This is a genomic window from Streptococcus fryi, assembly GCF_053206505.1.
Genome location: NZ_JBRUGW010000008.1, coordinates 1 through 57,671 on the forward strand (window position 1 = coordinate 1; position 57,671 = coordinate 57,671).

Annotated in this window: 59 protein-coding genes and 1 pseudogene (1 of these 60 running past the window's edge); 54 read left to right on the forward strand and 6 right to left on the reverse strand. The window is 36.4% G+C overall.

The window, feature by feature from the left end:
• Positions 1-223: 223 nt before the first annotated feature.
• From cpsA to ACVRZH_RS03445, 23 genes are all read left to right on the forward strand, one after another.
• Positions 224-1,687 carry an LCP family glycopolymer transferase CpsA gene (gene cpsA, locus ACVRZH_RS03335; protein WP_447453907.1) on the forward strand — a complete coding sequence of 488 codons (1,464 nt, stop codon included), beginning with the start codon at positions 224-226 and terminating at the stop codon, positions 1,685-1,687.
• A gap of 2 nt (positions 1,688-1,689) precedes the next feature.
• Positions 1,690-2,421 (forward strand): capsular polysaccharide biosynthesis protein Cps4B, encoded by a 732-nt coding sequence (cps4B, locus tag ACVRZH_RS03340; RefSeq protein WP_447453908.1) that lies wholly within the window; start codon positions 1,690-1,692, stop codon positions 2,419-2,421.
• A gap of 22 nt (positions 2,422-2,443) precedes the next feature.
• Positions 2,444-3,151 (forward strand): Wzz/FepE/Etk N-terminal domain-containing protein, encoded by a 708-nt coding sequence (locus ACVRZH_RS03345; RefSeq protein WP_447453909.1) that lies wholly within the window; start codon positions 2,444-2,446, stop codon positions 3,149-3,151.
• Between the two features lie 9 nt (positions 3,152-3,160).
• Positions 3,161-3,892 carry a tyrosine-protein kinase gene (locus ACVRZH_RS03350; protein ID WP_447453910.1) on the forward strand — a complete coding sequence of 244 codons (732 nt, stop codon included), beginning with the start codon at positions 3,161-3,163 and terminating at the stop codon, positions 3,890-3,892.
• Between the two features lie 80 nt (positions 3,893-3,972).
• Positions 3,973-4,932 carry a sugar transferase gene (locus tag ACVRZH_RS03355; RefSeq protein ID WP_447453911.1) on the forward strand — a complete coding sequence of 320 codons (960 nt, stop codon included), beginning with the start codon at positions 3,973-3,975 and terminating at the stop codon, positions 4,930-4,932.
• Between the two features lie 21 nt (positions 4,933-4,953).
• Positions 4,954-6,420, forward strand: a complete 1,467-nt coding sequence (locus ACVRZH_RS03360) for a flippase (RefSeq protein WP_447453912.1) — start codon at positions 4,954-4,956, stop codon at positions 6,418-6,420.
• Entirely contained in the window at positions 6,410-7,519 is a 1,110-nt protein-coding gene (glf, locus tag ACVRZH_RS03365; protein ID WP_447453913.1) for a UDP-galactopyranose mutase, read from the forward strand. Before ACVRZH_RS03360 ends, glf begins: the two co-directional genes overlap by 11 nt.
• A gap of 3 nt (positions 7,520-7,522) precedes the next feature.
• Positions 7,523-8,311 carry a LicD family protein gene (locus ACVRZH_RS03370; protein WP_447453914.1) on the forward strand — a complete coding sequence of 263 codons (789 nt, stop codon included), beginning with the start codon at positions 7,523-7,525 and terminating at the stop codon, positions 8,309-8,311.
• Positions 8,308-9,051 (forward strand): WecB/TagA/CpsF family glycosyltransferase, encoded by a 744-nt coding sequence (locus ACVRZH_RS03375; protein WP_447453915.1) that lies wholly within the window; start codon positions 8,308-8,310, stop codon positions 9,049-9,051. The genes ACVRZH_RS03370 and ACVRZH_RS03375 overlap by 4 nt, the downstream gene beginning before the upstream one ends.
• Positions 9,041-10,111, forward strand: coding sequence for a glycosyltransferase family 4 protein (locus ACVRZH_RS03380; RefSeq protein ID WP_447453916.1), 1,071 nt, complete (start codon positions 9,041-9,043; stop codon positions 10,109-10,111). Before ACVRZH_RS03375 ends, ACVRZH_RS03380 begins: the two co-directional genes overlap by 11 nt.
• Positions 10,112-11,212 carry a non-hydrolyzing UDP-N-acetylglucosamine 2-epimerase gene (gene wecB, locus ACVRZH_RS03385; RefSeq protein WP_447453917.1) on the forward strand — a complete coding sequence of 367 codons (1,101 nt, stop codon included), beginning with the start codon at positions 10,112-10,114 and terminating at the stop codon, positions 11,210-11,212.
• A 36-nt stretch (positions 11,213-11,248) separates the two neighbouring features.
• Positions 11,249-12,247, forward strand: coding sequence for a glycosyltransferase (locus ACVRZH_RS03390; RefSeq protein ID WP_447453918.1), 999 nt, complete (start codon positions 11,249-11,251; stop codon positions 12,245-12,247).
• 36 nt (positions 12,248-12,283) lie between these two features.
• Positions 12,284-13,462 (forward strand): hypothetical protein, encoded by a 1,179-nt coding sequence (locus tag ACVRZH_RS03395; protein ID WP_447453919.1) that lies wholly within the window; start codon positions 12,284-12,286, stop codon positions 13,460-13,462.
• A 15-nt stretch (positions 13,463-13,477) separates the two neighbouring features.
• Positions 13,478-14,185: an IspD/TarI family cytidylyltransferase gene (locus tag ACVRZH_RS03400; RefSeq protein ID WP_447453920.1), complete on the forward strand. Its 708-nt coding sequence runs from the start codon at positions 13,478-13,480 to the stop codon at positions 14,183-14,185.
• Between the two features lies 1 nt (position 14,186).
• Positions 14,187-15,209: a zinc-binding dehydrogenase gene (locus ACVRZH_RS03405; protein ID WP_447453921.1), complete on the forward strand. Its 1,023-nt coding sequence runs from the start codon at positions 14,187-14,189 to the stop codon at positions 15,207-15,209.
• A gap of 221 nt (positions 15,210-15,430) precedes the next feature.
• The gene (pyrF, locus tag ACVRZH_RS03410; RefSeq protein WP_447453922.1) at positions 15,431-16,129 is read left to right on the forward strand and encodes an orotidine-5'-phosphate decarboxylase; all 699 of its coding nucleotides are present in this window, start codon (positions 15,431-15,433) and stop codon (positions 16,127-16,129) included.
• Between the two features lie 86 nt (positions 16,130-16,215).
• Positions 16,216-16,422, forward strand: a complete 207-nt coding sequence (locus tag ACVRZH_RS03415; RefSeq protein ID WP_447453923.1) for a hypothetical protein — start codon at positions 16,216-16,218, stop codon at positions 16,420-16,422.
• A gap of 157 nt (positions 16,423-16,579) precedes the next feature.
• Positions 16,580-17,209, forward strand: a complete 630-nt coding sequence (gene pyrE, locus ACVRZH_RS03420; RefSeq protein ID WP_447453924.1) for an orotate phosphoribosyltransferase — start codon at positions 16,580-16,582, stop codon at positions 17,207-17,209.
• A gap of 37 nt (positions 17,210-17,246) precedes the next feature.
• Positions 17,247-18,695, forward strand: coding sequence for an amidase (locus ACVRZH_RS03425; protein ID WP_447453925.1), 1,449 nt, complete (start codon positions 17,247-17,249; stop codon positions 18,693-18,695).
• A gap of 104 nt (positions 18,696-18,799) precedes the next feature.
• Entirely contained in the window at positions 18,800-19,675 is an 876-nt protein-coding gene (locus ACVRZH_RS03430) for a transporter substrate-binding domain-containing protein (protein ID WP_447453926.1), read from the forward strand.
• A 66-nt stretch (positions 19,676-19,741) separates the two neighbouring features.
• The gene (locus ACVRZH_RS03435) at positions 19,742-20,416 is read left to right on the forward strand and encodes an amino acid ABC transporter permease (protein ID WP_447453927.1); all 675 of its coding nucleotides are present in this window, start codon (positions 19,742-19,744) and stop codon (positions 20,414-20,416) included.
• Between the two features lie 160 nt (positions 20,417-20,576).
• The gene (locus ACVRZH_RS03440; protein WP_447453928.1) at positions 20,577-21,296 is read left to right on the forward strand and encodes a matrixin family metalloprotease; all 720 of its coding nucleotides are present in this window, start codon (positions 20,577-20,579) and stop codon (positions 21,294-21,296) included.
• Positions 21,297-21,452: 156 nt separating this feature from the next.
• Positions 21,453-22,181 (forward strand): pseudouridine synthase, encoded by a 729-nt coding sequence (locus ACVRZH_RS03445; protein ID WP_447453929.1) that lies wholly within the window; start codon positions 21,453-21,455, stop codon positions 22,179-22,181.
• Between the two features lie 204 nt (positions 22,182-22,385).
• Here the strand turns inward: ACVRZH_RS03445 and ACVRZH_RS03450 are convergent, their stop codons facing one another.
• The gene (locus ACVRZH_RS03450) at positions 22,386-23,627 is read right to left on the reverse strand and encodes an aminopeptidase (protein WP_447453930.1); all 1,242 of its coding nucleotides are present in this window, start codon (positions 23,625-23,627) and stop codon (positions 22,386-22,388) included.
• Positions 23,628-23,849: 222 nt separating this feature from the next.
• Here ACVRZH_RS03450 and ACVRZH_RS03455 point away from each other — a divergent pair, with 222 nt between their 5' ends.
• From ACVRZH_RS03455 to ACVRZH_RS03465, 3 genes are all read left to right on the forward strand, one after another.
• Positions 23,850-23,978, forward strand: a complete 129-nt coding sequence (locus tag ACVRZH_RS03455; protein WP_447453931.1) for a DUF4044 domain-containing protein — start codon at positions 23,850-23,852, stop codon at positions 23,976-23,978.
• Between the two features lie 206 nt (positions 23,979-24,184).
• Positions 24,185-25,498, forward strand: a complete 1,314-nt coding sequence (obgE, locus tag ACVRZH_RS03460) for a GTPase ObgE (RefSeq protein WP_447453932.1) — start codon at positions 24,185-24,187, stop codon at positions 25,496-25,498.
• A gap of 18 nt (positions 25,499-25,516) precedes the next feature.
• A complete protein-coding gene (locus tag ACVRZH_RS03465; protein ID WP_447453933.1) occupies positions 25,517-25,678 on the forward strand; it encodes a hypothetical protein in 162 nt (53 codons plus the stop codon).
• A gap of 183 nt (positions 25,679-25,861) precedes the next feature.
• Here ACVRZH_RS03465 and ACVRZH_RS03470 read toward each other — a convergent pair whose 3' ends face one another.
• Positions 25,862-27,385, reverse strand: a complete 1,524-nt coding sequence (locus ACVRZH_RS03470; RefSeq protein WP_447453934.1) for an ATP-binding cassette domain-containing protein — start codon at positions 27,383-27,385, stop codon at positions 25,862-25,864.
• A gap of 450 nt (positions 27,386-27,835) precedes the next feature.
• Between ACVRZH_RS03470 and cps2T the strand changes: the two genes are divergently transcribed.
• From cps2T to hbs, 21 genes are all read left to right on the forward strand, one after another.
• Entirely contained in the window at positions 27,836-28,990 is a 1,155-nt protein-coding gene (gene cps2T, locus ACVRZH_RS03475; protein ID WP_447453935.1) for a beta 1-4 rhamnosyltransferase Cps2T, read from the forward strand.
• Positions 28,980-29,918, forward strand: coding sequence for a glycosyltransferase family 2 protein (locus tag ACVRZH_RS03480; RefSeq protein WP_447453936.1), 939 nt, complete (start codon positions 28,980-28,982; stop codon positions 29,916-29,918). The genes cps2T and ACVRZH_RS03480 overlap by 11 nt, the downstream gene beginning before the upstream one ends.
• A complete protein-coding gene (locus ACVRZH_RS03485; RefSeq protein WP_447453937.1) occupies positions 29,915-30,721 on the forward strand; it encodes an ABC transporter permease in 807 nt (268 codons plus the stop codon). Before ACVRZH_RS03480 ends, ACVRZH_RS03485 begins: the two co-directional genes overlap by 4 nt.
• Positions 30,721-31,929 carry an ABC transporter ATP-binding protein gene (locus tag ACVRZH_RS03490; RefSeq protein WP_447453938.1) on the forward strand — a complete coding sequence of 403 codons (1,209 nt, stop codon included), beginning with the start codon at positions 30,721-30,723 and terminating at the stop codon, positions 31,927-31,929. The genes ACVRZH_RS03485 and ACVRZH_RS03490 overlap by 1 nt, the downstream gene beginning before the upstream one ends.
• A 12-nt stretch (positions 31,930-31,941) precedes the next feature.
• A complete protein-coding gene (locus ACVRZH_RS03495) occupies positions 31,942-32,943 on the forward strand; it encodes a glycosyltransferase (RefSeq protein ID WP_447453939.1) in 1,002 nt (333 codons plus the stop codon).
• On the forward strand, positions 32,940-34,694 hold the full coding sequence (locus ACVRZH_RS03500; protein WP_447453940.1) for a rhamnan synthesis F family protein: 1,755 nt from the start codon (positions 32,940-32,942) through the stop codon (positions 34,692-34,694). The genes ACVRZH_RS03495 and ACVRZH_RS03500 overlap by 4 nt, the downstream gene beginning before the upstream one ends.
• A complete protein-coding gene (locus ACVRZH_RS03505; protein WP_447453941.1) occupies positions 34,695-37,172 on the forward strand; it encodes an LTA synthase family protein in 2,478 nt (825 codons plus the stop codon).
• A 33-nt stretch (positions 37,173-37,205) separates the two neighbouring features.
• A complete protein-coding gene (locus tag ACVRZH_RS03510; RefSeq protein ID WP_447453942.1) occupies positions 37,206-38,153 on the forward strand; it encodes a glycosyltransferase family 2 protein in 948 nt (315 codons plus the stop codon).
• Positions 38,122-40,122, forward strand: a complete 2,001-nt coding sequence (locus ACVRZH_RS03515; RefSeq protein WP_447453943.1) for a DUF7657 domain-containing protein — start codon at positions 38,122-38,124, stop codon at positions 40,120-40,122. The genes ACVRZH_RS03510 and ACVRZH_RS03515 overlap by 32 nt, the downstream gene beginning before the upstream one ends.
• A 1-nt stretch (position 40,123) precedes the next feature.
• On the forward strand, positions 40,124-41,554 hold the full coding sequence (locus ACVRZH_RS03520; RefSeq protein ID WP_447453944.1) for a hypothetical protein: 1,431 nt from the start codon (positions 40,124-40,126) through the stop codon (positions 41,552-41,554).
• Between the two features lie 59 nt (positions 41,555-41,613).
• Positions 41,614-42,705 (forward strand): GBS Bsp-like repeat-containing protein, encoded by a 1,092-nt coding sequence (locus ACVRZH_RS03525; RefSeq protein WP_447453945.1) that lies wholly within the window; start codon positions 41,614-41,616, stop codon positions 42,703-42,705.
• Between the two features lie 172 nt (positions 42,706-42,877).
• Entirely contained in the window at positions 42,878-44,215 is a 1,338-nt protein-coding gene (gene xseA, locus ACVRZH_RS03530) for an exodeoxyribonuclease VII large subunit (RefSeq protein WP_447453946.1), read from the forward strand.
• Entirely contained in the window at positions 44,196-44,405 is a 210-nt protein-coding gene (locus ACVRZH_RS03535) for an exodeoxyribonuclease VII small subunit (protein ID WP_447453947.1), read from the forward strand. Before xseA ends, ACVRZH_RS03535 begins: the two co-directional genes overlap by 20 nt.
• Positions 44,406-44,408: 3 nt before the next feature.
• Complete coding sequence (locus ACVRZH_RS03540; protein WP_447453948.1) at positions 44,409-45,278, forward strand: polyprenyl synthetase family protein; 870 nt, start codon at positions 44,409-44,411, stop codon at positions 45,276-45,278.
• Positions 45,271-46,089: a TlyA family RNA methyltransferase gene (locus tag ACVRZH_RS03545; RefSeq protein WP_447453949.1), complete on the forward strand. Its 819-nt coding sequence runs from the start codon at positions 45,271-45,273 to the stop codon at positions 46,087-46,089. The genes ACVRZH_RS03540 and ACVRZH_RS03545 overlap by 8 nt, the downstream gene beginning before the upstream one ends.
• Positions 46,086-46,553 carry an arginine repressor gene (locus tag ACVRZH_RS03550; RefSeq protein ID WP_447453950.1) on the forward strand — a complete coding sequence of 156 codons (468 nt, stop codon included), beginning with the start codon at positions 46,086-46,088 and terminating at the stop codon, positions 46,551-46,553. Before ACVRZH_RS03545 ends, ACVRZH_RS03550 begins: the two co-directional genes overlap by 4 nt.
• Before the next feature lie 12 nt (positions 46,554-46,565).
• Positions 46,566-48,224 (forward strand): DNA repair protein RecN, encoded by a 1,659-nt coding sequence (recN, locus tag ACVRZH_RS03555; RefSeq protein ID WP_447453951.1) that lies wholly within the window; start codon positions 46,566-46,568, stop codon positions 48,222-48,224.
• A gap of 285 nt (positions 48,225-48,509) precedes the next feature.
• The gene (gene fakB, locus ACVRZH_RS03560; RefSeq protein WP_447453952.1) at positions 48,510-49,349 is read left to right on the forward strand and encodes a fatty acid kinase binding subunit FakB; all 840 of its coding nucleotides are present in this window, start codon (positions 48,510-48,512) and stop codon (positions 49,347-49,349) included.
• A complete protein-coding gene (locus tag ACVRZH_RS03565) occupies positions 49,342-50,175 on the forward strand; it encodes an SGNH/GDSL hydrolase family protein (protein ID WP_447453953.1) in 834 nt (277 codons plus the stop codon). The genes fakB and ACVRZH_RS03565 overlap by 8 nt, the downstream gene beginning before the upstream one ends.
• Positions 50,153-50,758, forward strand: a complete 606-nt coding sequence (locus tag ACVRZH_RS03570; RefSeq protein WP_447453954.1) for a YpmS family protein — start codon at positions 50,153-50,155, stop codon at positions 50,756-50,758. Before ACVRZH_RS03565 ends, ACVRZH_RS03570 begins: the two co-directional genes overlap by 23 nt.
• Positions 50,759-50,925: 167 nt before the next feature.
• Positions 50,926-51,201, forward strand: a complete 276-nt coding sequence (hbs, locus tag ACVRZH_RS03575) for a non-specific DNA-binding protein Hbs (RefSeq protein WP_447453955.1) — start codon at positions 50,926-50,928, stop codon at positions 51,199-51,201.
• A gap of 88 nt (positions 51,202-51,289) precedes the next feature.
• Here hbs and ACVRZH_RS03580 read toward each other — a convergent pair.
• Positions 51,290-51,530, reverse strand: a pseudogene (locus ACVRZH_RS03580) (tyrosine-type recombinase/integrase); the annotation flags it as partial.
• Positions 51,531-51,659: 129 nt separating this feature from the next.
• Between ACVRZH_RS03580 and ACVRZH_RS03585 the strand changes: the two are divergent.
• The 3 genes from ACVRZH_RS03585 (at position 51,660) to ACVRZH_RS03595 (ending at position 53,140) form a co-directional block, all read left to right on the forward strand.
• A complete protein-coding gene (locus tag ACVRZH_RS03585; RefSeq protein WP_447453956.1) occupies positions 51,660-52,034 on the forward strand; it encodes an RNHCP domain-containing protein in 375 nt (124 codons plus the stop codon).
• Positions 52,027-52,455, forward strand: a complete 429-nt coding sequence (locus ACVRZH_RS03590) for an RNHCP domain-containing protein (protein WP_447453957.1) — start codon at positions 52,027-52,029, stop codon at positions 52,453-52,455. Before ACVRZH_RS03585 ends, ACVRZH_RS03590 begins: the two co-directional genes overlap by 8 nt.
• A 145-nt stretch (positions 52,456-52,600) precedes the next feature.
• Complete coding sequence (locus ACVRZH_RS03595) at positions 52,601-53,140, forward strand: DUF2812 domain-containing protein (RefSeq protein WP_447453958.1); 540 nt, start codon at positions 52,601-52,603, stop codon at positions 53,138-53,140.
• On the opposite strand, the gene ACVRZH_RS03600 is transcribed toward ACVRZH_RS03595, so the two are convergent.
• Entirely contained in the window at positions 53,132-53,335 is a 204-nt protein-coding gene (locus ACVRZH_RS03600) for a hypothetical protein (protein WP_447453959.1), read from the reverse strand. The genes ACVRZH_RS03595 and ACVRZH_RS03600 overlap by 9 nt on opposite strands.
• A gap of 80 nt (positions 53,336-53,415) precedes the next feature.
• Here ACVRZH_RS03600 and ACVRZH_RS03605 point away from each other — a divergent pair, with 80 nt between their 5' ends.
• From ACVRZH_RS03605 to ACVRZH_RS03620, 4 genes are read left to right on the forward strand one after another with little or no spacing between them, the layout of a single operon-like run.
• A complete protein-coding gene (locus ACVRZH_RS03605; protein WP_447453960.1) occupies positions 53,416-53,721 on the forward strand; it encodes a hypothetical protein in 306 nt (101 codons plus the stop codon).
• A 29-nt stretch (positions 53,722-53,750) separates the two neighbouring features.
• Entirely contained in the window at positions 53,751-53,945 is a 195-nt protein-coding gene (locus ACVRZH_RS03610) for a hypothetical protein (protein ID WP_447453961.1), read from the forward strand.
• A gap of 36 nt (positions 53,946-53,981) precedes the next feature.
• Complete coding sequence (locus ACVRZH_RS03615; protein ID WP_447453962.1) at positions 53,982-54,200, forward strand: helix-turn-helix transcriptional regulator; 219 nt, start codon at positions 53,982-53,984, stop codon at positions 54,198-54,200.
• Positions 54,197-54,967, forward strand: coding sequence for a DUF3169 family protein (locus ACVRZH_RS03620; RefSeq protein WP_447453963.1), 771 nt, complete (start codon positions 54,197-54,199; stop codon positions 54,965-54,967). Before ACVRZH_RS03615 ends, ACVRZH_RS03620 begins: the two co-directional genes overlap by 4 nt.
• A 56-nt stretch (positions 54,968-55,023) precedes the next feature.
• On the opposite strand, the gene nrdF is transcribed toward ACVRZH_RS03620, so the two are convergent.
• Positions 55,024-55,986: a class 1b ribonucleoside-diphosphate reductase subunit beta gene (gene nrdF, locus ACVRZH_RS03625; protein WP_447453964.1), complete on the reverse strand. Its 963-nt coding sequence runs from the start codon at positions 55,984-55,986 to the stop codon at positions 55,024-55,026.
• Positions 55,987-56,103: 117 nt separating this feature from the next.
• Positions 56,104-57,671, reverse strand: the 3' portion of a protein-coding gene (nrdE, locus tag ACVRZH_RS03630) for a class 1b ribonucleoside-diphosphate reductase subunit alpha (protein WP_447453965.1). Its footprint extends 592 nt past the window's final position; only the last 1,568 of its 2,160 coding nucleotides appear in the window; the start codon falls outside the window, past its right edge; the stop codon is at positions 56,104-56,106.

Consider the following 57,671-nt stretch of genomic DNA (forward strand, 5'->3'; position numbering starts at 1 on the left):
ACTGACACGTTTCTTTTTTGGAATGACCAGTCTCTACATAAGCAATAACTCGTTTTCTAAAATCTATTCCGTAACTTTTCATAAGTATAGTATAACAAATACTATACAGAAACTAAAGGACTATAAAGACAGTTTTTGATTTTTGGTATCTATTGAATTGCTTAAACTCCTTTTTTTTGATACAATGTATGCTGATATATAATGGATTTTTAGGAGTTTTTTCATGCCTAGACGGTCAAATCACTATAAAAAACACGAGAAAAACAAGTTGGATTTTCTTAACATAGCGCTGATTACCCTGTCGTTTGTTGTGGGTTTGTTTTTAATCTTTGCGATTTATAGCTATAACTTGCTACAATTCAATCAGTTGGACAAAGTCGTTATGATTGGAATTGTTGTTGCCTTACTTATCGCCTTGCTATTGGTTATTTTTAGAAAACTGAAATGGCTCACAACGCTTTTTTTGGTACTGTTTTTGACAGTAGGCTTGTCTAGCCTTTATGTCATCAAAACCTTTATTGACGTTTCCCAAAAAATGAATACAACAGCTCAGTTTTCAGAATTAGAGATGAGTGTTGTTGTTCCAGTTGATAGTGATATTGCCAGTATTTCAGATATTGATGAGGTTTTAGCACCAGTAGGAGTTGATAATGACAATATTACTGCCTTAATCGATGATATCGCCTCTAAAAAAGGTAAGCAATTAACAGTCATAGAACAAGATAGTTATGCTAAAGCCTATGACGTTTTGTCAACTGATAAGAATAAGGCTATGGTACTAAATGGTGCCTATGCCAGTTTGCTTGGACCTGATAGCTCAGACTATGCCGAGAAGTTGAAAAAAATCTATACCTTCCGATTAAAGAAAGAAGTCAAAGTCTCAACTAGTAAGCCTAAAACCAATGCTAAGGCGATGACAGTATATATTAGTGGTATTGATACCTATGGTCCGATTTCAACGATTTCACGCTCGGATGTCAATATTTTAATGACTATCAATCGTGAAACCGGCAAGATTTTACTAACGACAACGCCTCGCGATAGTTATGTTTCAATTGCTGGTGGCGGTCAAGGCCAGAAGGATAAATTGACCCATGCCGGTATCTATGGTGTTGAGTCGTCTATTCAAACGTTGGAAAACTTATACGACATTCCGATTGATTATTATGCTAAGATAAATTTCACTTCCTTCCTCAATCTGATTGACCTTCTTGGTGGTATAGAGGTTGAGAATGATCAAGAATTTACTAGTCTTCACGGTAATTACCATTTCCCTGTTGGTATGATTCATCTAGATTCCAAAAAAGCACTTGGCTTTGTTCGTGAGCGTTATTCTCTAGAACATGGTGATAACGATCGAGGACAAAATCAGATGAAAGTTATAGCTGCTATTATCAAAAAGCTAACCTCAGTCAATGCGATTGCTAATTACCAACAGTTGATAGATGGTTTGGGAGATTCTGTGCAAACCAGTATGCCATTGGTGACAATAATGGCGTTGGCAAATGAACAGTTAGCAAGCCATCAGGAATATACTATTACTTCTCAGTCTTTAGAGGGAACTGGAAGTACGGGAGAGTTACCGTCTTATGCTATGCCAGGAGCAGCCCTTTATATGCTCTCTATAGATGAGAATAGCTTGAATCAAGTGTCAGCAAATATCAAAGCAACTTTGGAGGGCAGATAAGCATGATAGATATTCACTCTCACATCATCTTTGATGTTGACGATGGGCCTTCTACTTTGGAAGAAAGTATCTCGTTAATTAAAGAAGCTTACCGTCAAGGTGTCCGTCATATCATAGCGACTTCACATCGTCGTAAAGGTATGTTTGAAACACCTGAAGATATTATTGCCAATCATTTTAATAAAGTCAAAGAGCGTTTGGTCAAAGAATTGCCAGACATGACACTTCATTATGGTGGTGAACTTTATTACTCTAGTGATGTTTTACACAACTTAGAGACGAAGACTTATCCGAGATTGGCAGGTTCTCGATATGTTTTAGTGGAATTTAGCAGTGGTACGTCATGGAAAGAGATCCATTCAGCGCTGACCAACTTATTACTGCTTGGTTTAACACCTGTCGTGGCACATATTGAGCGATATAATGTTTTGGAAAAAGACAAAAAGAAGGTTTCAGAAATGATTGCCATGGGGTGTTACATGCAAATTAACAGCAGTTCAGTGTTGAAACCAAAACTCTTTGGTGACAAATATAAGGTCCATAAAAAAAGAGCCAAGTATTTTTTGGATAATGATTTGGTACACTTTGTCGCCAGTGATATGCATAATACCCATCAGAGAAAACCGTATATGAAAACAGCATATGAGCTGATTCGTCAACAATACGGTTCTCAAAGAGCAAAAGATCTTTTTAACAATAATCCCGAAGCGATATTATTAGATGAATTACTATAGGACTTAGGAAATAGGAGAACAAATGGAAAAAACAGCACATTCAGAATTAGAAATTGACCTACTCACCCTAGTTAAAAAGTTGTGGTCAAGAAAATTCTTCATTATTTTTATAGCAGGTTTATTTGGAACCGCGGCTTTAGCATATAGCTTGTTCTTGGTAACACCACTTTATCAATCGACGACACGTATCTACGTTGTCAACCAAAATTCAAACAACAATACCTTAACCACTCAAGATTTACAAGTTGGTGATTACCTTGTCAAAGACTATCGTGAAATTATTCTGTCAAAAGATGTGATGTTAGCGGTTATGGAAAAAGCAGTTTCAGAAGGTATTCCAGAAGATGATGTTATTACTTTATCTGATCGTGTCTCAGTTAATAGCCCAGTCAATACTCGCGTGATTTCCATCAGTGTCACGGATGCTAATCCAGACATTGCCAGTCATTTGGCTAATGCTATTCGTGAAGAGTCTGCACTTAAGATAAAAGATGTTACTAAAGTCGAAGAGGTAACAACATTAGAAATAGCGGAGCCAGCTGAGGCACCTGCTTCACCAAATTTGAAGCGTAACGCCTTATTAGGCATTTTACTTGGTGGTTTCTTGTCAACAGTAGGTGTTGTGGTCAAGGAGTTATTAGACGATCGTGTGAAACGTCCAGAAGATATTGAAGAAGTTTTGGGAATGACCTTATTAGGACTGGTTCCAGATGAATCACAATTGAAATAGGAGTAGGATATGGCACAATTAGAATTAGTAAGAGCAAAAGCTGTTTTAGCTAAAAAATCAGAAGAATATTATAATTCGATTAGGACAAACATTCAATTTAGTGGTTCAGGAATTAAGACGATTGTCTTGTCATCAGTACAACCTAATGAAGGGAAATCAACCACCTCCACTAACTTAGCAATTTCCTTTGCACGAGCAGGTTATCGCACACTCTTGATTGATGCGGATACACGTAACTCGGTTATGATGGGGACATTTAAGGCAACTGAAAGAATCTCAGGACTGACGAGTTATCTATCAGGTAATAGTGAACTTTATCAAGTGATTAGCACTACCAATGTTGAAAATTTAGACATGATTGCTTCAGGCAAGGTTCCACCAAATCCAACAACGCTATTACAAAATGCTAACTTTAATTTCTTGATTGATCGAGCAAGAGAAAGCTATGATTATGTCATCATTGATTCACCACCGATTGGTTTAGTCATTGATGCAGCTATCATTGCACAAAAATGTGACGCGAGCATTTTGGTGACGGAGTCTGGAGCAATTAAACGTAAGTTTGTCAAAAAGGCAAAAGAGCAATTGGAGCAAAGTGGAGCTCAGTTCTTAGGTGTTATTCTCAATAAGGTTGATTTAACGTCAGAAAGCTATGGTTCTTACGGTGGTTATGGCGGTTATGGTAATTACGGAGAATACGGGAAAAAAACTAAGAAGAAAGCAAAGTCTAAAAAAGTTTAGGCATAATCAAAAAGAAAGGTTTAGAAAATCGATCTTTGTTTGAGTTCAAAAGTCGAGTTCTATAGTAGTGGTATTTTATATTGAAACTGAAAGAGATAAAAATACCTAGTCATGTTATTGTTGTTTCTGATTCTAGAGAATTAACTGTCTTAAAAAATTATTTGTCTTCAAATCGCATACATGTAGTGGAAATATTGCAAATTGAAGATATACTTTCAAACGTTGATTTAGTTGAGTTTCGAGAGAGTTTAACAAATCTTTTAAGATATAATCATGTTAGTGGGCTTCTTCTTATCACCAAAACAGGTTTGATCAAAGATGAATTGTTTAAGGAACTCAAAAAGATAGGGTTACCAATCATACTTTTCAATGAAATTGAAGAAGAAGTGCTTTATTCAGAGGTTAATATTGATCAAGCGTACATATTTTCTCCAATATATTTAGCTATAAAAAGGATTATGGATGTTATAGGTAGTATTATTGGAATTATCGTGATGCTGATAACAGCAATCCTTATTTACCCAGTTGTACAAAGTCAATCAAAAGGTCCGTTATTTTTTAAGCAACAACGTGTAGGTAAAAATGGAAAGATTTTTAACATTTATAAATTTAGAAGCATGTATTTGGATGCAGAAGAGCGTAAGGAAGAATTGTTATCTCAAAATTCCTTATCAACGGATTTGATGTTTAAAATGGATAATGATCCAAGGATATTTCCATTTGGTCAGAAATTAAGAAATTGGTCTTTGGATGAACTACCACAGTTTATCAATGTGTTAAAAGGTGAAATGTCCTTAGTGGGAACCAGACCTCCTACAGTTGATGAATATCAAAAGTATGAATTGCATCATTTTAAACGCTTAATTATGAAACCAGGTATTACAGGAATGTGGCAAGTATCTGGAAGAAGTAATATATCAAATTTTGAAGATGTTGTAAGATTAGATGAGTCCTATATAAAGAACTGTTCAATAATACAGGATTTTCAGTTATTATTAAAAACAATTATTGTGGTGTTAAAAAAAGTGGGGAGCAAGTGAGTTATACAACTAAAAAAATATATGGCTATTAAACAACAATCAGTTAAAGTAAATTTTATAATGAATTTTATTTTAACTATTTCTAATTTTATTTTTCCTTTGCTGACTTTTCCTTATATTTCCAGAGTGCTGACAGCCTCTGGGGTTGGCATCATAACATTTGCTAGTTCAATTGTTGCATATTTTAGTATGCTTGGAATGTTAGGTATTCCTACTTATGGGATTAGAGCCTGTGCGAGAGTAAGAAATAATAAATTAGAACTTTCTAAAACTGTAATTGAAATATTGATTTTGAACGCTATGGTTATGTTTTTTTCATTAATCATTCTTATTGTAGTTGTTTTTAATACTGACCAGCTCTATCAAGAAAAAAACTTATATTTTATACTATCTTCTGCACTAGTTTTTAACGTATTAGGAGTGGAGTGGTTATATAAGGCTTTAGAGAAGTATACGTATATTGCAGTGAGATCTATATTATTTAAATTTATATCAATTATTTTGATGATAGCATTAGTTCATTCTACTAGTGATTATATTATTTATGCTGCTATTACAGTATTTGCTAGTGTCGGTTCTAATGTTTTAAATTTTTTTTATCTAAGAAAAATAATAACCATACATGATTTGAGAGATATATCTTTACGTAGACATCTAATGCCGGCAATTACTTTCTTTTTATTAACCATATCTGTTACGATATATTTAAATGTAGATATAACATTATTAGGTTTTTTAAAGGGTAGTAAGGAAGTTGGTTACTATTCTGCAGCTGTTAAAATAAAGCAAATTTTGGTTAGTTTGGTAACTTCTTTGGGAGCAGTATTAATGCCGAGACTAACTTATTATTATGAAAATGATGAGAAAGAACAATTTAATATCCTTATTCAAAAAGCTTTATCAGTCGTTTTTTTGTTAGCTTTACCACTGGTGACTTATTTTATAGCACAGTCTAGAAATAGTATTTTATTTTTGTCAGGTTCTAGTTTTCTTCCAGCAGTTATACCTATGAAATTGATTATGCCTTCAGTGTTATTTATAGGCTTATCTAATTTAATGGGGATGCAAATTTTGGTACCAACTAACCGAGAGAAGTTAGTTGTAACATCTACAATTATTGGTGCATTTGTTAGCTTTTTGATTAATAGTTTAATGGTTCCTTTCATGGGTGCAAAAGGTACAGCGTTTGCTAGTACTCTATCAGAATTAACAGTGGCTTTAGTTCAGTTCTATTTCCTAAAGGAATTGCTTTATCCTATGTTAAAATTAGCGAAAGTTTATAAAATTATAGTTAGTTCATTAGTTGCGCTACTGGTTATTTTACCATTAGAAAAAGTTTTGGTATGGGGTGTTTTCTGGAAATTATTTTTTAGTTCAGTTGTTTATTTTGCAGTTTATATTGCCTTACTATTATTATTTAAAGAAACTTTTACTTTGGAAGTATTAAAATCAGTTTTAAAAAAATTGGAGAAAAAAAATGAATTATGATTATCTTATTGTAGGTGCTGGGTTATTTGGTGCAGTTTTTGCTCATGAAGCGGCAAAAAAAGGGAAAAAAATAAAGGTAATTGAAAAGAGAGATCATATAGCGGGAAATATCTATACAAAGGATGTTGATGGAATTCAAGTTCATGTATATGGTGCACATATATTTCATACTTCGAATAAAGAAATTTGGGATTATGTAAATCAATTTGCAGAATTTAATCGCTATACCAATTCTCCTGTTGCAAATTATAAAGGAGAGATTTATAATTTGCCTTTTAATATGAATACTTTTAATAAACTCTGGGGTGTCGTAACACCTAAGGAAGCATTAGAAAAAATTTCTGAACAACGATCAATTCTTAATAATAAGACTCCAGAAAATTTAGAAGAACAAGCAATATCTCTTGTAGGTACTGATATTTATCAAAAATTAATAAAATCTTATACAGAAAAACAGTGGGGAAAACCTTGTAGAGAACTTCCTGCATTTATTATACGACGATTACCAGTTAGATTTACATATGATAATAACTATTTTAATGATACGTATCAAGGTATTCCAATTGGTGGTTATACGCAGATTGTTGAAAAAATGTTACAACATGAGAATATTGACGTCGAATTAGGTGTTGATTTTTTCAAAGATAAAGAATTATATATGCAAAAGTTTCCTAAAATTGTATTTACAGGCATGATTGACCAATTTTTTAATTATGAGTTAGGCGAATTGGAGTATCGTAGCCTTAGATTTGAAACTAAAATGATAGATATTGATAATTATCAAGGTAATGCAGTTGTCAATTATACAGACAGTGAAACTCCTTTTACAAGAATTATTGAGCATAAACATTTTGAATTTGGAAAACAAAAGAAAACAATTATTACTAGGGAATATTCTAAACAATGGGTGTCTGGTGACGAGCCATACTATCCGGTTAATAATGAACAGAATAATCATTTATATCTTTCTTATAAAAAGTTGTCAGAAAAATATAGCAATATAATTTTTGGTGGTCGCTTAGGTCAATATCGTTATTATGATATGCATCAAGTCATTGCAGCAGCTTTGCATTGTGTTAATAAAGAATTTGGAGAATAGCTAATGTCAAAGAAAGTTAGGCAGGTTCAATTAAAAGAACTTGATTTACTGAAAGTTTTTATAGAATTATGTCAAAAAAATAATCTAACTTACTATGCTTTAGGTGGAACACTTTTGGGTGCTGTTAGACATAAAGGATTTATTCCTTGGGATGATGATATGGATTTAGGTATGCCTCGCCGAGATTATGATAAATTTATAGAGATAGTTTCAAAAGATTTACCAAATACTGTTGAATTAAAAATTCAGGCTGACAATTTAAATAACACTTGTATCATTGATAAATCACATGAATTTATTTTTGGCGAGACTATTACTAATCCTTTTATTGATATTTTTCCTTTGGATGGTTACCCTAAAAAAGGAATACTTCGTAAAATTCATACAGGTCGTATCATGTTTTACCGTGCCTTATCAAAAATATCTGTTGTTGAAAACCTTTTTGAAAGGGATAGGGGACATTTTGAGAATGCAATTGTTATTATTTCTAAACAATTGAGATTGAATAGGTTTTTAAAGACATCTACAATTAACTTAAAATTACAAAAAATTATAAAATCATATAAATTTGAAGATTCTGAATTTGTTGGTAATGTTTTAGGAACATATAGGTTGAAAGAAATTGTAGAAAAGAAAATTATTGGTGAACCTAAAATATTACCATTTGAAGAAATTTATATATCTGTTCCATCAGATTCAGATGCCTACTTAAAAAATATTTACGGTGACTATATGATTCTACCAGAAGAAGAAAATAGAGTAGGACATTTTGAAGGAACTTGGGGGAAGTGATGAAATCAGTTGAAATGCTAGGAATTGTGATACATCCATTGACGATGGCTGAAACTGTTGAAGCAGTTGATGGATATATAAAACAAAAGAAACCACTTCATTTAATGGGAGTTAATGCGGATAAAATAAATCTATGCTATGATGATGAGAGAGTTAAAGATATTGTTAATTCTTCTGGAATAGTGAACGCAGATGGTGCTTCTGTTGTATTAGCTGGTAAATTTCTCGGAGTGGATATACCTGAAAGAGTTGCAGGAATAGATTTGATGCAGGAGTTACTCGTACTTGCTGAAAATCAAAAATATAGCGTGTACTTTTTGGGAGCTAAGCAAGAAATACTTGATAATATGTTAGTTAATTTTAAAGAACGTTTTCCAAAGCTGAGAGTCATTGGAAGTAGAAATGGATATTTTTCTGATGAATTATTAAATGAAATTGAAAATGAGATCAGGTTATTATCACCAGATATCGTTTTTATTGGTATTACTTCTCCTAAAAAAGAATATATTGTAGATCAATTTTTAAGTAATGGATTATCTTCTGTGTTTATGGGGGTAGGAGGTAGTTTTGATGTTTTATCTGGTCATATAAAAAGAGCTCCAATATGGATGCAGAAATATAACTTGGAATGGCTATATAGAGTTGCAAACGAACCCAAAAGGTTATTTAAGCGTTATTTTGTTGGGAATATGATTTTTATTAGTCGTGTAATTAAGGAGAAAATAAAGAATGTCAACTAATATCTTACATATTTCACGTACGATGGGTATTGGTGGGGCAGAAAAAATTGTATATCAACTATGCCATGCAATGTCAAGAACTTTTAAACGAACTTTTGTTGCGTCTAGTGGCGGAGAATTTGTTTCTGATCTTGAAACCAGTGGTTTTGTTCATGTTAATTTATATGATATAGAGACTAAAAACCCATATAGAATAATTAAAAATTATAAACTTTTAAAAGAGGTAGTGAACATGAATAATATAGATATTATTCATGTTCATCATAGAATGGGCCTTTTGTATGCACAACTTATAAAATTATTTGTCCCCAGTGTTAGAATTATATACACTGCTCATAATATATTTAAAGATAAACTGTTGTTTTATAAATTGCTTCTAACTAATGTAGAGACTATAGCAATAGGTGAATCAGTTGAGAACTCATTACAGCAAGATGTGAAATTAACTAATGATATTAGGGTTATTTATAATTGTGTAAGTCCAAATAAAACTACGGAAAAACTATACGATGAGCGTATTGTTGATTACACGGGTCATAAATTATTGTTTGTTGGACGGTTAACAAAACAAAAGGGTGTTGGTTATCTTATAAAGGCTATTGCAAAATTAAAAAATGTACAATGTAAATTGTTCATAGTTGGTGATGGTGAGGATAGAGAAATTTTAGAAGATTTAACAAAGTCTTTAGGTATTGAAAGTAAAGTGGTTTTTCTTGGATTTCAAAAAAATCCTAGTTCATATATAGCAATTTCAGAATTTATGATTATGCCTTCTTTATGGGAGGGATTACCACTAACCCCTATAGAAGCATTCATGCTTCGAAAAACTTTGGTTGCTACTAAAATACCTGGAATTACTGATATTATCAATAATAATAATGGATTATTGGTTGAAGCAAAAAATGTAGAGGAATTAGCTTCATCCATAAACTATTTAATTGAAAATCCATTAATCAGAGAACAGAAAGAAAAATGTGCTTATGAGACCTATTTGGAAAAGTTTTCATATGAAACATTTGTTTCAAATTATCATGACCTCTATTTCAAGGAGAAAAAATAGATGAAGAAAATTATGTTGATTTTTGGAACACGTCCAGAGGCAATAAAAATGAGTCCTCTAGTGAATCAATTAAAAGAGTATGAAAAAGATTTTGAAACTCGAGTTTGTGTCACTGGACAACATAGAGAAATGTTATCTCAAGTTTTAAGTGTATTTAATATTTTACCTGATTATGATTTAGAAATTATGAAAGATAATCAGACATTATTTACGATTACAGTATCTATTCTTGAAAAATTACGCCCTATATTAGAATATGAGCGTCCTGATATTGTTTTAGTTCATGGAGATACCACAACCACCTTTGCAGCTTCTTTAGCAGCATTTTATCTAGGAATTAAGGTTGGACATATTGAAGCAGGCCTAAGAACATATAATAAACTAAGTCCATTTCCAGAAGAATTCAATAGACAGGCCACATCTATCATTGCAGATTACCATTTTGCTCCTACACAAGTTTCATTTGATAACTTATTAAAAGAAGGAAAACCCAAAGAAACAATTTATATAACTGGTAATACTGTTATTGATGCTTTAAAAACAACTATAAAACAAGACTATAGTAATGAACATATTGAATGGGCTAAGGACTCACGTTTAATTTTGATTACGGCACATAGACGTGAGAATATTGGTTTACCTATGGAAAATATGTTTAGTGCAATCAAAAGAGTTTTAATAGAGTTTCCAGATGTGAAAGTCATTTACCCAATTCACAAAAATCCTAAAGTTAGAGAAATTGCGAATCGTATATTTAGAGATGAAGATAGAGTTCGTCTCATAGAACCTCTGGAAGTTATTGATTTCCATAATTTTATGAATCAAAGTTATATGATTTTAACAGATTCAGGAGGTGTACAAGAAGAAGCACCTTCTCTGGGAAAACCAGTACTTGTTATGAGAGATACTACTGAAAGACCAGAGGGAATAGAAGCTGGTACTTTAAAATTGGTAGGTGTACAGGAAGAAAATATTTATACTGCCTTTAAGTTGTTGCTAAGTAGCAAGGAAGAGTATTTAAAAATGAGTATCGCTTCTAATCCCTATGGTGATGGTACTGCAAGTAAGAAAATAGCAGATATTTTGTTAAAAACTTTATAGTGTTACTATTTAGTATGGTTGATAAAAGGAGAATAGATGAGTAAATTATTAACGATTTCAATTGCAGCCTATAATGTATCAGAGTATATTGAAACAACTTTGCAATCGTTAGTTACATCTAAGTATATAGATTTACTAGAGATTATTGTTGTGAATGATGGAAGTAAAGATAACACACTAGAAATTATAGAAAAATATGAGATGGATTATCCTGGAAGTGTTATTGTGATTGATAAAGAAAATGGGGGTTATGGTACAACTGTCAATGCAAGTATTGAAAAAGCAACAGGAAAATTCTTTAGATTATTGGATGGCGATGATTGGGTAGATACTAATGAGCTTGATAAGTTGTTGCTGAGGCTATTAGAGACAGATGTTGATGTTGTTTTTACCAATTTCTCTAAGGTTTATGAGGATTCTAAGGCTAAAAAGACAGTTTTCATTGATAACTTACCTTACGATACCCGTATAACTCTTTCATCTTGCCATGATGTTTACGGTGTAGGTATGTGGGCTATTAGTTATAACTTAGAGCTTTTAAAGCAAATCAATTTACAATTGCCTAGTGGTATCCCATATACTGATATGCTTTTTTCAACTCTTCCTATGTTTCAAGTAACAGAGGCTATTTATTATGATTTGAACGTTTATCAGTATAGGATAGGTAGAGAAGGTCAATCTATCAGCAGGGAATCACGTATAAAAAATGCAGATACCTTTATTAATTTAACGAAAGATTTAGTTGTGGCTTACTCACAACATGAATTAAAAAATGATTATGTCAAGAACAGGATTTTAGGTTATACTTTTGGTTCTTACAAAACATTATTGTTAAATCTTCAATCCGATGAGGTAAAGAGCTCATTACAATCTTTTGATATGTTTATATATCGGTATGCTAAAGAAATATATGATGAAATGGAACATAAGAGACATTCGAAAGTAGCTCTTTTGGTTAAACTAGTTCGCCTTAGTCGATATAGGTTAATTGATGTATTGGCTTTCTTTAATTATCAGATAAAGAACTGGGAGTAGTGTTGAAAATGAAGATGAAATACAAGGATAAATAATATGGACTATAAACGATTTAAAGGAGAAATTAGATTAGAGAGTATTTTATACTTTTTAGCACTGACTATTTATCTAGTATCTAATTTTATTGTGCAAACGACACTGGTACATAGAATTTCTAATATTTTCACATATAAGGCTTTTGCTTTATCTGTAGCAATATTGTTATTGCTTACTAAAATTGTATTACATAGAAGATATTTAGTAAAAGACTTTATTATTGTGTTACTAATAGCTATTTTATTAGTTATTGTTGGATATAATTTAAAAAATTCAAATCGATCCTTTAACTTAATAACCGTATTCTTGTTAATTGTTGGGCAAAATGGCATTTCATTGAGGAGGATTTTTATATATTCTACCTTAATTTTAGGAACCTGTATTGCTATAACACATGGTGCTTATTTATTGGGATTTTTACCAGTTACAAAAACTTGGCAACGTTACGGAGTTAATAGAGAGAGTTTAGGTTATTTATACACTAGTTTTTCGTCTAATTTTATGTTCCATTTTTCATTAGCATATATTTTTATTAGAAAAGAAAAAATGAGATTAATAGAAACAATTGTGATTTCTAGTATAGCCATGTATTTTTATCAGCAAACTAATACAAAGTCTGCGCTTGCATTTAATGCACTACTAATAATAGGTTATTACATAATAAAATATATATTTTCTGTAAAGATAATTGATTTAGTAAATAGATATATTTTGATTATTGGAACAGTTGTTCCAATTTCTTTAACTTATATTTATGATGCAAATAAATTGTGGATGTATTCTTTAAATACGTTACTTACTGGTAGATTAGCATTAGGAAAAAGAGCACTAGATTTATTTGGTGTCAGTATACTTGGTCAAAAAGTTGAATGGACATATGAATTTGGTAATATAGGCACAGGAATCGTATATTTATTTGTTGATTCATCTTTTCTAAATATATCAATTGTTTATGGTGTTATTGTTTTAATTGTTCTACTAATTGGATACTACTCTTTATCTAAATACCAGTTTACAAGAAATAGATACTATATGCTTACCTTTTCAATGTTAGTCTTACATTCAAGTTTTGATCCCCAGTTCATAGAGTTGTACTACAATTTATTTTTATTATTACTTGGAGCCTTATTCAGAACTGATAAGAATAGGTATTTACACGATGATTTTGAAATTTTGTAATTGGAGGTAGTTTCAATGATTTACGCAGGTATTTTAGCAGGTGGTAAAGGTACACGAATGGGCATACAAGATATGCCTAAGCAATTTTTGGAGTTGGGAGATAAACCTATTTTGATTCATACAATAGGTAAATTCATTTTAGTTCCTGAAATAGATAAGATTATTGTTGGTGTTCATCCGGATTGGGTTACTTATACGGAAGATTTGATTGATAAATATTTAGATAGTTATAAATCGCGTATCATTATTACTGAGGGGGGGATTGATCGCAACTCAACTATTGAGAATATCATTCAGACAATAAATAACATATATTCAGTTTCTTCAGATGATATTATTGTGACACATGATTCTGTAAGGCCTTTTGTAAGTTTGAAAGCAATTCAACAGAATATTGAGTTGTCTCGGGTTTATGATGCAGTAGATACTGTCGTCGAAGCCACAGATACAATTGTTCAAAGTATAGACAGTAAAGTTATTTCAGATATTCCTGAGCGTCGTTATCTGTACCAAGGACAAACTCCTCAAACATTCAAAGTAAAAGGGTTTATAGAATTATACCAGTCATTATCTGAACAAGATAAGAGTGTTTTAACGGATGCATGTAAAATATTTGTCATAAATAATAAATCTGTGGCTTTAGCTCAAGGTGATTATTCAAATATTAAGATTACAACCGTCACAGATTTAAAAATTGCAAGAAGCATGATTGAGGATAATTAGTATGTTAAATCAAGTCTATCAGTTGATTAATCCAAAAACAATTTCAATAAAATATGAAGAAATTGGTATAAATCATTCGAAACAAGTTATAGTTAAACCCTCTTTCATGGCAATATGCCATGCAGATCAACGTTATTATCAGGGGAAACGCGATCCTAAAGTTCTTGCTAAAAAGCTACCAATGGCACCAATTCATGAAGCATGTGGAGTTATTGTAGCAGATCCAACTGGAACGTATTCCCCTGGTCAAAAAGTTGCTCTTATCCCAAATCAACCTCCTCATGAAAGTGATGATATCTTTTTTGAAAATTATTTATCTGGTAATTATTTTCGCTCCAGTGGATATGACGGTTTTATGCAAGAAGTTCTTGCAATGCCATTAGATAGGGTCGTACCTTATGATAATATTAAGGATGAAATAGCAGCTCTTTCAGAATTTTCTAGTGTTTGTATGCATGCTATTAATCGTTTTGATAAATTGGCTCATCCAATTCGTGAAAAGATTGCTGTAATTGGTGATGGAAGTTTAGCTTTTGTGTTAGCAACTGCTTTACACCATACATTTCCATTATCTAAAATTACTGTAATAGGTCGTAATATCGAAAAATTACGTTTATTTAATTTTGTTGATTCTACTTATCTAACAACAGAAGTACCTGAAAAATTAACTTTTGATCATGCTTTTGAATGTGCAGGTGGTCAAGGTAGTGAACCAGCTATTAACGATATTATTTCTTATATTAAACCCCAAGGTACTATTTTATTAATGGGTGTTAGTGAGAATAGAGTGGCTATTAATACCAGAGACATATTAGAAAAAGGTTTGACACTTATTGGTTCTTCGCGGTCTGGTAGGGAAGATTTTATAAAAGCTATTGAGATGCTAAAAGATAAGAGGATACAAAGCAGATTATCAAATATTATATATATTGAAAATCCGGTTAGCTCAATTGAGGATATTCATAAAGTATTTGCAACTGATTTAATGACTTCGTTTAAGACGGTTTTTAAATGGAATATGTAATACTAATTTTGAATTTTTAAATGCATAAATTCAAACCCCCCAATGGTTTCTTAGATTAGTTGACAATTTTTCGAGTTCAGTTTATAATGTTTAAAAATATCCTTTTAACATGGTCCAGAGAGGCTATAAAGGAGAGTCGACTGAAGGACAGTTTGGCTGTCACCTATCGTTTAACCTTGCCTTTCTGGTGAGGTTATTTTGTTTTTGATGAAGGAGACATGATGAGAGAAGAACGGCCGATAATTGCACTTGATTTTCCTGATTTACCTACGGTGAAGGCTTTTTTAGCTAAGTTTCCTAGTGCTGAGGCATTATATGTCAAGATTGGGATGGAATTGTATTATGCTGCTGGAGCAGAGGTTGTAAGTTATGTCAAATCATTGGGCCATTCAGTTTTTTTAGATTTAAAACTGCATGATATTCCGCATACGGTCAAATCTGCAATGACGGTTATACGTCATTTAGATGTGGATATGACCAATGTTCATGCAGCAGGTGGTGTTGAGATGATGCGAGCTGCCCGTGAGGGATTGGGTGATGAGCCTATTTTAATAGCTGTTACCCAGCTAACGTCTACTAGTCAGGAACAGATGCAACAAGATCAGAATATAAACACCAGTCTGATGTCTTCTGTGTTGCATTATTCGCAAAAAGCTAAGGAAGCAGGGCTTGATGGTGTGGTTTGCTCTGCTCAGGAAGTAACAGCGCTGAAATTGACAACAGGAAGTCAGTTTCTGTGTTTAACACCAGGGATTAGACCGGCTGGTGTCGACTCATCTGATCAGAAGCGTGTTGTAACACCTATACAGGCTAGAAAGAAGGGGTCGGATTATATTGTTGTGGGGCGTCCTATAACGCAAGCGTCAAATCCTTATGAAGCTTATCTAGCCATAAAGGCAGAATGGAATGGGCAGGTGTGAGTAGCCTTACTTATATGAGCTAATCCATTTTATGCTTGGAAAAGACTGATGAACATTGATTCAGACAAGAGAGAAAGGAACTGTTTATGGGAAGAGTTATTGCACGAGATATCTTCATGGGAGGATTTAAATATAGATACAATGATGCTGTTGTGGAACACTTTATGCCTTTCATTTTAGGTGAGGGTTTCAAAGGTGATTATGGTTCAAGGATTGTCCCCGCTTTTTTAGGGGGTTATGTCGCCATTCGTTTTGATGGTCGTCGTGAAAAAGCCTATATCGCTGGCAATTAAATCATTAATTATAGGGAGCGGTATGGATGATTAGTCACCGTACCACTTTACATAGCTATCCCTAAATCCCCTAAGACATTAACGTTTTGTCCTAGCTTACAGGGATTAGATGACAGATATGAAGTGAAAAGTATTTACCAAAAGAAAGAGGTGTCACATGACATTAGCCAATGAGATTGCATCTGCATTATTAGCGATAAAAGCTGTTTATCTTAAACCAGAAGAGCCTTTCACATGGGCGAGTGGTATTCAGTCACCGATTTACACAGATAATCGTGTGACATTATCCTATCCTGAAGTAAGGACAATGATTGAGAATGGTTTTGTAGCTCGTATACGTGAGCATTTCCCAGATGTTGAAGTGATTGCTGGTACAGCGACAGCTGGTATTCCACATGGTGCGATCATTGCAGATAAAATGAACCTTCCTTTTGCTTATATTCGAAGTAAACCAAAGGATCACGGTGCTGGAAATCAAATAGAGGGTCGTGTACTGCCAGGGCAAAAGATGCTAGTGATTGAGGATTTGATTTCAACTGGTAGGTCTGTTCTTGATGCTGTTAGGGCTGCTAATCGTGAAGGTGCTGACGTGTTAGGAGTTGTCGCTATTTTTACATATGAATTACCCCAAGCAGATAAACATTTCTCTGAGGCTGGTGTTCCGTTAGTCACTCTGTCTCATTATTCTGAATTGATTGAAGTGGCAAAAGAACAAGACTATGTATCAGCTGATGGTTTAGTCCTATTAAAAAAATTTAAGGAAAATCAGTACACTTGGCAAGACTAGTATTGCTGTCCTGATAAAAACTGAGTGAGGTGAGAAGATGAATAGACAGTGGGATGCGACTGCTCAAGCAGAACTCATCAAAACTGGTCAAGTATCAGCTAAAGAATTGGTTGAGCAAACGATTGAACGCATCGAGCGTTTAAATCCTACGATCAATGCGGTAACTTGTAAGCGATATGAAAAAGCATTAATAGAAGCAGAAACAAGAGACGTCACAAATCAGCCTTTTGGTGGTGTTCCTATTTTGTTAAAAGATTTAGGACAAGAACAAGCAGGTGAGCCATCGACTTCAGGTTCTAGATTATTCAAGGATTATATCGCTAGTCAGTCTGATAACTATGTCAAAGCTTTAGAGCAACTGGGCTTTATCGTGTTGGGGCGTACGAACACACCAGAGTTTGGATTTAAGAATATTTCAGATAGTCAGTTGAATGGTGTGGTAAATCTACCTGATGATGTGACACGTAACGCAGGTGGTTCTAGTGGTGGTGCAGCTGCTGCTATAGCATCTGACATGGTGACTGTGGCCTCAGCAAGTGATGGAGGAGGATCTATCCGTATTCCAGCTTCTTTTAATGGGTTAATTGGTTTAAAGACGAGTCGTGGTCGCACGCCTGTTGGCCCGTCGTCTTTTAGGGGCTGGCAAGGAGCCTCTGTACAGTTTCCATTGACAAAATCGGTTCGAGATACGAGGGCAATCCTCTATCATTTACAAACTTGTCAGATGGAAAGTCCCTTTATCATGCCGACCTTGTCTTATGATAGTCTTTATAAGCCTGATAAGCGTCGTTATCGGATTGCTGTGTCAAGCGAATCTCCTTTAAATACGCCTGTGACGGATCAAGCTAAACAGGCCTTGTCTAAGGCTGTAGCGTTTTTAGAGGCAGAAGGGCACGAGGTTATTTATATTGATCAGTTGCCACTTGATGGTATTGAGGCATTGGATGTTTATTATCTCATGAATAGTGTGGAGACCGGTGCGATGTTTGATGGGATTGAACAGGCACTTGGGCGAAAAATGACCGTAGATGATATGGAGTTGATGACTTGGGCGATTTACCAGAGTGGGCAAACTATTCCTGCAAAAGTGTTTTCTAATGCTCTAGCGGTTTGGGATAGAATGGCACATACCATGCATCAATTTCATCAGACTTATGATCTGTTGTTAACGCCAACGGTGGCAGATGTTGCCCCAAAACATGGTGCTTTTGTTCCAAATGAGGCATTACAGGAGCAGTTACGTCATAGTGGTGAGTTGAGCATGGTAGAGCAACAAGATCTCATTCGCGAGATGTTTATGCCTGCAGCAACTTGTACTCCCTACACCCAACAGCCTAATCTAACTGGTCAGCCTGCAATATCATTACCAATTTATCGGACAGATGAGGGTTTGTCATTAGGTGTACAGTTGATTGCGGCAAAAGGGCGTGAGGATATGCTCTTACAACTTGCTCAAGCGTTTGAAGATGGTGCTATGTTTGTTTAAAGTTTTTATTTAATGAGCGAAATACTTGAGAAAACGAATACATTATGTTAACTTAAGTATGTTGGATTTTTCCATAATCATTTTAATCGTTAGGAGATTTTTTCATGAAGAAAAAGTGGTTGGTCATTGTGATGGCAGCAGTTGTTTTCCTTTTAGCGGCGTGCTCTGGTAAAGGGAGTTCTACATCAGGTGAGAAGTCCCAGTCGACTTGGGATAAGGTGAAAGAAGCTGGCGTGCTTAAAGTTGCAACGCCGGGAACGCTCTATCCGACAAGCTTCTATAACGACAATAAAGAACTAACTGGTTTTGAAATTGAGATGATGAACGAGATTGGTAAACGTTTGGAGCTTGAGATTGAGTATGTCGAAATTGGTGTGGCTGAGGCCTTTACATCAGTGGACAGTGGTAAGGTTGATGTCTCTATGAATAACTTCGACAAGACACCAGAACGTTTAGCAAAATATAACATTTCTGAAACTTATAAATATGCTGTTGGTGGGATGATTGTCCGTGAAGATGACACTTCAGGTATTACAGCTACTGATTTAAGTGACTGGACTGGCAAAAAAGCTGGTGGTGGTGCCGGTACTCAGTATATGAAGATTGCTGAAAAATTAGGTGCTGAGCCTGTTATTTATGACAATGTTACAAACGATGTTTATGTGCGCGATGTAGCAACTGGACGTACAGACTTTATTCCAAATGATTACTTCACACAACGTATTGCCTTGAAATTTATCGCAGAGCAATACCCAGAGTTGAAAGTTAAAATGGGTAATGTCATGTACAATCCGACTGAGCAAGGGATTATCATGAGTAAAGATGATGATAGCTTGAAAACAAAAATTGATGAGGTTATCAAGGCTATGAAAGCAGACGGCACTCTGGCTAAGATTTCTGAAAAATATTACGACGGTCAAGATTTATCAAAACCAGTTGAAGGCTTTGAGGACCTTCCTGTTGTTGATGTCAGCAAGTAATGTGTACATGAGGCTGGGACGACTGTCCTGACCTCTTTTATGTTTGATAGAAATGGAGCGTTTGATATGATAAAATGGGAAGCCATTTTTAATTTGGAGCTTGCTAAGAAGGCCTTACCAGCCATCTTAGAAGGTCTCCCATATACTTTGGCTTTATCCTTGATTGGTTTTGCTTTAGGAACTTTTTTTGGTTTTTTTGTAGCCTTGGCTAAAATGTCAGAGATAAAGGTGATTAGGTATCTCGCCCATGCCCATATTTCAGTGATGCGTGGCACACCAATGATGGTTTTACTCTTTTTGATCTATTTTGGTTTACCATTTGTTGGCTTACAATTTGATGCGATTACAGCGTCGATTCTTGGTTTTACCATGATGTCGAGTGCTTATATTTCAGAAGTCATTCGTTCTTCTCTACTAGCGATTGACAAGGGGCAGTGGGAAGCGGCACGCTCTTTAGGTTTAAAAACATCAACCATATATCGTGCTATCATCATTCCCCAAGCGGTTCGGATAGCTTTACCTCCCCTGAGTAATGTTCTCTTAGATATGGTTAAGTCAACCTCATTATTAGCTGCTATAACTGTTCCTGAAATGTTTAAAAAAGCGCAAATTGTTGGCGGCTCATATTCTGATTACATGACAGCTTATATTGTGGTCGCTTTTGTTTACTGGGTAATCTGTACCCTGTATGCATTTGGTCAAAATCTTCTGGAAGAACATTTGAGAATCCCCGCTTCTTAGTTGCTTGCCTTGTCGTTTTGTTTGCTATATGACTGTATTTTATTTTGGCAAATGATGAAACTTGCTTTTTCACTTAAGCCTTGCTATACTATATGGACTTGTGCTAATGACTTGTAGAAGTAGTCGAGACGAAGTGATAAAAAGACGAGGAGAATGTTTTATGTTTCGAGTCATCCGTTTTCTGTTTACAATCCCTCGTTTGATTGTTCGGATCTTATTAGGAGTGTTTTGGGAATGTGTCAAAACCCTGTTAGTGTTAAGTGTTTTAGGGCTTGGTTTCCTTTATATGCAGAGCCAGAGTCAGGAAGATTTCAAGCAACGCTTGACTTATTTGGCTCAAGAGGTAAAACGGTGGGTAAACTCTAGTGATGAGGAACTCCTTCGTCCTTCGACAGAACAGTCACGTCATCTTAAGATAGATGATCATGTGGAAACAGGTGCCCATTGGCCTAAGCCAACAGCAAGAGTATATGTAGCCACTTCACAGCCCACCTTTGTGCGAGCTTATGAAGAAGCCATTGATAATTGGAACCAGACAGAAGCCTTTCGATTTGTTAGAGTCTCATCTGAAAAGGATGCCGATATTATTTTGACAGAGTATTCTGATGCATCCACCTTAGCGGTAGGTCAAGCAGAAACAGAGGTGAATGTTTTGACGAAAGATTTGATGAAGGCAAGGGTATATCTCAATGCCCATTATCTTTTAGATGATTCGTATGCCTACAGTTATAAGAGAATACTCCATACTGCCGAGCATGAGTTAGGGCATGCGATTGGCTTATCACATAATGATGATGAGATTTCTTTGATGCAGTCATCAGGTTCTTTTCATGGTATTCAAGCTGTTGATATCAAGGCAGTCAAAGATTTATACAACTAATCAGTATAGAGAAAGGGGATAACGTCACCTTTCTTTTTTCTTGCAGTGTTAAAGGTAACTGTCTTTGTCATTCTGGTTAAGAAGGAGTATGGCGTAAGATTTAAGCGATATTAAGACTCCTATTTTTGTGTTATAATGAAGTGATTGAGGTGTTTTATGCGAATAGATAAATTTTTAGTTGATTATGGGATTGGTTCACGCAAAGATGTTAAGCTTATTTTGAAAAAGAAGTTAGTCACTGTTAACGGAGAGATTGTAACCTCTCCCAAATCCCATATTAATGAAGTTGAGGATGTGGTGACTTATCAAGGTGAGCAGCTGGTTTACGAAGAATACCTTTATTATGTGTTGAACAAACCAACAGGTGTTATTTCAGCTACTGAGGATAATCATCATCGGACGGTCCTTGATTTATTGGATGACAAGGCCAGACAAAAGGAGGTCTTTCCAGTCGGACGCCTTGATATTGATACAACCGGTTTACTCTTGTTAACTAATAATGGTCAACTGAGCCATGCCATGTTATCTCCTAAAAAGCATGTCGACAAGGTTTATGAAGCTTGTGTTGATGGGATAATGACAGATGATGATATCAAGGCATTTGAAAATGGTATCCAGCTGTCAGATTATCTTTGCCAACCAGCCCTGCTAGATATCAACAAGGTGGATGTTGAAAGAGGTCAATCAGTTGTCCGTATCACCATCCATGAGGGGAAATTTCATCAAGTCAAACGTATGGTAGCGGCCTGTGGTAAGACAGTGTTGACTCTGAAACGGTTAAGTATGGGCCCCTTGAGTTTGGATAGTGAGCTTAAAGAGGGTGAGTGGAGACGTTTATCAGCTGAAGAATTAGAAGCGTTATCACATTTTGGGGTGAGCTTGTAGCTGATAAGTTAGTGATTCTTAATAGGTTATTTTAAATCTGTCTTAACTAGCATGTGCAGAATGGTGTATTAAATAGCGGATCTTATTTAGTTATGTTGGAGGATGATAAAAAGCACTACTAGTATCTCATGAAGAGATATCTAGCAGTGCTTTTTCGTATGAATGGTTTATTATCCTATACCTGATTAGGTGATCATAAGTGTGTTAGATTGCCCATTCGCCTCCGCGGAAGATTGGAACACGTTCACCGTCAGCAGTGATACCGTCAATATCCATGTGTTCAGAGCCAATCATGAAGTCAACGTGAGCAGTTGAACGGTTTAGACCCGCAGCTTTAAGTTCTTCTTGAGTCATTTCTGTACCACCTTCAACACTAAAGGCGTAAGCAGAACCGATAGCCAAGTGGTTTGAAGCATTTTCGTCGAAAAGGGTATTGAAGAATGTTAGTCCTGATAATGAGATAGGCGTTTTGTGAGGAACAAGTGCTACTTCACCAAGAGCGCGTGCGCCATCGTTTTCTTCGATCAAGCGTTTAAGGGTCTCTTCCCCTTTTTCAGCAGTTGCTTCGACAATTTGCCCATCTTTAAAGGTAAACTTCATGTTCTCAATGACAACACCAGCGTAGCTAAGGGGTTTTGTTGATGATACATAACCTTCGGCACGGCGGAAGTCGGGTGCTGAGAAAACTTCTTCCGTTGGCATGTTAGCAATGAATTTTTCACCACGACTGTTATAGCTACCTGCTGCTTGCCAGCTATGATTTTTAGGCATACCAAGTGTCAAGTCAGTACCTGGTGCACGGTAGTGAAGGGCATCGAATTGTGCTTTGTTAAGGATATCTGCTTTTTCAGTCAGACGTGCTTCGTGTTCGTCCCATGATTTGATAGGATCTTCGTCGTAAACACGGTTCATCTTGAAGATAGCATCCCATAGGGCATCCACTTGCTCTTCGCTTGTCTTAAGGTCTGGGAATACCATTGCTGCCCATTCTGGACTTGAAGCAGCCACAAGGTTCCAGCTGACTTGGTTTGATTGTGTTGCGATACGTTGGTTAGCTAAGGCAATTGATGTTGCCTTAGTAGCTTCTTGGAGACGTGTTGGGTCAACGCCTGCAAAGGCATTTGGATCTGCTGAGCGAACAACCAAACGGCTTGCCTTTTTATCAAGGAAATGGTTTGATTTCTCAACGATGTAATTTGGCACAGTTGTTAAACGGTCAAGATCTGCATGGAGGAATTTAGCACGTGTGATTTTGTCATCTACGTAATCAACAACAACTTCAGCAGCACCGTATTCATAAGCTTTGTTAGTCAATAAACGAGCGAATTCTGCGTGATTAACATCAATAGTGATAATGATTGTATGTCCTTCTTGAACATTGAGGCCTTTAGCAATAAGCAATTCAGCATATTTTTCAAGGTTCTCTTTAAAGTTAGGTAAAACCATAATTAACTCCTTTTCAAATTAAATTGTACCTACCTACTTTATCATAAAAGCCTTGATTTCTCAAATCAGAGTCGTGTATTTTTGTTTTGAGATTTGTCGTGAAAGACCGTGTGATGATTTGCGTAATTCAGTGTTTTATGGTAATATTGAGGAAATGACTGGTTTGGGGAGTGTACCTTGTTGTTAGCCAGTTAGCTATTTTAAAATTAAGAGGTAATGATTGTGGCATTTGGAGATACTGGACCACGTAAGAAAACGTTATTTGAAAAGTTAACATTAGTTGTTGTGATTTTGATGGTGTTAATTACCATTGGGTCACTGGTGTTTAGTGCGATTGCAGCAATGAGTTAAAAGAGCGCCTTTGGCGTTTTTTTATAATGGTAATGATTAAAGCATAGCAGTCTATAAGTGTTTAAAACGTTATTAACGATTTAGTGTGCTGCTATTTTTACTTTTGGGAAATGACTATTACAGGATTAAGTGTGATGTTCTGAAAGTGTGTTATAAGTGAAAAGGGCTTGAAGTGATGGAGCTGATTGCCTGATAAGGAGAAGTGTATGAGTATGTTTTTAGATACTGCCAAGATTTCAGTTAAAGCTGGTCGAGGTGGTGATGGTATGGTGGCTTTCCGCCGTGAAAAATATGTGCCAGATGGTGGTCCTTGGGGCGGCGATGGAGGACGGGGAGGCAATGTTATCTTTGTTGTTGATGAAGGTCTCAGAACCTTGATGGATTTCCGTTACAATCGTAAATTTAAAGCCCAATCAGGTGAAAAAGGGATGACTAAAGGGATGCACGGTAAAGGTGCCAAGGACCTTTATGTTCGTGTGCCTCAAGGGACAACTATTCGCGATGCAGAGACAGGTAAGGTCATTACAGACCTCGTTGAACATGGTCAAGAATTTGTTATAGCTCATGGTGGTCGAGGTGGACGTGGTAATATTAGGTTTGCAACACCCCGTAACCCAGCACCCGAAATTGCTGAAAATGGTGAGCCGGGTGAAGAACGTGAGTTACAGCTAGAGTTGAAAATTTTAGCTGATGTTGGCTTGGTTGGGTTTCCATCTGTTGGTAAATCAACCTTGTTAAGTGTGGTTTCAGCAGCTAAACCTAAGATTGGTGCTTATCACTTTACAACCATCGTACCAAATTTGGGTATGGTTCGTACGAAGTCCGGTGAGAGTTTTGCTATGGCTGATCTTCCAGGACTGATTGAAGGAGCCAGTCAAGGTGTTGGTCTTGGTACCCAGTTCCTTCGTCATATTGAGCGCACACGTGTTATCTTACATGTGATTGATATGAGTGCTAGCGAAGGGCGTGATCCCTATGAGGATTATGTGGCTATTAACAACGAATTAGAGACCTACAATTTACGACTAATGGAACGCCCTCAAATCATTGTTGCCAATAAGATGGATATGCCTGATGCAGAAGATAATCTAGCTCTATTTAAAGAAAAATTAGCTGCTAATTATGATGAATTTGACGAACAGCCTATGATTTTCCCGATTTCAGGAATTGCTCAAAAAGGCTTAGATGCACTACTTGATGCAACGGCAGACTTGTTATCTAAGACAGATGAGTTCTTGCTTTATACTGAAGAAGACATACAAGATGACGAAGCTTATTATGGCTTTAATCCTGATGAAAAACCATTTGAGATTACACGTGACGATGATGCCGCTTGGGTACTTTCTGGAGAAAAACTAGAAAAACTCTTCGTCATGACCAATATGGAACGTGATGAGTCTATCATGAAATTTGCTCGTCAGCTTCGTGGTATGGGTGTTGATGAGGCCCTTCGTGAACGTGGTGCTAAAGATGGTGACATTGTTCGCTTGGGCAATTTTGAATTTGAATTTGTAGATTAGGCAAGAAAGGCAAATGTTATGGGTGATAAGCCGATATCCTTTAAGGATAAGGATGGCAACTTTGTGTCAGCTGCTGATGTATGGACGGCAGAAAAACTAGAGGAGCTGTTTAACACCTTAAATCCGAATCGAAAGCTCCGTTTAGAGCGTGAGCGTCTGGCTAAGGTTGGTGAACAGTAAGATTTAGAATGTTAGATTAGTATTGCTTTACTTTTTAGTACGGTTTCTTTAAACCTTAGAGTAGATATCATTAGTAGGTAAGAGCAAGCTCCTGATAAGCTTGTAAGACTGGTGACTTTAGATGAAATAGGAGGCTAGGATTTTTGTCCTAGTCTCTTATTTGATGTACTTATGGTCAAACTGTTACAAACTGTTTCGATTATCCAGATGATGTTGTTTCAGTTGCATTTGGTTGAGTTCATAGACGGTATTGCAAACCTCGTGGATAAAGGCCCTATCATGAGAAACGGTGATGAGGGTGCCAGTGAAGTCTTTTAACAAGCGTCTGATTTCGGGTTGACTAGTTGGTGACAGATAGCGAGTTGGTTCGTCTAGGAGCAAGACGGTTTTACGGTCTAAAACCATTTTGGCAAAGAGTAGTTTAGCCATTTGTCCACCAGAGAGTTGGTTGATACCATGTTCGACTTCTTGTCGGTGAAATTTGAGACTGGCAAGTAGTTGGCGTCCTTCTTCCTGTTTATCTCTTGTGAGGTAGTCGATGACTGATTGGTTGCTAGTGAGGATATCCTGATAGGTCTGGGGCATATAGGCGACTTCATCAGGGTATTTTTTGGTTAGGTCTTGATAGAGTTTATGGAGGAGTCGGCTTTTGCCGATACCATTTTGTCCTACAATGGCTATTTTGTCTTGTTTGTAAATGGTCATGTCACAAATTTGACCTGTCTCTAATAGTTCTTGCTCATAGATAAGGAGAGCTTGATGACCTTTGATTTCCTTTGCGTTTGTAAAGGTAAGGTTAATCGTGTCAGGATTATCTGGTAAAGGGGTAAAGTTTTGGCTTTCTTTGTCAAAGCGTTTTTCTCGTGATAGGAGATTTTTCATCTTTTTCTTGAGGAGTCGCCCCTCACTATCGCTTCGAGTATTGTTTAAGGCATGGTGGACGGCTGACTTGGCACGATTGAGTTTATCCAACCGTTTTTGATGGTCTTCGCGCTCTTTATGAGCACGTTGTGTTTGCTTGAAAATGCTGTCAGAGCGTTCTTGCTGATAAGTTAGATAATCAAGGTTAGCTGTTGTTGTCCGACATTCGTGATGTTTTTTGACCTGTTCCAAATGAATCAATTTGTTGGCAGTGGCTTTTAGGAGGTACTCATCATGTGAGATAAAGATGATAGTGATGGGAGCTGTTTTGATATAGTGTTCCAACCAAAGTAGGCTGTCGAGGTCCAAATCGCTTGATGGTTCATCTAGTAATAAGAGGTCGGGTTCTTGAGCTAATGCCTTGATGACTTGTAGTTTAAGACGTTCGCCACCAGATAACTCGCCTATGGTTTGGCTATTATCGTCAAAACGTTGGCTATCAAATTGCAGTTGGCTAGCCAGCTGGTAGAGGATATTGTAATCATAATGTGCAATGTCTACATCGTGATACAAAAACTCATGAATGGTCTGTTTGAGCGTATGTTCATCTAAGATTTGTGGTAGATAGGTGGTTTTACTGAAATGATTGCTGATTTCTCCTGTCACCAAGACATAATCATTGACAGTTTTTTCCTTAGCCAGAAGTGCCATCAAGGTTGATTTTCCGGTTCCTTCTTCGCCGATGATGGCAACTTTATCTTGAGGATTGATGGTTACATTTAAATTTTTGATGAGTGGTTGAAGGTCTTTTTGGTGTGTTAGGGATACATTGGTGAGTTTTAGCATGCTTGTTCCTCTCTTTTTGTTTCGACATAAATGGTATGATAGACATCAGAAAAACCCTGCTTTATTCAAGCAGGGTGAAGAAAAGGGCACATCAAAAGACACCTCATAACGTTTGGTGCACAACGAACCTAGCAAGACAAGATAACTTCAAACCATACTGAATAAAGAAGAGTATTTTGTTTGGTTATGCGTTGTTCACTGCTAGCTCCTCCGAATCATTTTTTTCTATTTTATCATTTTTTGAAAACGTCGTCAAATAGTTATCGTTAAAATATGGAGCTTACTTGCTTCTTTTGATAGCATCATTAGTAATCAAATGGTGTTTCATCTATAGCTATAAATTCTACTTTTACAGGTAATTCGATTGATTGAAAAGGCAGGAAAAAAGTGGCATAAGGCATGTTTTTTTGGTATAATTAAATGATATGTAGACTTTTTTAGGAGGATGACATGACCCATGTTTTTATCATAGGTAGCCGTGGTTTGCCTGCCATGTATGGTGGTTTTGAGACCTTTGTCGAGGAACTGGTTAAAAATAGACAGTCAGATGCGCTCACTTATCATGTGGCATGTCTTTCTGATACAGAACACCATACTCATTTTGATGTTATGGGTGCTGATTGCTTTACCATCAATCCTCCTCAGTTGGGACCTGCTAGAGTAATTGCTTATGATATGATGGCAATTAGTTATGCGCTGACATTGGTCAAAAAACAAGGGATTAAGCGACCTATTTTTTATGTCTTAGGCAATACGATTGGCCCTATGATGGCACCTTTTGTGAGACGTATTCATGCCGTTGGTGGGGTGTTCTATATTAATCCTGATGGCTTGGAGTGGAAGCGTGCCAAGTGGTCAAAGCCTGTTAGAGCTTATCTCAAATTGGCTGAAAAAGCTATGACTAAGGTTGCTGATTTGGTGATTGCGGATAATAGCGGTATTGAAAAGTACATCCAATCGGCCTATCCTTGGTCAAAGACGATGTGCATTGCTTATGGAACAGACACAAAACCTTCACAACTAACAGCAGGGTCGGAAACGGTTAAACGTTTTTTCAATGACTGGTCTATCAAGGAAAAAGCTTATTATTTGATTGTGGGGCGCTTTGTTCCAGAAAATAACTATGAAACCATGATTAGTGAATTCATGCGATCTGAAACGGAACGTGATTTGGTGATTATTTGTAATCATGACGGCAATCCTTATTTTAATGAACTGCTACAAAAGACACATTTTGATCAGGATAAGCGGGTGAAATTTGTCGGAACAGTCTATGATAGGGAACTTCTTACTTACATCAGACAGTCGGCATTTGCTTATATTCATGGGCACGAAGTTGGAGGAACTAATCCAGGTTTGCTGGAGGCTTTAGCTTACACAGATATGAATTTGATTTTTGAGGTTACCTTTAATCAAGAGGTGGCGCGTGATAACGTTTTATACTGGCGTAAAGACATGACTGATTTGGCAAAGCTCATTGATGGTGTAGATGGTCAGTCTGATTTTTCAGCCTTTGGTCAAAAGGCTAAGGCTCATATTGATGAGCAGTATAGTTGGCAGAAAATTGTCAGAGAGTATGAGGATTTATTTTTAAATGAAAGTTAATATCTTGTTAGCTACATACAATGGCGAAAGATATCTTGCCCAACAGATTGAAAGTATCAGACAACAAACCTTCAAAGAATGGCACTTGCTTATTCGTGACGATGGCTCTAGGGATAAGACGGTTTCTATCATTGAAGAATTTGTTAAAAAAGATCCCCGTATCAGTTTTATAAACCCTGATCAGCGTGATAATATTGGTGTTATCAATAATTTTTTTACCTTGCTCAAACATGATAAAGCCGATGTGTATTTTTTTAGCGATCAAGATGATGTTTGGCTGCCTAATAAGCTTGAGGTGACTTTGACGACGGCTCAAACTTACGACATGGCCGAGCCTCTGATGGTTTACACCGATTTAAGTGTGGTCAATGATAGGCTTGAGATGATGCATGAGAGCATGATTCGTACCCAATCACATCATGCCAACACCAAATTACACCAAGAACTAACTGAAAATACGGTGACTGGTGGGACGGCTATGATTAACCATGCTTTAGCTGAGTCTTGGACAAGTGCGAATGGTCTTTTGATGCATGATTGGTATTTAGCTTTGGTGGCGTCGGCTATCGGGAATTTGGTCTATATTGACCAACCGACTGAGCTATATCGGCAGCATGAAAGCAATGTGTTAGGCGCCAGAACCTTATCTAAACGGATGAAAAATTGGTTGAATCCTCAACAACTCGTGAGCAAATACTGGTGGCTTATCAGGTCAAGCCAGAAACAAGCGAAACAGTTGCTTGCTTTAGACTTATCAGAGGATAAGAGAGAGATGATTGAACATTATGTGTCCTTACTGGATAAACCATTGCTAGAAAGGGCCAGAACCTTAAAGACTTATGGTTTTGCCAAAAACAGGGCCTTTCATACCTTTGTTTTTACAACCTTAATATTAACCAAATTTGGTTATAGGAGAGAATTGAGATGAGTTTTTTGACAGATAAAAATCGTATATTACTCAAAGAAATGGTCAAAACTGACTTTAAGCTGCGGTATCAAGGAAGTGTGATCGGGCATTTATGGTCCATTTTAAAACCCATGTTGTTATTTAGTATTATGTATTTGGTCTTTGTCCGTTTTTTGAGATTTGATGATAAGGCTCCTCATTATGCTGTTCGACTATTATTAGGAATGGTGACCTGGAACTTTTTTGCTGAAGCGACTAACATGGGTATGTTGTCAATTGTTTCTAGGGGTGATTTGTTGCGGAAACTCAACTTTCCAAAAGAAATCATTGTTTTTTCGTCGGTAACTGGAGCAGCGATTAACTACGCCATTAACCTTGCGGTTGTTATGGTCTTTGCCCTAATCAGTGGCGTAACGTTTAGCTGGACAATTATTTTCTTGTTTCCCTTGTTTATGGAGTTAGTCTTATTGGCGACGGGTGTAGCCTTTATTTTAGCGACAGTATTTGTTAAGTACCGTGATATTGGTCCGATTTGGGAAGTTGTCTTGCAAGCAGGCATGTACGCGACACCGATCATCTACTCAATCGCGTTTTTAGTGCAACGAGGACAATTAACAATTGCTAAAGTGATGTTGCTAAGTCCTTTGGCTCAAACCATTCAAGATTTACGTCATTTTTTGATTTATCCAGGGAGTATGACGGTTCGTGAAGTGATTGATCATCCTTTGCTTGTCATGATTCCTTATAGCCTTCCTATTATCGTGTTTGGTTTAGGTTATACGGTTTTTCATAAAAATGCTAAGTATTTTGCGGAGATTTTATAATGACAACTAAGCAGATAGCAGTAAATGTAGCACATGTGAGTAAGTCTTTTAAACTGCCCACAGAAAGTACACAGAGTTTAAGAACTGCTCTTGTGAATCGATTTAAAGGCATTAAGGGCTACAAAAAACAAGAGGTTTTGAAAGACATTAGTTTTGAGGTTTATAAGGGCGATTTTTTTGGTATTGTTGGGCGTAATGGTTCAGGAAAGTCAACACTTTTGAAAATTATATCGCAAATTTATATTCCTGAAAAAGGCCAAGTCGCCATTGATGGCAAATTAGTGTCCTTTATCGAGTTGGGGGTTGGTTTTAACCCTGAACTAACTGGTAGAGAGAATGTTTACATGAACGGCGCTATGTTGGGTTTTACCACGTCTGAAATTGATGCCATGTATCATGATATCGTTGATTTTGCCGAGTTGGGTGACTTCATGAACCAAAAACTCAAGAATTATTCCAGTGGAATGCAAGTTCGTTTGGCTTTTTCAGTTGCTATCAAGGCACAGGGAGATATTTTGATCCTTGATGAAGTACTAGCTGTGGGTGATGAAGCCTTTCAACGTAAGTGTAATGACTACTTTCAAGAACGTAAGAAGTCTGGCAAGACTACCATTTTAGTGACTCATGATATGTCTGCTGTTAAAAAATATTGTAACAGGGCTGTCTTGGTTGAAGACGGCTTAGTCAAGGCTTATGGCGATCCTTTTGATGTCGCTAATCAATATAGTGTGGATAATGTTGATTTAGGAATATCTGTTGAAGATCATGCTTCAGCAACGAAGACTAGCTTCGTGACAAACCTAACTGTTACACGTCTTTCTCCTGAGATGGTGTCACCAAATGATGACATTGCATTTGAGGTATCTTACGATGTATTACAAGATATAGAGACACATCTTGTTTTCTCTCTGACAGATATTGACCGAAAAATTTGGATTTACAACGATAATACTAAAGACCAGATTACTCTAACGCAAGGGCATAAAAAATACCGTTACATCTGCCAATTAGCTCATATGAATGATATGAATTTGAGGTTAGAAGTAACTGTTCTAGGAAAAGATGGGCAAATGTTGGCTTTTGCAGATAAGGATAATAGCCCAATGGTATTGGTAAGACGTCAAGATATATTGCCAGATGATATTTCAGCATTGGATTCCGCTACAGGACTTGTTCAGAGAAATGGTGTTTGGCAGATAGAGGAGTAGGAGACAGTTGTTATGGAAAAGGTCATGGTTTCAATTGTATGCACTAGTTACAATTATGGTCAGTATATTTCACAAGCTATAGATAGTTTTTTAGCACAGAAGACAACATTTTTATATGAGATTTTGCTGATAGATGATTGTTCTACAGATGATTCTTTAGCCATTTTACAGGATTATCAAGCAAGATTTCCAGAGAAAATTAGGGTTTTTACTAATGAAATAAACTTAGGACCGACCAAAACGTGGATTAAGATCTGCCAAGAGGCAAAAGGGCAATACATTGCTCGATGTGATGCAGATGACTATTGGATAGATGATTTAAAATTACAGAAGCAATATGACTTGTTGAGGGCTAATCCTCAAGCTAAATGGTGTAATACAGACTGTCATATTGTTGATGAAAGTGGAAGTTTAATCCATGAGCATGTTTTTAAAAATCAAATCATACCCTTGGCTGATACCTATGAAAAGTTACTAGCTACCAAAGGAATGACCTTACCTTCCTCATGGCTTGTTGAGACTAAATTGATGCAAGAGGTTAATCAGATGATTGACCCGACATCCGTAGATGATACCTTTCCTATGCAACTAGAGTTTTATCAGACGACCCCATTGGTTCATCTCTCAGAACCTGCCGTGGCTTATCGTATGACCATAAATTCTGATTCGAGACCTCAATCTGACGAGAAAATTTCCTATCGATTAGATGGTTTGTTGGCGACACAACTGGACTATTTAGAAAAGTATCCAGAAAGAGATATGCAAGCTATTGCCAAGATACAGGCTAGGCATGATGTATGGCAGGAAAAGCGAATTTTTGACTTCAATCAAGAATTGGTACGCTTAAAAGATACTCTCAAAGAGCTTAATCAAGAACGAGAGTCCTTAAAAGTAGAGTTAGAGCAGAAGACTCATGATTTGGAACTGCTTAATAATCAATACCATGCTGTCATTGGTTCGAGACGTTGGATTATCCCAACAAAGATTTTGAATATTTTTAGGAGAAATAAATGAATCGTTTGTTACTTTATGTCCATTTTAATAAGTATGGGCAAATAAGTGAACATGTTAAATATCAATTAGAGAAACTACGCCCTTTATTTTCTAAGGTTGTGCTGATTTCAAATAGTCCCGTATCCATTGATAATCAAACGTTGCTTACTGAACATGGTTTGATGAATGATTTTATACAGCGTAAAAATGAGGGATTTGATTTTGCGGCCTGGAGTGATGGTATGTCTGCCATTGGTTTTGATCAGTTAACCCAATATGATTCCGTTACCTTAATGAATGATACATGTTTTGGCCCTTTGTGGGATTTAGAACCTATTTATCAAAATTTTGAGAGAAGATCTTCTGTTGATTTTTGGGGGATGACCAATCATAGAGCGACCTCTGATTTTAAAGAGCATTTGCAGAGTTACTTTTTATCTTTTAAGCAATCAGTAGTTCAGAGTGACGTTTTTCTTGAATTTTGGCAAGGTATTGAAAGTCATACTGAAGTTCAGACTGTGATTGATTTATTTGAGACACGATTAACGACATTATTGGTTGATGCAGGATTTAATTACGATGCTGTTTTTGATACGAGAGAGGCTAAGATGGAGTTTATGGCCTTTCCAGATTTTTCTTTCTATAATCCGACAGAAATTATTAATCGTAGAGTTCCGTTTTTAAAGGTCAAAGCCATTGAAGGCAACCAAAATACAGCTGCTTTTATCTTGGAGGAGTTGTCAAAAATTTCGGACTATCCCGTTTCGTTAATCAAGTACCACATGGCTATGATGTTTTCACCGACGGCTAAGTATTTGATGAAGGATAAATATGAGCTTTTGCCGACTGAGAAAGAAGTTGTGACAGATAAAAAAATAGCGATTCATTTACATGTCTTTTATCCCGATTTGTTAGCGGATTTTTTAGCTGTTTTTAAGACCTATTCATTTTCTTATGATTTGTTTATCACAACGGATAGTAATACTAAGGTGGCAGAGATATCAGCGATTTTAGAAACTTTTGGCCAATCAGCTAGTATTGACGTCACTGGCAATCGTGGTCGTGATGTTTTGCCAATGTTGAAGTTAAAAGACAAGTTATCAGGATATGATTATATTGGTCATTTTCATACTAAGAAATCCAAAGAGGCTGATTTTTGGGCAGGTGAATCTTGGCGTAATGAATTAATTGCTATGTTGGTCAAGCCTGCTGGATCAATCATAGAGCGTTTGGAAGAAGATGACCATTTAGGGCTTGTTATTGCAGATATTCCGACTTATTTCCGATATGTGCAGTTAGATCCCTACTATGAGAACTCTCTTTCCGACCTCATGATGACTCTTTGGGAGCAAATGGGGCTTAAAAAGTCAATTGATTTTTCAACCTCCTCCAACTATGTTATGAGTTATGGAACATATGTTTGGTTTAAGTATGATGCTTTGAAACCTCTCTTTGATTTGGGTTTGACAGATGGTGATGTCCCTCAAGAACCCTTACCTCAAAGAAGTGTTTTACATGCCATTGAGCGCTTAGTGGTCTATGTGGCCTGGGCACAGGGATATGATTTTTTAATCTCACAAAATAAAGAGTTATTGCCTCCGTTTATTGAAGTAGCAGCCTTAAATACCGTAGAAAAAACAGCTGTCACACCATTTTCGACAGTTGATTTCACTTATTTTGGTGGCTTGAAAGGGGCATTGAAATACTTTGTCTTTGCAAATAAGACGGTTCTTTTATATGTAATAAAGAGAATAACTAAGGGGAGATTCTAAATGTATTCTTCAGAAGACTTTTCCAAGATTGTTTATAATTCCATAAAAAAAATTGACTTTTTAAAAATATTAAATGTTATTTTTATGGTTATGTTTACTATGATGAATATTTTTTACATTGTAGGCTATACCGTTTCAAATTTTTATGGGATTAAAGTTGATGGTTTTTCTTCAGTAGGCTTATTTGCTTATATCATTTCGCTTTTGGCTTATGGCTACTATCTATCCCCTTATTTGTCTCTTAGAACTTTTAGCCTTTGGATTATAGGTTATGTTATTTATTTAATGAGTTCATATCTCATATTTTTATCTGAGTTTATTAATAAAGCAGACTTTAAACCAGAGCAGACATTTATGAGAGATTTTTGGGAAATACGTTATCTGCCTACTATGTTATTGGTTATATTGATAGCGATTTTATTTAGGGTTCTGTTTAACTATTGGTACATAGAAGAGTTAGAATTTTTTGAGTTGCCTCCTAATATAGTACTATCAGGACTTCTTTTCAATACCATTATGTGTGATTCACGTGTTACAGAGTATTTTATTTCTAATTTTAAAACATTCTTCGAAACAAGTGGTGGTCAACAATTATTTAATCAATTATTTTCGTTATTGGCTACACTCATACTCTTTTTAGGTCCAATTTGCTACTTTTTGATTAAGTCTATTGACAGTATCCTAAGAAATAGAAGTCACTTTTCTCTAGCGGTTACTTTTAGTCTAGTATTTGCGATTGTATTTAATTATACTTTACAGATGGGGGTACAAGGCAAGGAGCAGCTTTTAGGAAAGTATATTTTCCCAGGTGCGATACTATATCAGATTATTTTCCTGTTTATTTTCTTTCTTTTGCTATATTCATTGATTAATAGATTCTTATCAGCTACCTTAATTATTATTGTATTAGGGATAGCAGCTTCTGTAGCAAATGTTTTAAAAGTAGAAATGAGAAGCGAACCACTCTTGGTTTCAGATTTGGTTTGGGTTAAACAAATCGGTTTATTGTTAGGATTTATTGATTTTTCCTTCACTTTGCTTGGTGCTTTGATTATATTAGGTTGTGGATTTGTATACTACATAATGAGAAAATATATCTTGAAGGGAAAGATGATAAAAAGTTTATTGTTACAATTTGCAGTGATTGCTAACATTCTATTTTTTGTCAGTGCAGTAAGTGCGGTATTTAAGCAAGAAGATCATAAAAAATTACCTTCTGATATTCCTATTATCTCAAAATTAAATAACTGGGCAGATATTAACTATCTTGGTTTTGAAGTGAATGCACGATACAAATCTCTGGCCTTTGTTTGGACAAAGCAAATATTTAAAGATATTATGTCCAAACCAGACGGCTATAGTAAAAGTACAATTTCGGCTCTTTATCAAAAATACAAGCAGAGAGCTGATGAGATTAATGAGACACGTACAGGTTCATTGGAAGATGAAACAATTATTTATCTATTGAGTGAAAGTTTTGCTAATCCTGATGATATAGAAGGGATCTCAACTTCATACAATGTTATTCCTAATATTACCAATATTAAGTCTCAGACAACTAGTGGTTTTATGAAGTCTGATTTTTATGGTGGTGGTACAGCTAATATGGAATTTCAAGCCTTAACTGGCTTACCGTTTTATAATTATTCCACTGTTTCTACAGCTTATTTAGAAATTGTTCCAAAAATGTCTTTTTTACCATCTGTCAGTCATTATTTTGAACCAAAAAATCGTGTTGTCATCCATCCATCAGATGCTAGAAATTATGATAGGCAATCCATCTATGAAAGATTATTATTCGAGAGCCTTTTATTTGAAAAGGAGATTGGTAAAATAGAACCTACTGTTGGTGTATATACTAGTGATGAAGCGCTTTATAATTTCATTTTAGACCAAATAGAACCATCTGAAAGTCAGTTCTTCTCAGTTATCTCAATGCAAAATCATGCCCCTTGGAGTGTTAATGATCCCCAAGATTTAGAGATATCGTCTGATGGATTAAATGAGGACGAAAAAAGCAAACTGCTGAATTTTTCAAGAATGTTAACTTATACAGATAAGGCTACATTAACATTTTTGGAAAAACTAAAGACAATTGATAAGAAGGTCACAGTCGTTTTTTACGGCGATCATCTACCAGGGTTGTATCCTGATTCAGCATTTAAAAAATCACCTGAACGAAAATTTATGACAGATTATTTTATTTGGAGCAATTATCAAGAACAAAAAAATAACCATGATCTTGTTAATTCAAGTGATTTTATAGCTGCGCTATTAGAGCATACTAATGCCAAAGTCAATCCATATACAGCACTACTGACAGATGTTTTAAATGAAGCTAGTGTAGATAAGAATAACTTAAATGAAGTACAATCTCAAATTGCTAAAGATATGCAACTGATACAGTATGATATTTCAGTTGGTAAAGGCTATATATTAGCATATGATGACTTTTTCGGTATATCAATCACTCCTTAAAAATTGTAAAAGTGAAAGGAACATTAACAATTAATGAAAGAAAAAATTGCGGTTTTATTGCCAGCTTATAATGAAGAAATTACCATTGTGAAGGTCATTGAAGATTTTAGAAGGGAACTGCCACATGCTGACATCTATGTTTATGATAATAATTCGAAAGACAATACGAATTTATTGGCAAAACAGGCTGGTGCTATTGTAAGATTCGAACCTCGACAAGGTAAGGGTAATGTTGTGCGAACCATGTTTAGAGAGATTGATGCTGATTATTATATTATGGCTGATGCAGATGATACCTATCCAGCTAATGAGGTTCATAAATTATTGGAGCCACTTAGAGCTAATTTGGCAGATATGACTATCGGAGATCGATTATCTAATGGAACATATTCAAAAGAGAATAAACGTGGATTTCACAATTTTGGAAATAATTTAGTGAAAGGTTTAATTAATAAACTTTATAAGGGTCATTACAATGATATTATGACAGGTTATAGAGGGTTTAATCGTTTATTTGTTAAAACATTTCCGGTTTTATCACCAGGATTTGAAATTGAAACAGAACTTTCAATCCACTCATTAGATAAACGATTTAAATTGGTAGAAGTGCCAATTACTTATCAAGATAGACCACTAGGTAGTGAATCTAAACTGAGTACATTCTCAGATGGTTTTAAAGTTTTGAGAATGATTTTTAACTTGTTTAAAGATTACAAACCTTTGATTTTTTTTAGCCTAGTATCAATCGTATTTTTTCTGTTTGGTCTTTTATTTGGAGTTCCTGTTTTATCAGAATTTGCGAGGACTGGTTTGATTTCAAAAATTCCTTCCGCAGTTTTGGCGACAGGACTAATGATTCTATCAGTTTTATCTTTTGTTGCTGGCGTTATTTTAGATACAGTGGTGCGACAAAATAGAATGCAATATGAATTGAAGGTTTATGAGTTCTATGAAAATAATCGATCAGATTCTCAAATTTAGATATGTTATCGCCATCTTTGTTTTCATCTTTAGTGTCTGTTTTAGTTTTCATGGTAGCTCGATTAATAATTGGTCAAATTTTGGTGTGAGAGAATTTACAGATGGAAAACAAGAGATGGTTCCTAGTATTTCATCTGATAATGGTCAATTTAATCTTTTGTCATACGTGTGGCAATGGGGAACATCATCAGAAAGTTCAGATAGCGTGATTTTGGGTACTCCAAAAATGATAAGAACAGATGAATGGCTTGTGCAAACCCCATTCTATCTTTCTCAAGTTAGTCAAGATTTTCCTTTGATAAACGATCGCTATGGAATGTCTGGACAGAATATGATTGTAGCTTATAATGCCCCTGTAAAGCATATTTCAGTTATTGGAAAACCATTTAATTGGGGCTTTTTATTTCTTGGATCGGAGAAAGGTCTTTCTTGGTATTGGTCTTTTAAACTCATAGTAATGCTATTATTGGCTTATGAGTTTTCATTGATATTGACACAAAAAAATAAATATCTATCGGCTTTAGGAGCCTTTTGGATAACCTTTACACCATCGATTCAATGGTGGTTTATGCAGCATTTAGGAGATATTGTTTTTTATACTTTGGCTATAGTTGTTTCGATGTACCATTATTTTTGTAGTACTAAGATTACTCAGAAGTTGTTACTAGCTGCTATACTCACTTCTTCTCTAATAGGATTTGTTCTTGTTATTTATCCGGCTTTCCAAGTACCTTTCGCGTATTTTATCCTTTTTGCTTTCATCGTTTTTTTATGGGATTATATCAAGCAGAAGAGATTCCGGAAACATGATGTTGTGTTGATTTCTATGTCATTGTTATTGTCTTTTGGAATAATTGGTTATAGTCTATATGAAAGCCACGAAGCGATAAGTGCGACATTAAATACCATTTATCCTGGTCATAGGATTTCTATTGGTGGAGACCTACCTCTAAATAGATTGTCGGATATTGTTTTGTCACCATTTTTGGCATTCAGTGTACCTCATTATCTCAATCAAGTTGAATTATCTAATAGTCTTAATATATTACCTTTTATCTATCTGACACTACCGTTTAATTGGAAAAGATTAAATTTTGAAAAAAATAAGCTAGCTCTGTTAATTTTAGCTTATGCCTTATTACTATTTTTTTACACATTTATTAGTATTCCTGAATTTATTTCAAGGGTCACTTTATTTAGCTTTGTAACGAGTTCTAGAGCATGGCAAGCTTTATCTGTGATATCTGTTTTTATGAGTATATGGTATATTGATATCCTATGGAAACAGTCATTAAAATATAATAAATTCTATATGATAATGATACTGATCATTGTAAGCTTCCTATCTTTTATTTCTATGTCAAACGCTGATATGGTGGTGTACGTTGGAAAAAAAATGATCTTACTATCCTTGTTAGCTATTCTCCTAGTGTTGATTTCTGTAATCTATAAATTTAAGAAAAGTTTTGTACTTCTCATGTCCTTATTAATCTTTTTATCTGGTATGACCATTAACCCATTAGTAAAAGGGTTGGATACGATATATTCTAAAAGGTTATCTCAGATGATTCAGTCAATCCAAGCTAGAGATGCGCAAGCAGTTTGGGTATCAGATGGAAATCTGTATAATTATCCACAAATGCTAGGTGTGAAAACCTTAAATAGTGTCAGATTTTATCCTGACTTTAAGATGATGTCTAAAATTAGTTCACTTAAAGAAGATGAAATATTTTGGAATAGGTATTCTCATATCAAAGTTACTTCTAATCCGGTAGAAACAGTTGAGATGTCTAATCCAGCTCCTGATGTTTTAGAATTGAAACTTCCTCCAAGCCATTTAGCTGAACTAGGAATAAAGTATGTATTAACCCAGGAAAACAATTATTATAACTATGTTGATTATTTCAGTTTGATATATGGTCCTGATCAGGATGGTAATATTATTCTTGAATTAGGAAAAGGTGAGTAAATTGAAGGAAACAAGACGTCAAAGACGTGAGCGACGAAAAAAAGGTGAATTAAAATTTATATTAAGTTTACTTACTTTATTATTTTTACTAATCATCGTTTATATTTTTTTATTAAGCCAAGAAACTTCACAGAGTCCTTCAAAAGTTATGACATCCATTTTTTCATATCATAACAGTTCTGAAGCTAAAGAAAAGTTTTCTGTCAAGGAACACGTTATATTAAATAGTAAGATATCTAAGAAATTTAACCTTGAAAATCAGGTGGGAACTGTCAAAAGAGTCAGCCAAAGAAGTAAGGATGGTAAAACAGAGTTTTTTTATGATGTCACTTTTTTAGATAAAACGATAACAGATATTGAAGAGAAATTTATTAATCATATGATTACTAAGTTTAAAATAGGCCAAGTTGTTGGTTATTTAACTGGTGGTTCTGAAGGGGAAGAGGGAGAAGTTTTAAGTGTGGAAATACTTGATGGTAAGGAGTATTACACTATTAACTATAAGCTTAGTGGTATAGTAACAAAATTAACGTTTGAAGACTTAATTTATATTGAGGAATTAAGTCTAAAACAAGAAGCATCACCATCTGATAATAATAAGGTTATTCAAAATGCTATAGAAAGATCTAAAAATTATGCTTATACAATCCTAAAATTTCCGAAAGGGCGTTACAAGATTGGTAGTAAAATGCCCGATAAGGATTATTTACTATTATCCTCTAATTTAGAGTTAGTAGGTCAGGAAACTATTTTAGAGGTTATTGGTTCTGCAAGGTGGTTTGGTTTGGCAACGGGTCCAGAAGCAACGGATGGATTATCTAATTTTGTTATGGCTAATTTAACTATAACAGCTTCTGATTTACAAAATGGTAATCAATTTATTTTAATGGCGAATCATGGTTATAATTGGAATATTTTTGATAATACTTTTACAATGGTTCATGAAAAGTCTAGTCATGTTTTTGATTTAGGTGGTGTCCAAAATGTCATCTTTAATCGTAATAGTTTTATTGGCTATGCTCCTGAACTGAGAGATATCAATATGTTAGGGGATATAACGAGCCATAATGTTTACTCTGAGGCGATTCAATTAGATGCTTCTAGTATTCATAAAGAATGGGATGCTAATTTAATAAAAAAAATAGATAAAGATTATGTTGCAAATAATCCTACAGAGATACTGTCACATAATATTTTTATTATGAATAATAGATTTCTTCCCTTTAGACATGCTAATGGTCAAGTTATTGCCCACAGTGCAACAATTGGCCAACATTCTAGTAGTGTAGGCTATGCTGAAGTATATGGTAATTATTTTGAATCTCCCCTTGTTAACAGGGTAACTGCACCTAGTGATGAGGAATGGTTGTTTAAACCAATTCATCTTCAGTCAGATAATGCTCTGATTTATAATAATGAGATTGTCCCTTAATCCTCCCCTTTTTCGAATGTTATAGGTGTGACTATGATATTTGAAAAGGGGATTTTTTGATGATAAAATGGCGTTCATCTTTGTATACTTGTCTTATTTTGGGGACTTTATTAGCAGGTCCTACGGGGGTATTGGCTAAGGAAGGGCCTCATTTGATGAGGAATGATACTGACGAGTTACTCTATGATGTATCTAAGCATAGGTCATCTAGTTTGTTGCCTCGTGTGGAACAGTTGAGTCATCGGGGGCGTTTGGTGATAGATGGGGCATTTGATTCAGGGGAGCTTGTGACAGCTATTTGGTCTGAACAGAATGGACAAGATGATTTATTATGGCAACCATATCAACCGTTTGATACTTTTGCTGAAGCGACTTTTCAGACACCTGAAAAAGGAACCTACCATCTTCAAACCTTTCACAAGGATAAAGATACTCTGAGGCTAGTTCATACTGCTAGAATTGAAAGTTTGGGATTACCCCACTATAAAATAGAACCATCAGATAGGGGGCATTATAAAATAGATATTAGTAATGTGGCAGATGAAATCGTGAGCATCTACTTACCTACATGGTCGGATGTTAATGGGCAAGATGATATTTTCTGGTATAAGGCAGAGCCTTTGGAAAAGGGACATTACCACCTGTCTTTGGACTTGGCAGCGCATCGTGATAGTGGACAGTATCAGGTGCATGTATATGGTGAAACTAGAGATGGCAAACGAATAGGCTTACTTACAACAGATGGCTTTCAAGTGGAACAAAAGCTAGTTAACCATAATCAGCCAGTGACCTTGTCTCCTAACACCTATCCTATTGGGCAATGCACTTGGGGTGTAAAGGAGCAAGCGACTTGGGTTGGTAATGACTGGGGAAATGCACGTGATTGGGGTGAAAGTGCGCTAGCTAGAGGATTTAGCGTAGGAAAAGAGGCGAGAGTTGGAGCAGTGGTTGTTTGGCCCCATGAGGGGTTAATTGATGGTGTGGTTTATGGTCACGTCGCCTATGTGACAGATGTACGCAGTAATCAAGAGATTAGGGTGACCGAATCTAACTATGGTGGTCAACTGTCGCTTGCAGACTATCGTGGTTGGTTTGACCCTAACCATGTGTTCTGGGGTGGTGATGTGTATTATATCTATCCTAATGAATAGACTATTCTATCATTTAGAAGATAAGCAGGAGGATTTGAACTATCCATGACAGTTGCTTCTTAGATTAGGTTCCTTATTATCTGACAAATGATGATTTGGCAATCATAAAATAAGGGCAAGATGAGGCTTTTTTTGATATAATAGAATTACTGTTTACAAAGAAAGGCAACTCATGTCAAAGTACCTAAGTGTTTCTCATTTGACCCACTATTTGAAGTTGAAATTTGAGCGTGATCCGTACTTAGAGCGGGTGTATTTGACTGGTCAGGTTTCCAATTTTAGAAAACGCCCCACCCATCAGTATTTTTCCCTCAAAGATGATAAAGCTGTGATTCAAGCAACCATGTGGGCAGGTGTTTTCAAGTCACTTCCATTTGAAATAGAAGAAGGCATGAAGTTGAATGTCGTTGGGCGTATTCAACTTTATGAACCAGGTGGCTCTTATTCTATTATCATTGAGAAAGCAGAGCCGGATGGAATAGGTGCCTTGGCTTTGCAATTTGAACAACTGCGTCGAAAACTAACGGAACAGGGCTATTTTGATGCCAAACATAAGCAAGAACTACCCCAATTTGTCACTAATATCGGTGTGGTGACTAGTCCCAGTGGTGCTGTTATCAAAGATATTTTGACGACGGTTTCGCGACGTTTTCCAGGTGTAAACATCATCCTTTATCCGACAAAGGTTCAAGGGGAAGGGGCGGCTCAGGAGGTAGCTCGCAATATCACACGTGCCAATGAGAGAGATGACCTTGATTTATTGATTGTTGGTCGAGGCGGAGGTTCCATTGAGGATTTGTGGGCTTTTAATGAGGAAGTCGTTGTTCAGGCTATTTTTGAGTCACGCCTACCTGTTATTTCTAGTGTCGGTCATGAGACAGATACCACTCTTGCAGATTTTGTCGCTGATGCGCGTGCAGCAACACCAACAGCAGCTGCAGAATTAGCAACCCCTGTGACAAAAGCTGATGTCTTAGCTTTTTTAAGAGAGAGACAACACCGGCTTACACAAGCGGCTCAACGGCGTCTCTCACTTGGTCAGGAACGTCTTGCCAAGCTTAATCAGTCGGTCATTTTTAGACAACCAGAGCGTCTATATGATTCGTACTTGCAAAGGTTGGACAAAACAACTCTGCACTTACAAAACTTGTCACGCCTACAGTTTACTGAATGTGGACAAAAGGTTCATCTATTACACCAACGTTTGTTGGGCTTGGATATCTTATCTAAGGTTCGTCATAGTCAAGAACAATTAGAAAGTCTCGAGCGCTTTTTGGTATCGCAAATCAAACAACAGTTTGACCGTCACCAGAAGCGATTTGAACAGGCACAACAGGCCTTGATTTCCCTTGATACCACTCGGATTATGTCAAGGGGCTATGCGCTTGTTAAGCAAGACAACAAGATTATTGATAGTGTCTCATCTATGGTTATTGGAGATAGGCTGACGGTTGAATTACAGGATGGTCAGGTTGATGTGGAGGTAAAAAATGTCAACAAAAACATTTGAAGAAGAATTAAAGGAACTAGAGAGCATTGTGGCTCGTCTTGAAAATGGGGATGTCCCTTTGGAAGAAGCGATTTCAGAATTTCAAAAAGGGATGGCTTTGTCAAAAGGTTTGCAAAAGACCTTAATGAAAGCTGAAAAGACCTTATTGAAGGTTATGCAAGCTGATGGAACAGAAAAGGAAATGGAATAACTCTTGGAAAACGAACGTCAACAGGTTACACAAGCTATTTTAGACTTTTACAAAAAGACTCCTGTCTCAGAGGACTTAATTGAAGCCATCACTTATTCAATCAATGCTGGTGGCAAGGGAATTCGTCCTCTTATGTTTTTAGCCATTCTCAAAGGCTTTGGTAAGCAGATTGAGCAGGTTGACTATCAAGTGGCAGCTAGTGTTGAGATGATTCATACAGGTAGTCTTATTCATGATGACTTACCTGCCATGGATAATGATGATTACCGTCGCGGTCAGTTAACCAACCACAAAAAATTTGATGAAGCTACGGCTATTTTAGCAGGAGATAGTCTCTTTTTGGATCCATTTGGACTATTAGCAGATATTGATTTACCAGCGACGACTAAAGTTGCGCTAATGAAGGCATTGTCAGAAGCTTCTGGTACTTTTGGCATGGTTGGAGGTCAACTATTAGATATGAAAGGCGAGGAACAAGACTTGTCTTTGGAGGATTTGCGACGTATCCATGCTAACAAGACTGGAAAACTTTTGACCTTTCCTTTTATTGCTGCTGGCATTGTCAATGGTTGTTCAGAAAAGGTCATCACTTGCTTGAGGGAAGTTGGTGAATTGGTTGGTTTAGCCTTCCAAGTCCGCGATGATATCTTAGATGTGACTGCTAGTTTTGAAGAACTTGGCAAAACCCCACAAAAAGATCTCCTTGCTGAAAAAGCAACTTATCCAAGCCTGATGGGATTGGAGAGCTCAAAAGCTTTCTTAAAGGATACCCTAAGCCAAGCTCGTCTTATTTTAAAGCAGCTATCAGAAAGTGATACGTTTGATGCTTCCTTTATTCTTGAAATAATAGAAAGGTTAGACTTAGATGCCTAAAGAAAGAGTAGATGTACTTGCCTTTAAACAAGGTTTATTTGAGACACGTGAGCAAGCCAAACGTGGTGTTATGGCAGGTTTGGTAGTCTCGCTTATCAATGGAGAACGCTTTGATAAACCTGGTGAAAAAATTGATGACAGTACTGAATTGAAATTAAAGGGTGAAAAGCTCAAATATGTTAGTCGAGGTGGTCTCAAGTTAGAAAAAGCCTTAGCTGTCTTTGATATTTCTGTCGAGGGTTTAACAACTCTTGATATTGGTGCGTCAACGGGAGGTTTTACAGATGTCATGCTACAAAGTGGTGCCAGTCATGTTTATGCCGTTGATGTCGGTACGAATCAGTTAGTTTGGAAATTGAGGCAGGATAGTCGTGTTCAGAGTATGGAACAGTATAATTTCCGATATGCAGAACCGGCGGATTTTGCGACACCAAGACCTCAATTTGCCTCTATTGATGTGAGTTTCATATCACTTGGTTTAATTTTACCAAGTCTATACCAAGTGTTAGAAGATGAGGGGCATGTTGTTGCTCTCATTAAGCCCCAGTTTGAAGCGGGTCGAGAGTTTATTGGTAAAAATGGTATTATCAAAGACAAGTCAGTTCATGAGGGAGTCTTGAAGGATGTGCTGGCTATGGCAGTAGAAAATGGCTTTAGTGTGCTTGGTTTGTCTTATTCACCGATACAGGGTGGACAAGGTAATATTGAATTTTTAGCCCATTTGCAAAAAGTACAACCTCAAGAGAATCATATTGCCAACCTGATTCACGATTTAGTCATACAAGCTCATGAGGAGTTTAAAGAAAAATGAGAAAAAGCGAACGAATTGAGTTAATAAAAACCATTATTACTAATCATAAGATTACAAGACAAAATGACTTATTGGCAAAGTTGGAAGAAGCATCAGGACTACTTATGACACAAGCCACGATTTCAAGAGATATGAATGAACTCGGCATTGTAAAGATTCCTTTGAAAGACGGCAGTTATATGTATTCGTTACCAGAGGATAAAGAAGCTAAGCCAGAAAGTCAGCCCATTGGAGTTAAAGATGTTGTTAGGCACCTATCGCCTGAAAATGATGAAGTCCCTACTATGTTGTCTTTATCACTGGTTCCTGGCAATGGTAAGTTTGTAAAAAGGACGCTTTTAGAGATTTTTCCTACACACATAATGTCTGTTATTGCTGATGATGATAGTGTCTTAATCATTGCTTTATCAAGAGAAGCGGCTTTGGAGATAAGACGTGAGCTTACCACTTGGCTTACCTCGTAGGTTAGGAGTTTTATGTTACTTGAGATTTCGATTAAAAATTTTGCCATCATTGAAGAAATCACCTTGCATTTTGAGAATGGTATGACTGTTCTGACAGGTGAAACAGGGGCTGGTAAGTCCATAATCATTGATGCGATGAATATGATGTTAGGAAGTCGTGCTAGTACAGATGTCATCAGACACGGTAGCACAAAAGCTGAGATTGAGGGACTGTTTTCATTGGTGTCTAATCCAGCTTTAGACAGTTTACTGATTGACAATGGGATTGATCCCTCAGACGAGCTAATTATTCGTCGCGACATTTTTCAAAATGGTCGTTCAGTAAGTCGTGTGAATGGTCAGATGGTTAATTTAACAACCTTAAAAGCGATTGGGCATTACCTAGTTGATATTCATGGGCAACATGATCAAGAAGAATTGATGAGACCTCAAAAACACATTTCTATGTTGGATGCCTTTGGAGATGAGGCTTTTTGGGAGATGAAAAACATCTATAGAACAACGTTTGAGTCTTATCGTCAGCTTCGTCAACAAGTCTTAACCAAACAAAAAAATGAGCAGGAACATAAAGCCAGAATCGAGATGTTAGCTTTTCAGTTGGCTGAAATTGAAGCTGCTGACTTAAAACCCGATGAAGATCAGATTTTGTTAGGGAAGCGAGATAAATTGATGAATCACAAGCATATCGCTGATACATTGACCAATGCTTTTGTCATGCTAGATAATGAAGAGTTTTCAAGCCTGTCCAATGTACGTTCGGCTATGAATGATTTACAAAGTATTGAAGAATATGACGATGACTACAAAAGTTTGTCTCAGTCACTATCGGACTCTTATTATACTTTAGAGGAAGTGACTAAGCGATTGGGAGATGTGATTGATCAGTTGGACTTTGATGCAGACTTGCTTTATCAGATTGATATGCGATTAGACGTTATCAATACTATTACTCGTAAGTATGGCGGCAGTGTTAATGAAGTCTTGCATTATTTTGATAATATTAGTAGGGAATATCATCTTCTATCAGGGAGCGATAAATCAACAGATGATTTAGAAAAAGAACTCAAATTATTAGAAAAGCAACTGATTGAGAATGCTAGTCTTCTCAGTCAAGAAAGGCATCGCCTAGCCCTCAACCTTGAAGAAGATATCAAAATGGAGTTGAAGGACCTCTACATGGATAAGGCACGTTTTCAAGTGCATTTTGACAAAGGTAAATTCAATCGTGAGGGCAATGAGATAATTGAGTTTTATATTTCGACTAATCCTGGAGAAAGCTTTAAACCACTTACAAAGGTAGCTAGTGGCGGTGAATTATCTCGCTTGATGTTGGCCATTAAATCAGCCTTTGCCAAACGGGATAATAAGACAAGTATTGTCTTTGATGAAGTTGATACAGGAGTTTCTGGTCGAGTGGCACAGGCTATCGCTCAAAAAATACATAAGATTGGCTCTCATGGTCAGGTTTTAGCGATTTCTCATTTGCCTCAAGTGATTGCTATTGCAGATTACCAATTTTTTATTGAAAAACAAAGCAATGAACAAAAAACAGTCTCCACAGTTCGCTTGTTAACTGAAGAGGAAAGGGTTGAAGAAATTGCTAAAATGCTTGCTGGTAGTGATGTTACAGATGCTGCAAGAACTCAAGCAAAAGCCTTGCTAAAACGCTAATAGCTTACAAATCATACACTTGAATGTATCTAACATAGCAACTTCGGTGATATGGTTGGAATAAAGTCACAAAGAAGCTGGGAAAATCCTAGCTTTTTTACTAGACAAGTTAAGTATTCCATAATTCCTTCTAAGTAATTGTTAACACGAAACAATATATGTTATAACATATATGCGTAAATCGTGTACAGATAATAAGTATTATTTGATGACAGTGAAAAAAGGTTTTCGAAATTATGGTATAATAATTCTAATACCTTTGTGATAGAAAGAGGGGATAGAATGATGAGTAAGATAAAAATTGTAACAGATTCGTCGGTGACTATTGAACCACAATTATTAAAAGCATTAGATATTACTGTTGTTCCACTATCTGTCATGATTGACGGAGTTATTTATTCAGATAATGATCTCAAGGAAGAGGGGCAATTTTTAGCATTGATGCAGGCAGGAAAGTCTTTACCAAAGACCAGCCAACCACCAGTTGGTTTATTTGCCGAAGTTTATCAGGATTTAATGGCTAAAGGTGCAGAGACGATTCTCTCCATTCATATTAGTCATTCTTTATCTGGGACAGTAGAGGCTGCTAGACAAGGTGCTCTTCTATCTGGAGCTAATGTTCACGTTGTTGATTCAGGCTTTACAGATCAAGCTATGGGATTTCAGGTACTTGAAGCTGCTAAATTAGCTCAAGATGGGCAGTCTCTTGACCATATTTTAGATACCTTGTTGCTCATTAAAGAAAAAACAGAACTTTATTTAGGCGTTTCAACGCTGGAAAATTTGATTAAAGGAGGACGTATAGGTCGTGTCTCTGGTTTATTAAGTAGCTTATTAAATATCAAGGTTATCATGCAGATGACAGATGCCAAACTACATCCTATTGTGAAAGGCCGTGGTCAAAAAACGTTTACCAAGTGGTTGGATAGTTTTAAAGAGCATTTAGAAGCATCTAATGTCAGAGATGTTGCTATTTCTTATTCAGGAGATTCAGCGTATGCCAACGAATTAAGGGAACACTTACAAGCTTTTGTTAATGTTTCCATCACAGTTCTTGAGACAGGTTCAATTATTCAAACACATATTGGTGAAGGTGCCTTTGCGGTAATGGTGCGCTATGCTTAAGTCAGTTTTAAAAAGTCTTGTTTTTTTCACGTTTTGTTTCATCATCTTTTTTGCTGTGTTCATGGTTTTGATACCAAAGTCAGATAGCTTATTGACCAAAAAAGATTTTCTTAAAAATGAGCCAAAGGCTTTCTCATATGTTGCACTTGGTGACTCATTAACAGAAGGTATTGGTGATACGACTAATCAAGGGGGGTATATTCCTCTCTTATCTCAACAGTTAACCCAAGAGTATGGCTATCAAGTTACTAGTCAAAATTTTGGTGTTGGAGGCAATACTAGTAATCAAATTTTAAAACGGATGTCAAACGATAAAAATATCAAAAAAGCTCTAGCTAAAGCTGATTTGTTAACAATAACTGTTGGTGGCAATGATGTGATGGCAGTGATCAGAAAGAATTTAAGCGATTTGAATTTAGCTGCTTTTTCAAAGGCTTCTTTGTCTTACCAAGAGCGTCTTAGAAAGATTATTGAGAAAGCTAGAACTGATAATCCTAATTTACCTATTTACATTGTTGGTATCTATAATCCGTTTTATCTGAATTTTCCAGAATTAACTGATATGCAACTAGTTATTGACAATTGGAATAAGTCAACAGAAGCGATTACAAAGGAGTATGAGCGTGTCTATTTTGTTCCAATAAATGATTTACTTTACAAGGGGATAGATGGTGAAGAAGGCATTGTACAAACCGTAGGAGAGCAGACGACGGTTGTCAATAATGCCCTATTCTCAGAAGATCATTTCCACCCTAATAATATTGGTTATCAAATAATGAGTAATGCAGTAATGGAGGTCATTCGTGAAACAAAGAAACAATGGTAAGAAAAGTCTTTGGAAGTGGTTGTTCTTACTTCTTTTAGCCATAAATATGGCATTTGTAGCAGTTTTAGCGAGTCGTCTGATTGAGGTCAGAGAGCCTGAGACAGAGCAAATTAAGGCACCCGATAAAAAAGCGATAAAAATAGGTAGTTTTGTCACTAACAAAGCGTTATTAAATGAAACAGTAGCCACTTATCTAAAGCCTTATCAGTCAAAAGAAATGACTTACAAGCTTTATGCTGCATCTACGACGATTTTGTTTGAAGGAAAATATAATTTACTTGGTTATGATGTACCGCTCTATGTGTATTTCGAACCGTACCGTCTTGAAAATGGCGCAGTACAACTCAAACTGACCTCTTTATCAGCAGGTACCCTACCTTTACCAGAAAAGGATGTTCTTGTTTTTATAAAGAAGAGCTATGACTTACCGAAGATTGTCAAAGTTGTACCAAAGGATAGAAGTATTATCATCAACTTACAAGACCTAACAAATGAAGCTGGCATTTATTTGGAAGCAACCAGTTTGGACTTAATCAACGACAATATCACCTTTGATATCTATAAGAAAAAAGACTTAAAATAAACAAAAAAATGGTCAATTATTGACTTTATAAGATATCATGAGAAATTTGTTATTTATTCGAGGAAAACAGCTGTAAAGTGGTTTAAACACTTGACCAAATAAGAAAAATTAGATATGATATAACATGTTGGAGCTAAGGCTCACAAATTTATTGGAGGAATTGTTACATGGCTAACAAACAAGATTTGATTGCAAAGGTAGCAGAAGCTACTGAATTAACGAAAAAAGATTCATCAGCAGCTGTAGATGCAGTATTTGCTGCAATCACTGATTACCTTTCTAAAGGTGAGAAAGTTCAACTTATCGGCTTTGGTAACTTTGAAGTTCGTGAGCGTGCAGCACGTAAAGGTCGTAACCCACAAACTGGTAAAGAAATCACAATTGCAGCTTCTAACGTTCCAGCATTTAAAGCTGGTAAAGCTCTTAAAGACGCTGTAAAATAATAATCATGTTAAAAGCCCATCATATCAAGCTTTCTAGCTTGTCTGATGGGCTTTTTTCTATGTTTTGGGGCATTTTTGGGGCATAAAATCAATAGTTTTCCATGATTTCAGCCACATTTGCCTTCAGTTTTTTGGTAACATGGGTGTAGATTTGTGTTGTGGTCTTTGCATCCGCATGACCTACTCGGTCCATGATAGCTTTTAATAGGACTCTGTTTTCTGCAAGGCGACACATAAGCAGTCAGGTTTAGGGGCTAGTTTTTCTAGCTGTTCCTTGATTGTTTTAGTGTTAGGTTAAAGAAATTGATTTGCATTAACACACCATTTTTCTCCCCTTATACTTAGTATTATGATTAGAAAAATGCTTGACTTACTTGTAAAATGGGCTATACTATAAAAAGAGCTAGCTTGCTATAAAGAGGCAGTTAGTCACTAAAGAAATAGGATGATTAATCAAGATGGAAGAGTATTTGTATCAGTGTCCCGTCTGCCGTTGGACACCTAAAAATGATGAGGAAAATGGTATCTTTGACCATTGCCCCAAATGTTTACATAGTATCCATGACTATGATCATGAAGGCTATCAATGTGGTGGGCGTATGGTTCCTATCAGCGTTTGGGTACGCGATGACCAACCATCAGAAGTGATTCAGCGCTGTTATTTTTGTGGTGAATTGCAGACAACCCCCCTACAAGATCAGGACAATCCAGTCAAGTTGATGTCGGTGATTGCTGAGCCTTTGGCAGCTCCGCCTTTCCCTCTGGATAAAATGGAAATGATGATGACAATGCTAGGTGGTCAAGGAGATATGTCGGGGTACTACAATGAGTAAACGAGAAAAGAAACGTCAGAAATATGAAAAGAATTACTTTAAAAAGCATCCAGCACTAGATCCTTTTGAGTGCAGCTATTGTGGCTTTTGGGTGACACCTGAAGGTGCAGGGACAAATCACCGTAATCATTGTCCCAACTGTTTATCAAGTAAGCACCTTGATGAAACACCTGGTGATCGCGCAGCAACTTGTGGAGGTCGTATGGAGGCTATAGGTGTTTGGGTACGAAATAACGGCGATTGGGCGATTATTCACCGCTGTGTGCAATGTGGCAAATTAGGCTCTAATGTCACAGGTGGGGACGATAGTCCTATGAAACTCATGGCTTTAGCGATGAAACCCTTAAGTGATCCTAATATATTGCAACAAGGGCGCTTGAGCAAGATGATTACTAGCATGGAGCATATTAATAAATTATAATTAGAGTTAGAGTGTGGTATGATAAGATACCACACTTTTTAACCATTCACGGTTAAAAATCAGCCATTTAGGGTAATGGCTTTTGTTCAGTTTTGCATGTGCTTTACTAGAGATAGACTTGAGAGAAATGAGAGGAGTTATGTCTATGGAAGTGATTCTAAAAAAATACTTTGTAGGTTTTGATGTGTTTAACATGGAAGAATGGTTGAATGAACAGGGGCAAAAGGGACTAAGGTTAAGTCGCCTTGCCAATAACAAATATGTCTTTGAACAGACAGAAAATGTCTATTACTACCGCATAGCTTATGTTAACCCCACATTGTCTTACGCAGAGCAACAAGCTTTTATCCATCGTCTGCTAGGTCAAGACTTGATTTATATCACAAGACAGTATAACTGGGCTTATTATTACCGTACCGAACCTATTATCAGCGAACGTAGTCAAGAAGAAAAAGCAGCTTTACTTAAAGCGATGAAACAAGGCTATCGCCAAATGCTAGTGCCAATGCTACTTCCTCTGGTATCCATTTTGTCATCATTGAATAGTTTAAATGACCGAAAGGTTTCATTGCGGGTGTTCTGGTTCTTACTATTGATAACTAGTATCTTTGTGGTTTACTCTTCTTTTCAAAATCCTTTTAAACTCTATAAACGGTATAAGGAGCTTAAATCAGATTTAACGTAATCCTTCTGATAAAAGAGCAGTCATTGCATATCCAATAGAACTACCCCTTAGGGACGAGGTGATAACATCAGTCATGATGTTGCCCCTCGCCCCTTTTTGATGACCATTATCATCATCTTTTTGAAAAAAATCGTATGTTTTTTGACAATGATACTTGTCAAAAATAAAAAGAAGTGTTACAATATAATCAATCATAAGAAAACGTATACAAAGGGAAGGTGATTGAAGAATTATTATCATAATAGAAATCGTTAATCGCTAATAAGGAGGAGTATATGGCATTTTGGGCTGTAATGGGGTTCGTACTTGCAATAATAGCAATGTCGGAAATAACACGTTTAAAGAAGCATGTAAAAAAACTAGAAAATGGAAGTAGAGGTGAAGAACAAATGTCACAACTTATAAAAGAATTAGTCGGTCAACAATGTATTATAGATGAAGGTATCTTCAGCACAACAGAAACTTATGATGTTTTAGCAGCTGATGATGAATGGCTAAAAATCCGAAAAACCACTGAAAAAGGCAAGGTGGAGACACGCCTTGTTCGTATTGAGAACATCAAGGAAATCAGACCAGTTTAATTTCTAGTATTTGAAAAAGGAGTAAAATCATGTCAAATAAAAAACAACTTGTCATCACAGGACGCCATGTTGCACGTGCTGTTAGTTATCTTGCTATTGCTGTTAGTATCGGTCTCTTGGTTTTGAATTTGGTCAATCATAGACCACTAGTAGATAAGAGTAGTATGCTAGTGATGCTATTAGCTCTTTCTTCCGTTTGTTTAACCAGTAGATGTCGAAAATAGCTTTGGCTGAAAAAGCAATCATTTAGGGAGGAGTATATGGTTTACATTGTCAAAAATCGTCTGAAAGAATTACGGGCTAGAGATAGTCTCAATCAGATGGAACTCGCTAAACTAGCAGAAGTATCTAGGCAAACCATTAGTTTGATTGAGCGTGGTGAGTATCTGCCATCGATTTTAATCGCGTTAAAGATTGCCCGTATTTTTAAAGAACCTGTGGAACAGGTCTTTCGCTTAGAGGAAGGAGAAGGCGTATGAGATTTGTTAACAAAAATGATTCGACCGCAGTTAGGCTGATTAAGTTATTTGGTTCTGGAGCTATTGTTGGAGCCGTCATTGGTGGTTTATTAGGTGCTACGATGGGTTATTTGGATATTGACCGGATTACTCTTGATATCCAGTCATTTGCTTTAGAGGAAAAATTAGAGCTTGTTTTTCTAGGGTTGACGATACTAACCTTTGTGATGACTGTTTACTTCATGTACCATGTGAGGCGTCTGTATAAGAGCTATCAAATCTCTAATGATGATGAGACAAGTGATGGGTTGTATCGTCGTATAGGAAAGTATCATTCCTATGCCTTGATATTATCAGGTTTAGGACTTGTATTTGCCATGTCATCCTTGGTATTTGGGTTTAAAGTGGTAGGAGAAACTGACTTTTTTGAGATGACTTTTTCAATTTTTCCTCTTCTCGCCATTTTTGTTGGTACTGGTTTACAGATTGACATTATGAAGTGGCATAATAAGATCAAAGGTGCCAAGACGCCTCTAGTTCCAACCTTTAAAGAACTCAAGAATAATGCCTTAGAACTTGATGAAGCTGAATTACAAGCTAATTACAAGATATCTTATGATATTGTTTTAAACTTAACCAATATCGTTTTACCTTCTATCTATCTTTTTCTTATGTTCTGGTCATTCATTACAGGAGAAGCTGATGTGTTAGCCTTGCTCATCACAACAATCATCTATTCCTATATCATGCTAATGCAATTTAAGATGGTCAAAGATTTCTACAAATAATCTCAGCAAATAGCTAAAACCCCACTTGGTGATATCAAGCGGGGTTTTCTGTAGGATTAGTTCAGTCCGATGAGGTAATCATCATCTTGCATAGCTTCAACAGTACCTAGGAGATAACCGTTCCCGACTTGTGAGAAGAAGTCGTGGTTACTTGTTCCTGTTGAGATACCGTTCATGACGATTGGGTTAACGTCGTTGGCAGTATCTGGGAAGAGTGGGTCTTGCCCAAGGTTCATGAGTGCCTTATTAGCGTTGTAACGCAAGAAGGTCATGACCTCATCTGTCCAACCAACAGCATCATAAAGGTCTCTGGTGTATTTTTCTTCATTTTCATAGAGGTTAAAGAGCAGGTCATACATCCAATCACGGAGTTTGTCTTGCTCTTTGTCATCCAATTCGTTGAAACCGAGTTGGAATTTGTAGCCGATATAAGTGCCATGAACAGACTCGTCACGGATAATCAATTTGATGATTTCAGCAACGTTTGGCAGTTTGTTATTTCCAAGATAATACAGTGGCGTGAAAAAACCAGAGTAGAACAGGAAGGTTTCTAGGAAGACTGAAGCAACTTTCTTTTCAAGTGGCGTACCATTTTTATAGATTTCATTGACAATCTTTGCCTTATTTTGAAGGTAGGGATTGCTATTTGTCCAAGCAAAAATCTCTTCAATCTCTGATTTAGTGTTTAGCGTTGAGAAGATAGATGAATACGATTTGGCATGAACAGATTCCATGAATTCGATATTGTTTAGCACAGCTTCTTCGTGAGGGGTGCGGACATCTTTCTTTAATTGAGACATACCGCTTTCAGATTGGACAGTGTCGAGTAGGGTTAGACCCCCAAAGACTTTCCCCACCAGGTCTTTCTCGATAGCAGAAAGCTTACGCCAGTCATCAAGGTCGTTTGATAGGGGAATACGTGTATCAAGCCAAAATTGTTCGGTTAACTTTTCCCAAGTTGACTTATCAACGGCATCTTCAATTTCATTCCAGTTAATCGCATTATAATATGTTGTCATGATGATTTCTTTCTATTGTGTTTAATATGTTTCTTATTGTACCACATTTTCTGATATCCTTGCAGAAAAAGAGAGTAGAAAAGATAGGTTGCTTTTCTGACTCTCAAAGTGTTTATCTTAAATCACACAGCTTTCACATTGGTTTGAGCCAACTTCATCACCGTCATCGGTAAAGGTACGGACGTAGTAAATGGATTTGACACCTTTGTTGAAGGCATAGTTACGAAGGATAGAGAGGTCACGAGTGGTTTGCTTGCTTTCTGTTTTCCATTCGTACAAACCTGAAGGAATATCACTACGCATGAAGAGTGTCATTGAGAGCCCTTGGTCAACGTGCTCTGTTGCAGCAGCATAGACATCAATCACCTTACGCATATCCATGTCATAAGCAGAAGTGTAGTAAGGGATGGTATCAGTTGTCAGACCGGCAGCAGGGTAGTAAATCTTACCGATTTTTTTCTCCTGGCGTTCTTCGATACGTTGTGTAATAGGGTGGATAGAAGCCGATACATCGTTGATGTATGAGATAGAGCCATTTGGTGCGACAGCAAGGCGGTTTTGGTGGTAAAGACCGTCTGCCATCACCGCATCACGTAGGGCCTCCCAATCACTAGCTTGTGGAATGAAGTGGTCTTTGAACAATTCTTTGATGCGTTCAGATTTTGGAACGAATTGACCAGTGATGTACTTATCAAAGTAAGTGCCATCTGCGTATTTTGATTTCTCAAAATGGGTGAAGCTTTCACCACGTTCACGGGCGAGATTATTGGACTCAACCAATGTCCAGTAATTCATGAGCATAAAGTAAATATCTGTAAATTCAATGGACTCAGGACTACCGTAGTGCATGTGGTGTTGGGCGAGGTAGGTGTGCAAGCCCATGGCACCAAGCCCGATCGTGTGTGCCTGACTATTACCGTTTTTAATAGTTGGAACGGCATCGATAGATGAGTTGTCAGTGACAAAGGTGAGAGCGCGTGTCATAGCACGGATAGAACGCCCAAAATCAGATGAGGTCATCATATTGACAACGTTAGTTGAACCAAGGTTACATGAAATATCTGTACCCAATTGGAGATACTCTTGTGAATCGTTGATGTGACTAGGTTGTTGAACTTGAAGAATCTCAGAGCAGAGGTTACTCATAACGATACGTCCGTCAATGGCAGAGCTCTTATTAGCTGTATCAATATTGATGATATAAGGATAGCCAGATTCTTGTTGTAGTTTTGAGATTTCAGTTTCCAAATCACGTGCTTTGATTTTTGTCTTGGTGATATTTGGATTAGCTACTAACTCATCGTATTTTTCAGTAATGTTGATGTAGTTATATGGGACACCATATTCTTTCTCAATGCTATATGGGCTAAAGAGATACATGTCATCATTGTTACGAACCAATTCGTAGAATTTATCAGGTACAGTTACTCCAAGCGACAAAGTTTTAACACGGATTTTTTCATCAGCATTTTCTTTTTTCGTTGATAGGAAGTGCATGATATCTGGGTGGAAAACGTCCAAGTAAACCACACCAGCACCTTGTCTTTGACCAAGTTGGTTTGAGTAAGAGAAACTGTCTTCGAATAGTTTCATAACAGGCACGACACCAGAAGCAGCTCCAACAAAGCCCTTGATTGGAGCACCGGCTTCACGCAAGTTACTCAAAGAGATACCAACACCACCAC

Coding starts and splice junctions, on each gene's coding strand:
- ACVRZH_RS03585 (WP_447453956.1), top strand. CDS start 51,660: ATGGAAGAGTATTTGTATCAGTGTCCCGTCTGCCGTTGGACACCTAAA.
- ACVRZH_RS03350 (WP_447453910.1), top strand. CDS start 3,161: ATGGCACAATTAGAATTAGTAAGAGCAAAAGCTGTTTTAGCTAAAAAA.
- fakB (WP_447453952.1), top strand. CDS start 48,510: ATGAGTAAGATAAAAATTGTAACAGATTCGTCGGTGACTATTGAACCA.
- ACVRZH_RS03485 (WP_447453937.1), top strand. CDS start 29,915: ATGAGTTTTTTGACAGATAAAAATCGTATATTACTCAAAGAAATGGTC.
- ACVRZH_RS03490 (WP_447453938.1), top strand. CDS start 30,721: ATGACAACTAAGCAGATAGCAGTAAATGTAGCACATGTGAGTAAGTCT.
- ACVRZH_RS03440 (WP_447453928.1), top strand. CDS start 20,577: ATGTTTCGAGTCATCCGTTTTCTGTTTACAATCCCTCGTTTGATTGTT.
- ACVRZH_RS03400 (WP_447453920.1), top strand. CDS start 13,478: ATGATTTACGCAGGTATTTTAGCAGGTGGTAAAGGTACACGAATGGGC.
- ACVRZH_RS03430 (WP_447453926.1), top strand. CDS start 18,800: ATGAAGAAAAAGTGGTTGGTCATTGTGATGGCAGCAGTTGTTTTCCTT.
- ACVRZH_RS03545 (WP_447453949.1), top strand. CDS start 45,271: ATGCCTAAAGAAAGAGTAGATGTACTTGCCTTTAAACAAGGTTTATTT.
- ACVRZH_RS03370 (WP_447453914.1), top strand. CDS start 7,523: ATGTCAAAGAAAGTTAGGCAGGTTCAATTAAAAGAACTTGATTTACTG.
- ACVRZH_RS03510 (WP_447453942.1), top strand. CDS start 37,206: ATGAAAGAAAAAATTGCGGTTTTATTGCCAGCTTATAATGAAGAAATT.
- ACVRZH_RS03595 (WP_447453958.1), top strand. CDS start 52,601: ATGGAAGTGATTCTAAAAAAATACTTTGTAGGTTTTGATGTGTTTAAC.
- ACVRZH_RS03405 (WP_447453921.1), top strand. CDS start 14,187: ATGTTAAATCAAGTCTATCAGTTGATTAATCCAAAAACAATTTCAATA.
- ACVRZH_RS03380 (WP_447453916.1), top strand. CDS start 9,041: ATGTCAACTAATATCTTACATATTTCACGTACGATGGGTATTGGTGGG.
- cpsA (WP_447453907.1), top strand. CDS start 224: ATGCCTAGACGGTCAAATCACTATAAAAAACACGAGAAAAACAAGTTG.
- ACVRZH_RS03360 (WP_447453912.1), top strand. CDS start 4,954: ATGGCTATTAAACAACAATCAGTTAAAGTAAATTTTATAATGAATTTT.
- ACVRZH_RS03395 (WP_447453919.1), top strand. CDS start 12,284: ATGGACTATAAACGATTTAAAGGAGAAATTAGATTAGAGAGTATTTTA.
- ACVRZH_RS03495 (WP_447453939.1), top strand. CDS start 31,942: ATGGAAAAGGTCATGGTTTCAATTGTATGCACTAGTTACAATTATGGT.
- ACVRZH_RS03415 (WP_447453923.1), top strand. CDS start 16,216: ATGGGAAGAGTTATTGCACGAGATATCTTCATGGGAGGATTTAAATAT.
- ACVRZH_RS03615 (WP_447453962.1), top strand. CDS start 53,982: ATGGTTTACATTGTCAAAAATCGTCTGAAAGAATTACGGGCTAGAGAT.
- pyrE (WP_447453924.1), top strand. CDS start 16,580: ATGACATTAGCCAATGAGATTGCATCTGCATTATTAGCGATAAAAGCT.
- nrdF (WP_447453964.1), bottom strand. CDS start 55,986: ATGACAACATATTATAATGCGATTAACTGGAATGAAATTGAAGATGCC.
- ACVRZH_RS03480 (WP_447453936.1), top strand. CDS start 28,980: ATGAAAGTTAATATCTTGTTAGCTACATACAATGGCGAAAGATATCTT.
- hbs (WP_447453955.1), top strand. CDS start 50,926: ATGGCTAACAAACAAGATTTGATTGCAAAGGTAGCAGAAGCTACTGAA.
- ACVRZH_RS03535 (WP_447453947.1), top strand. CDS start 44,196: ATGTCAACAAAAACATTTGAAGAAGAATTAAAGGAACTAGAGAGCATT.
- ACVRZH_RS03470 (WP_447453934.1), bottom strand. CDS start 27,385: ATGCTAAAACTCACCAATGTATCCCTAACACACCAAAAAGACCTTCAA.
- ACVRZH_RS03605 (WP_447453960.1), top strand. CDS start 53,416: ATGGCATTTTGGGCTGTAATGGGGTTCGTACTTGCAATAATAGCAATG.
- obgE (WP_447453932.1), top strand. CDS start 24,185: ATGAGTATGTTTTTAGATACTGCCAAGATTTCAGTTAAAGCTGGTCGA.
- ACVRZH_RS03515 (WP_447453943.1), top strand. CDS start 38,122: ATGAAAATAATCGATCAGATTCTCAAATTTAGATATGTTATCGCCATC.
- ACVRZH_RS03450 (WP_447453930.1), bottom strand. CDS start 23,627: ATGGTTTTACCTAACTTTAAAGAGAACCTTGAAAAATATGCTGAATTG.
- recN (WP_447453951.1), top strand. CDS start 46,566: ATGTTACTTGAGATTTCGATTAAAAATTTTGCCATCATTGAAGAAATC.
- ACVRZH_RS03565 (WP_447453953.1), top strand. CDS start 49,342: ATGCTTAAGTCAGTTTTAAAAAGTCTTGTTTTTTTCACGTTTTGTTTC.
- ACVRZH_RS03445 (WP_447453929.1), top strand. CDS start 21,453: ATGCGAATAGATAAATTTTTAGTTGATTATGGGATTGGTTCACGCAAA.
- ACVRZH_RS03610 (WP_447453961.1), top strand. CDS start 53,751: ATGTCAAATAAAAAACAACTTGTCATCACAGGACGCCATGTTGCACGT.
- ACVRZH_RS03590 (WP_447453957.1), top strand. CDS start 52,027: ATGAGTAAACGAGAAAAGAAACGTCAGAAATATGAAAAGAATTACTTT.
- ACVRZH_RS03345 (WP_447453909.1), top strand. CDS start 2,444: ATGGAAAAAACAGCACATTCAGAATTAGAAATTGACCTACTCACCCTA.
- xseA (WP_447453946.1), top strand. CDS start 42,878: ATGTCAAAGTACCTAAGTGTTTCTCATTTGACCCACTATTTGAAGTTG.
- pyrF (WP_447453922.1), top strand. CDS start 15,431: ATGAGAGAAGAACGGCCGATAATTGCACTTGATTTTCCTGATTTACCT.
- ACVRZH_RS03505 (WP_447453941.1), top strand. CDS start 34,695: ATGTATTCTTCAGAAGACTTTTCCAAGATTGTTTATAATTCCATAAAA.
- ACVRZH_RS03600 (WP_447453959.1), bottom strand. CDS start 53,335: ATGATTGATTATATTGTAACACTTCTTTTTATTTTTGACAAGTATCAT.
- glf (WP_447453913.1), top strand. CDS start 6,410: ATGAATTATGATTATCTTATTGTAGGTGCTGGGTTATTTGGTGCAGTT.
- ACVRZH_RS03550 (WP_447453950.1), top strand. CDS start 46,086: ATGAGAAAAAGCGAACGAATTGAGTTAATAAAAACCATTATTACTAAT.
- cps2T (WP_447453935.1), top strand. CDS start 27,836: ATGACCCATGTTTTTATCATAGGTAGCCGTGGTTTGCCTGCCATGTAT.
- ACVRZH_RS03435 (WP_447453927.1), top strand. CDS start 19,742: ATGATAAAATGGGAAGCCATTTTTAATTTGGAGCTTGCTAAGAAGGCC.
- wecB (WP_447453917.1), top strand. CDS start 10,112: ATGAAGAAAATTATGTTGATTTTTGGAACACGTCCAGAGGCAATAAAA.
- ACVRZH_RS03465 (WP_447453933.1), top strand. CDS start 25,517: ATGGGTGATAAGCCGATATCCTTTAAGGATAAGGATGGCAACTTTGTG.
- ACVRZH_RS03620 (WP_447453963.1), top strand. CDS start 54,197: ATGAGATTTGTTAACAAAAATGATTCGACCGCAGTTAGGCTGATTAAG.
- ACVRZH_RS03390 (WP_447453918.1), top strand. CDS start 11,249: ATGAGTAAATTATTAACGATTTCAATTGCAGCCTATAATGTATCAGAG.
- ACVRZH_RS03425 (WP_447453925.1), top strand. CDS start 17,247: ATGAATAGACAGTGGGATGCGACTGCTCAAGCAGAACTCATCAAAACT.
- cps4B (WP_447453908.1), top strand. CDS start 1,690: ATGATAGATATTCACTCTCACATCATCTTTGATGTTGACGATGGGCCT.
- ACVRZH_RS03525 (WP_447453945.1), top strand. CDS start 41,614: ATGATAAAATGGCGTTCATCTTTGTATACTTGTCTTATTTTGGGGACT.
- ACVRZH_RS03500 (WP_447453940.1), top strand. CDS start 32,940: ATGAATCGTTTGTTACTTTATGTCCATTTTAATAAGTATGGGCAAATA.